The sequence below is a fragment of the Bacillus sp. FSL L8-0528 genome, from assembly GCF_038593085.1.
Classification (GTDB): Bacteria; Bacillota; Bacilli; order Bacillales; family Bacillaceae; genus Bacillus; species Bacillus paralicheniformis.
In genome coordinates this window covers 1,542,666-1,599,946 of record NZ_CP151961.1, presented here as the reverse complement: position 1 = coordinate 1,599,946, position 57,281 = coordinate 1,542,666, and the positions used below count along the sequence as shown (strand labels likewise).

Annotated in this window: 60 protein-coding genes (2 of these 60 cut by a window edge); 20 read left to right on the top strand and 40 right to left on the bottom strand. The window is 46.6% G+C overall.

Features of this window, described 5'->3' with window-relative positions; translation table 11 throughout:
- Nucleotides 1-388 carry the 3' portion of a heme A synthase gene (locus tag MHI30_RS08165; RefSeq protein WP_075753000.1) on the top strand. It extends 521 nt beyond the left edge of the window, so 388 of the gene's 909 nt are visible here — the last part of the coding sequence; its start codon lies off the left edge, out of view; the stop codon is at nt 386-388.
- Between the two features lie 80 nt (nt 389-468).
- On the opposite strand, the gene pyc is transcribed toward MHI30_RS08165, so the two are convergent.
- From pyc to glsA, 4 genes are all read right to left on the bottom strand, one after another.
- The gene (gene pyc / locus MHI30_RS08160) at nt 469-3,912 is read right to left on the bottom strand and encodes a pyruvate carboxylase (RefSeq protein ID WP_075753002.1); all 3,444 of its coding nucleotides are present in this window, start codon (nt 3,910-3,912) and stop codon (nt 469-471) included.
- A 78-nt stretch (nt 3,913-3,990) separates the two neighbouring features.
- Nucleotides 3,991-5,202: a putative lipid II flippase FtsW gene (ftsW, locus tag MHI30_RS08155; protein ID WP_075753004.1), complete on the bottom strand. Its 1,212-nt coding sequence runs from the start codon at nt 5,200-5,202 to the stop codon at nt 3,991-3,993.
- A gap of 333 nt (nt 5,203-5,535) precedes the next feature.
- Nucleotides 5,536-5,817 (bottom strand): YlaN family protein, encoded by a 282-nt coding sequence (locus MHI30_RS08150; protein WP_003181465.1) that lies wholly within the window; start codon nt 5,815-5,817, stop codon nt 5,536-5,538.
- A 132-nt stretch (nt 5,818-5,949) separates the two neighbouring features.
- On the bottom strand, nt 5,950-6,879 hold the full coding sequence (gene glsA / locus MHI30_RS08145; protein ID WP_075753006.1) for a glutaminase A: 930 nt from the start codon (nt 6,877-6,879) through the stop codon (nt 5,950-5,952).
- A gap of 118 nt (nt 6,880-6,997) precedes the next feature.
- Here glsA and MHI30_RS08140 point away from each other — a divergent pair, with 118 nt between their 5' ends.
- Nucleotides 6,998-7,480, top strand: a complete 483-nt coding sequence (locus MHI30_RS08140; RefSeq protein WP_075753008.1) for a hypothetical protein — start codon at nt 6,998-7,000, stop codon at nt 7,478-7,480.
- Nucleotides 7,481-7,621: 141 nt separating this feature from the next.
- Here MHI30_RS08140 and MHI30_RS08135 read toward each other — a convergent pair whose 3' ends face one another.
- The gene (locus MHI30_RS08135; RefSeq protein ID WP_075753010.1) at nt 7,622-8,950 is read right to left on the bottom strand and encodes a PhoH family protein; all 1,329 of its coding nucleotides are present in this window, start codon (nt 8,948-8,950) and stop codon (nt 7,622-7,624) included.
- 155 nt (nt 8,951-9,105) lie between these two features.
- Here MHI30_RS08135 and MHI30_RS08130 point away from each other — a divergent pair, with 155 nt between their 5' ends.
- The 4 genes from MHI30_RS08130 to MHI30_RS08115 all read left to right on the top strand — a co-directional run bounded on the left by MHI30_RS08130 (nt 9,106) and on the right by MHI30_RS08115 (nt 12,261).
- Nucleotides 9,106-9,720 carry a YhcN/YlaJ family sporulation lipoprotein gene (locus MHI30_RS08130; protein ID WP_075753012.1) on the top strand — a complete coding sequence of 205 codons (615 nt, stop codon included), beginning with the start codon at nt 9,106-9,108 and terminating at the stop codon, nt 9,718-9,720.
- A 119-nt stretch (nt 9,721-9,839) separates the two neighbouring features.
- Nucleotides 9,840-10,046, top strand: coding sequence for a YlaI family protein (locus tag MHI30_RS08125; protein ID WP_003181456.1), 207 nt, complete (start codon nt 9,840-9,842; stop codon nt 10,044-10,046).
- A 139-nt stretch (nt 10,047-10,185) separates the two neighbouring features.
- On the top strand, nt 10,186-11,682 hold the full coding sequence (locus tag MHI30_RS08120) for a monooxygenase (RefSeq protein WP_075753013.1): 1,497 nt from the start codon (nt 10,186-10,188) through the stop codon (nt 11,680-11,682).
- Between the two features lie 72 nt (nt 11,683-11,754).
- Nucleotides 11,755-12,261 carry a MarR family transcriptional regulator gene (locus MHI30_RS08115; protein WP_075753014.1) on the top strand — a complete coding sequence of 169 codons (507 nt, stop codon included), beginning with the start codon at nt 11,755-11,757 and terminating at the stop codon, nt 12,259-12,261.
- 21 nt (nt 12,262-12,282) lie between these two features.
- On the opposite strand, the gene MHI30_RS08110 is transcribed toward MHI30_RS08115, so the two are convergent.
- Both MHI30_RS08110 and typA read right to left on the bottom strand, forming a co-directional pair.
- Entirely contained in the window at nt 12,283-12,603 is a 321-nt protein-coding gene (locus MHI30_RS08110) for a YlaH-like family protein (RefSeq protein WP_003181448.1), read from the bottom strand.
- A 57-nt stretch (nt 12,604-12,660) separates the two neighbouring features.
- Nucleotides 12,661-14,499 carry a translational GTPase TypA gene (gene typA, locus MHI30_RS08105; RefSeq protein WP_075753015.1) on the bottom strand — a complete coding sequence of 613 codons (1,839 nt, stop codon included), beginning with the start codon at nt 14,497-14,499 and terminating at the stop codon, nt 12,661-12,663.
- Nucleotides 14,500-14,659: 160 nt separating this feature from the next.
- On the opposite strand from typA, the gene MHI30_RS08100 reads away from it, so the two are divergent.
- Nucleotides 14,660-14,845, top strand: a complete 186-nt coding sequence (locus MHI30_RS08100) for a YlaF family protein (RefSeq protein ID WP_075753016.1) — start codon at nt 14,660-14,662, stop codon at nt 14,843-14,845.
- 161 nt (nt 14,846-15,006) lie between these two features.
- On the opposite strand, the gene MHI30_RS08095 is transcribed toward MHI30_RS08100, so the two are convergent.
- From MHI30_RS08095 to MHI30_RS08085, 3 genes are all read right to left on the bottom strand, one after another.
- On the bottom strand, nt 15,007-15,462 hold the full coding sequence (locus MHI30_RS08095) for a GNAT family N-acetyltransferase (RefSeq protein WP_075753017.1): 456 nt from the start codon (nt 15,460-15,462) through the stop codon (nt 15,007-15,009).
- Nucleotides 15,455-16,249, bottom strand: a complete 795-nt coding sequence (locus MHI30_RS08090; protein ID WP_020451254.1) for an inositol monophosphatase family protein — start codon at nt 16,247-16,249, stop codon at nt 15,455-15,457. The genes MHI30_RS08095 and MHI30_RS08090 overlap by 8 nt, the downstream gene beginning before the upstream one ends.
- A 141-nt stretch (nt 16,250-16,390) precedes the next feature.
- Nucleotides 16,391-16,579, bottom strand: coding sequence for a hypothetical protein (locus MHI30_RS08085; protein ID WP_003181425.1), 189 nt, complete (start codon nt 16,577-16,579; stop codon nt 16,391-16,393).
- Nucleotides 16,580-16,822: 243 nt separating this feature from the next.
- Between MHI30_RS08085 and MHI30_RS08080 the strand changes: the two genes are divergently transcribed.
- Nucleotides 16,823-17,458 (top strand): DUF1054 domain-containing protein, encoded by a 636-nt coding sequence (locus MHI30_RS08080; RefSeq protein ID WP_075753018.1) that lies wholly within the window; start codon nt 16,823-16,825, stop codon nt 17,456-17,458.
- 52 nt (nt 17,459-17,510) lie between these two features.
- On the opposite strand, the gene MHI30_RS08075 is transcribed toward MHI30_RS08080, so the two are convergent.
- Nucleotides 17,511-17,786 carry a UPF0223 family protein gene (locus tag MHI30_RS08075; RefSeq protein WP_075753019.1) on the bottom strand — a complete coding sequence of 92 codons (276 nt, stop codon included), beginning with the start codon at nt 17,784-17,786 and terminating at the stop codon, nt 17,511-17,513.
- A gap of 248 nt (nt 17,787-18,034) precedes the next feature.
- Between MHI30_RS08075 and MHI30_RS08070 the strand changes: the two genes are divergently transcribed.
- Nucleotides 18,035-19,507 carry an aminotransferase class I/II-fold pyridoxal phosphate-dependent enzyme gene (locus MHI30_RS08070; RefSeq protein WP_142238609.1) on the top strand — a complete coding sequence of 491 codons (1,473 nt, stop codon included), beginning with the start codon at nt 18,035-18,037 and terminating at the stop codon, nt 19,505-19,507.
- Nucleotides 19,508-19,552: 45 nt separating this feature from the next.
- Here the strand turns inward: MHI30_RS08070 and MHI30_RS08065 are convergent, their stop codons facing one another.
- On the bottom strand, nt 19,553-19,672 hold the full coding sequence (locus tag MHI30_RS08065) for a GapA-binding peptide SR1P (protein WP_020451249.1): 120 nt from the start codon (nt 19,670-19,672) through the stop codon (nt 19,553-19,555).
- A gap of 375 nt (nt 19,673-20,047) precedes the next feature.
- On the opposite strand from MHI30_RS08065, the gene MHI30_RS08060 reads away from it, so the two are divergent.
- The gene (locus MHI30_RS08060; protein WP_075753022.1) at nt 20,048-20,428 is read left to right on the top strand and encodes a hypothetical protein; all 381 of its coding nucleotides are present in this window, start codon (nt 20,048-20,050) and stop codon (nt 20,426-20,428) included.
- Nucleotides 20,429-20,518: 90 nt separating this feature from the next.
- On the opposite strand, the gene lpdA is transcribed toward MHI30_RS08060, so the two are convergent.
- From lpdA to MHI30_RS08035, 5 genes are all read right to left on the bottom strand, one after another.
- Nucleotides 20,519-21,931: a dihydrolipoyl dehydrogenase gene (gene lpdA, locus MHI30_RS08055; RefSeq protein WP_020451247.1), complete on the bottom strand. Its 1,413-nt coding sequence runs from the start codon at nt 21,929-21,931 to the stop codon at nt 20,519-20,521.
- A gap of 4 nt (nt 21,932-21,935) precedes the next feature.
- The gene (locus tag MHI30_RS08050) at nt 21,936-23,228 is read right to left on the bottom strand and encodes a dihydrolipoamide acetyltransferase family protein (RefSeq protein WP_075753023.1); all 1,293 of its coding nucleotides are present in this window, start codon (nt 23,226-23,228) and stop codon (nt 21,936-21,938) included.
- A gap of 159 nt (nt 23,229-23,387) precedes the next feature.
- Complete coding sequence (gene pdhB, locus MHI30_RS08045) at nt 23,388-24,365, bottom strand: pyruvate dehydrogenase complex E1 component subunit beta (protein ID WP_020451245.1); 978 nt, start codon at nt 24,363-24,365, stop codon at nt 23,388-23,390.
- 3 nt (nt 24,366-24,368) lie between these two features.
- The gene (pdhA, locus tag MHI30_RS08040) at nt 24,369-25,484 is read right to left on the bottom strand and encodes a pyruvate dehydrogenase (acetyl-transferring) E1 component subunit alpha (RefSeq protein ID WP_075753024.1); all 1,116 of its coding nucleotides are present in this window, start codon (nt 25,482-25,484) and stop codon (nt 24,369-24,371) included.
- Between the two features lie 397 nt (nt 25,485-25,881).
- A complete protein-coding gene (locus MHI30_RS08035) occupies nt 25,882-26,550 on the bottom strand; it encodes a YkyA family protein (protein WP_075753025.1) in 669 nt (222 codons plus the stop codon).
- 258 nt (nt 26,551-26,808) lie between these two features.
- Between MHI30_RS08035 and MHI30_RS08030 the strand changes: the two genes are divergently transcribed.
- Together MHI30_RS08030 and def are read left to right on the top strand one after the other, a co-directional pair.
- Nucleotides 26,809-26,934 carry a YjcZ family sporulation protein gene (locus MHI30_RS08030; RefSeq protein WP_075753027.1) on the top strand — a complete coding sequence of 42 codons (126 nt, stop codon included), beginning with the start codon at nt 26,809-26,811 and terminating at the stop codon, nt 26,932-26,934.
- A gap of 121 nt (nt 26,935-27,055) precedes the next feature.
- Nucleotides 27,056-27,610: a peptide deformylase gene (def, locus tag MHI30_RS08025; RefSeq protein WP_075753456.1), complete on the top strand. Its 555-nt coding sequence runs from the start codon at nt 27,056-27,058 to the stop codon at nt 27,608-27,610.
- A gap of 36 nt (nt 27,611-27,646) precedes the next feature.
- Here the strand turns inward: def and MHI30_RS08020 are convergent, their stop codons facing one another.
- Nucleotides 27,647-28,423, bottom strand: a complete 777-nt coding sequence (locus MHI30_RS08020) for a Cof-type HAD-IIB family hydrolase (protein WP_075753029.1) — start codon at nt 28,421-28,423, stop codon at nt 27,647-27,649.
- A 397-nt stretch (nt 28,424-28,820) separates the two neighbouring features.
- On the opposite strand from MHI30_RS08020, the gene MHI30_RS08015 reads away from it, so the two are divergent.
- Both MHI30_RS08015 and rnjA read left to right on the top strand, forming a co-directional pair.
- Nucleotides 28,821-29,030: a DNA-dependent RNA polymerase subunit epsilon gene (locus MHI30_RS08015; RefSeq protein ID WP_020451240.1), complete on the top strand. Its 210-nt coding sequence runs from the start codon at nt 28,821-28,823 to the stop codon at nt 29,028-29,030.
- A gap of 4 nt (nt 29,031-29,034) precedes the next feature.
- The gene (gene rnjA, locus MHI30_RS08010) at nt 29,035-30,702 is read left to right on the top strand and encodes a ribonuclease J1 (protein WP_065644050.1); all 1,668 of its coding nucleotides are present in this window, start codon (nt 29,035-29,037) and stop codon (nt 30,700-30,702) included.
- A 256-nt stretch (nt 30,703-30,958) separates the two neighbouring features.
- On the opposite strand, the gene ade is transcribed toward rnjA, so the two are convergent.
- The 4 genes from ade to MHI30_RS07990 all read right to left on the bottom strand — a co-directional run bounded on the left by ade (nt 30,959) and on the right by MHI30_RS07990 (nt 35,323).
- Nucleotides 30,959-32,677 (bottom strand): adenine deaminase, encoded by a 1,719-nt coding sequence (ade, locus tag MHI30_RS08005; RefSeq protein WP_075753458.1) that lies wholly within the window; start codon nt 32,675-32,677, stop codon nt 30,959-30,961.
- 127 nt (nt 32,678-32,804) lie between these two features.
- The gene (locus tag MHI30_RS08000) at nt 32,805-33,467 is read right to left on the bottom strand and encodes a TrkA family potassium uptake protein (RefSeq protein WP_020451237.1); all 663 of its coding nucleotides are present in this window, start codon (nt 33,465-33,467) and stop codon (nt 32,805-32,807) included.
- Between the two features lie 63 nt (nt 33,468-33,530).
- Nucleotides 33,531-34,868 carry an ATP-binding protein gene (locus MHI30_RS07995; protein ID WP_075753031.1) on the bottom strand — a complete coding sequence of 446 codons (1,338 nt, stop codon included), beginning with the start codon at nt 34,866-34,868 and terminating at the stop codon, nt 33,531-33,533.
- A gap of 167 nt (nt 34,869-35,035) precedes the next feature.
- A complete protein-coding gene (locus tag MHI30_RS07990; RefSeq protein ID WP_020451235.1) occupies nt 35,036-35,323 on the bottom strand; it encodes an AbrB/MazE/SpoVT family DNA-binding domain-containing protein in 288 nt (95 codons plus the stop codon).
- 305 nt (nt 35,324-35,628) lie between these two features.
- Between MHI30_RS07990 and mreBH the strand changes: the two genes are divergently transcribed.
- From mreBH to MHI30_RS07975, 3 genes are all read left to right on the top strand, one after another.
- Nucleotides 35,629-36,636: a rod-share determining protein MreBH gene (mreBH, locus tag MHI30_RS07985; protein WP_003181381.1), complete on the top strand. Its 1,008-nt coding sequence runs from the start codon at nt 35,629-35,631 to the stop codon at nt 36,634-36,636.
- A gap of 73 nt (nt 36,637-36,709) precedes the next feature.
- Entirely contained in the window at nt 36,710-36,841 is a 132-nt protein-coding gene (locus MHI30_RS07980; protein ID WP_003181378.1) for a protein YkpC, read from the top strand.
- An 89-nt stretch (nt 36,842-36,930) separates the two neighbouring features.
- On the top strand, nt 36,931-38,163 hold the full coding sequence (locus MHI30_RS07975) for an aminopeptidase (RefSeq protein WP_075753033.1): 1,233 nt from the start codon (nt 36,931-36,933) through the stop codon (nt 38,161-38,163).
- Nucleotides 38,164-38,289: 126 nt separating this feature from the next.
- Here MHI30_RS07975 and MHI30_RS07970 read toward each other — a convergent pair whose 3' ends face one another.
- The gene (locus MHI30_RS07970) at nt 38,290-38,664 is read right to left on the bottom strand and encodes a nuclear transport factor 2 family protein (RefSeq protein WP_081379902.1); all 375 of its coding nucleotides are present in this window, start codon (nt 38,662-38,664) and stop codon (nt 38,290-38,292) included.
- 57 nt (nt 38,665-38,721) lie between these two features.
- Nucleotides 38,722-40,341: an ATP-binding cassette domain-containing protein gene (locus MHI30_RS07965; protein WP_075753036.1), complete on the bottom strand. Its 1,620-nt coding sequence runs from the start codon at nt 40,339-40,341 to the stop codon at nt 38,722-38,724.
- Between the two features lie 172 nt (nt 40,342-40,513).
- Here MHI30_RS07965 and MHI30_RS07960 point away from each other — a divergent pair, with 172 nt between their 5' ends.
- The gene (locus MHI30_RS07960; RefSeq protein ID WP_075753038.1) at nt 40,514-40,756 is read left to right on the top strand and encodes a hypothetical protein; all 243 of its coding nucleotides are present in this window, start codon (nt 40,514-40,516) and stop codon (nt 40,754-40,756) included.
- A 12-nt stretch (nt 40,757-40,768) separates the two neighbouring features.
- The gene (locus MHI30_RS07955; protein WP_075753040.1) at nt 40,769-41,038 is read left to right on the top strand and encodes a hypothetical protein; all 270 of its coding nucleotides are present in this window, start codon (nt 40,769-40,771) and stop codon (nt 41,036-41,038) included.
- 45 nt (nt 41,039-41,083) lie between these two features.
- Here the strand turns inward: MHI30_RS07955 and lepB are convergent, their stop codons facing one another.
- The 11 genes from lepB to MHI30_RS07900 form a co-directional block, all read right to left on the bottom strand.
- Nucleotides 41,084-41,644, bottom strand: coding sequence for a signal peptidase I (gene lepB / locus MHI30_RS07950; RefSeq protein WP_043928613.1), 561 nt, complete (start codon nt 41,642-41,644; stop codon nt 41,084-41,086).
- Nucleotides 41,645-41,808: 164 nt separating this feature from the next.
- The gene (locus MHI30_RS07945) at nt 41,809-43,701 is read right to left on the bottom strand and encodes a PTS fructose transporter subunit IIABC (RefSeq protein ID WP_075753042.1); all 1,893 of its coding nucleotides are present in this window, start codon (nt 43,699-43,701) and stop codon (nt 41,809-41,811) included.
- Between the two features lie 13 nt (nt 43,702-43,714).
- Entirely contained in the window at nt 43,715-44,626 is a 912-nt protein-coding gene (gene pfkB / locus MHI30_RS07940; RefSeq protein ID WP_075753044.1) for a 1-phosphofructokinase, read from the bottom strand.
- Nucleotides 44,623-45,378 carry a DeoR/GlpR family DNA-binding transcription regulator gene (locus tag MHI30_RS07935; protein WP_020451225.1) on the bottom strand — a complete coding sequence of 252 codons (756 nt, stop codon included), beginning with the start codon at nt 45,376-45,378 and terminating at the stop codon, nt 44,623-44,625. The genes pfkB and MHI30_RS07935 overlap by 4 nt, the downstream gene beginning before the upstream one ends.
- Before the next feature lie 276 nt (nt 45,379-45,654).
- The gene (locus tag MHI30_RS07930) at nt 45,655-46,302 is read right to left on the bottom strand and encodes a Yip1 family protein (RefSeq protein ID WP_075753046.1); all 648 of its coding nucleotides are present in this window, start codon (nt 46,300-46,302) and stop codon (nt 45,655-45,657) included.
- A 253-nt stretch (nt 46,303-46,555) separates the two neighbouring features.
- Nucleotides 46,556-47,749, bottom strand: coding sequence for an ABC transporter permease (locus MHI30_RS07925; protein WP_075753048.1), 1,194 nt, complete (start codon nt 47,747-47,749; stop codon nt 46,556-46,558).
- Nucleotides 47,746-48,438, bottom strand: a complete 693-nt coding sequence (locus tag MHI30_RS07920; protein ID WP_075753050.1) for an ABC transporter ATP-binding protein — start codon at nt 48,436-48,438, stop codon at nt 47,746-47,748. The genes MHI30_RS07925 and MHI30_RS07920 overlap by 4 nt, the downstream gene beginning before the upstream one ends.
- Complete coding sequence (locus MHI30_RS07915; RefSeq protein ID WP_075753052.1) at nt 48,435-49,571, bottom strand: efflux RND transporter periplasmic adaptor subunit; 1,137 nt, start codon at nt 49,569-49,571, stop codon at nt 48,435-48,437. The genes MHI30_RS07920 and MHI30_RS07915 overlap by 4 nt, the downstream gene beginning before the upstream one ends.
- On the bottom strand, nt 49,572-50,252 hold the full coding sequence (locus MHI30_RS07910) for a Yip1 family protein (RefSeq protein ID WP_075753054.1): 681 nt from the start codon (nt 50,250-50,252) through the stop codon (nt 49,572-49,574). It lies immediately after the preceding gene.
- A 123-nt stretch (nt 50,253-50,375) separates the two neighbouring features.
- Nucleotides 50,376-52,196, bottom strand: a complete 1,821-nt coding sequence (locus tag MHI30_RS07905; RefSeq protein WP_075753056.1) for an ABC transporter ATP-binding protein — start codon at nt 52,194-52,196, stop codon at nt 50,376-50,378.
- A 12-nt stretch (nt 52,197-52,208) separates the two neighbouring features.
- Entirely contained in the window at nt 52,209-53,966 is a 1,758-nt protein-coding gene (locus MHI30_RS07900) for an ABC transporter ATP-binding protein (protein WP_075753057.1), read from the bottom strand.
- A gap of 266 nt (nt 53,967-54,232) precedes the next feature.
- On the opposite strand from MHI30_RS07900, the gene MHI30_RS07895 reads away from it, so the two are divergent.
- A complete protein-coding gene (locus MHI30_RS07895; RefSeq protein WP_075753058.1) occupies nt 54,233-54,610 on the top strand; it encodes a hypothetical protein in 378 nt (125 codons plus the stop codon).
- Between the two features lie 30 nt (nt 54,611-54,640).
- Here the strand turns inward: MHI30_RS07895 and moaD are convergent, their stop codons facing one another.
- The 5 genes in view from moaD to MHI30_RS07870 are tightly spaced (at most 18 nt apart) and all read right to left on the bottom strand, a layout consistent with a single transcriptional unit that may run on beyond the window.
- Nucleotides 54,641-54,874 (bottom strand): molybdopterin converting factor subunit 1, encoded by a 234-nt coding sequence (gene moaD / locus MHI30_RS07890; RefSeq protein ID WP_075753059.1) that lies wholly within the window; start codon nt 54,872-54,874, stop codon nt 54,641-54,643.
- The gene (locus MHI30_RS07885; protein WP_075753060.1) at nt 54,871-55,365 is read right to left on the bottom strand and encodes a molybdenum cofactor biosynthesis protein MoaE; all 495 of its coding nucleotides are present in this window, start codon (nt 55,363-55,365) and stop codon (nt 54,871-54,873) included. Before MHI30_RS07885 ends, moaD begins: the two co-directional genes overlap by 4 nt.
- Nucleotides 55,344-55,871: a molybdopterin-guanine dinucleotide biosynthesis protein B gene (mobB, locus tag MHI30_RS07880; RefSeq protein ID WP_075753061.1), complete on the bottom strand. Its 528-nt coding sequence runs from the start codon at nt 55,869-55,871 to the stop codon at nt 55,344-55,346. Before mobB ends, MHI30_RS07885 begins: the two co-directional genes overlap by 22 nt.
- The gene (gene glp / locus MHI30_RS07875) at nt 55,838-57,130 is read right to left on the bottom strand and encodes a gephyrin-like molybdotransferase Glp (RefSeq protein WP_075753062.1); all 1,293 of its coding nucleotides are present in this window, start codon (nt 57,128-57,130) and stop codon (nt 55,838-55,840) included. Before glp ends, mobB begins: the two co-directional genes overlap by 34 nt.
- An 18-nt stretch (nt 57,131-57,148) precedes the next feature.
- Nucleotides 57,149-57,281 carry the final stretch of a molybdopterin-synthase adenylyltransferase MoeB gene (locus MHI30_RS07870; RefSeq protein ID WP_075753063.1) on the bottom strand. Its footprint extends 881 nt past the window's final position, so 133 of the gene's 1,014 nt are visible here — the last part of the coding sequence; its start codon lies off the right edge, out of view; the stop codon is at nt 57,149-57,151.

Genomic DNA, 57,281 nt, shown 5'->3' with positions numbered 1-57,281 from the left:
TACAGGCGCATATGTCCGGCATACGAAGTCAAGCCTTGCGTGCCTTGACTTTCCGATGTGCAGCACGCAAAACGGCTGGCTTCCAGGGAAGTTTCACGAATGGGTGCAGATGGGACACAGGGCTGCGGCGCTTCTTCTGTTCGCCTGGATCATCGCGGCAGCGGTACATGCGGCCAAACAGTATAAAAATCAAAAACGCATTTATTGGGGCTGGATGATTTCCCTGATCCTGATCATCCTTCAGGCTGCCTCAGGAATTGCGGTTGTCTACAGCAGGCTGGATTTGGGATTTGCACTCGCCCACGCTTTCTTCATTTCCTGCCTGTTCGGAATCCTTTGCTACTTCCTGCTGCTTGTTGCGCGCTATCGCAGACAGGTACAAAAATAACAATAAACGGTTGATCCCCCGCAACAGGCGGGGGATTTTTTCATAAAAAAAGGCCGCCGACAAAGTCAGCGGCCACACTTTTATTTTTTCAGCTCAATAAGGAGGTCGCCGGTTTGAATGGCTTCTCCGTTTGTCACGTGAATGTTTTCAACAGTTCCTGAAAACGGAGCCTGGACGGTCGTTTCCATTTTCATCGCTTCATTGATCATTAAATGATCGCCCTTCTTCACTTGGTCCCCTTTGCTTACTAGAAGCTTAATCACCGTTCCCGGCATGGACGCCGCGATATGGTTCGGGTTTGAACGGTCGGCTTTCACCTTCTGATGAACGGACGATTTGATGCTTTCGTCTTTAATGACCACTTCGCGAGGCTGGCCGTTCAGTTCAAAGTAGACGACTCTCGTCGCATCAGGACGCGGTTCGCCGATAGAGACAAGTTTGACGATCAGCGTTTTCCCTCTTTCGATCTCGACCTCGATTTCTTCGCCGAGCGTCATGCCGTAGAAGAAGGTCGGTGTATCAAGCACTGAGATGTCCCCGTACAGTTCCGCTGTCTTCACATACTCGGTAAACACTTTCGGATAAAGCGCATATGCGACAGCATCCTGGTCGGAAAGCTCCAGATCGTGCGTTTCCTTAAACTCCGCTTTTATATCGTCAAACGAAACGGGTTCGAGCAGTTCTCCGGGGCGCACTGTAATCGGCTCCTGCCCTTTCAAAATCAGCTTTTGCAATTTCTCAGGGAATCCGCCGTGAGGCTGGCCGATATACCCTTTAAAAAGCTCGACTACTGAGTCAGGAAAATCGAGTGATTCCCCTCTTTCGTAAATATCATCTTCTGTCAGGTTATTTTGCACCATGTAAAGCGCCATATCCCCGACGACTTTAGATGACGGCGTAACCTTTACGATATCCCCGAACAGGTGGTTGACCCGGCTGTACATTTCTTTCACTTCATTCCAGCGGTCACCGAGGCCGACTCCCTTAGCCTGCTGCTGAAGGTTGCTGTATTGGCCGCCAGGCATTTCATGCTTGTAAATTTCGGTATGAGGCGCGTTCATGCCGCTCTCAAACTCGCTGTAGTATTTTCTGACAGACTCCCAATATTGAGACAGCGACTCTACCGCATCGACATTAAGCTGCGGACGGCGTTTATCGCCTTCTAGCGCATGATAAAGCGAGCTTGCGCTTGGCTGTGATGTCAGGCCCGCCATAGAGCTGACCGCTACGTCGACGATGTCGACGCCTGCTTCAATCGCCTTCGCGTACATAAAAATACCGTTGCCGCTCGTGTCGTGTGTATGCAAGTGGATCGGAATGTCGATCGTCTCTTTCAAAGCTGACACCAGTTCGTATGCTGCTTGAGGTCTCAGCAGGCCGGCCATATCTTTAATGCCGAGAATATGCGCCCCCGCTGATTCAAGCTCTTTTGCCATTGACGTATAATATTCAAGGTTATATTTTGTTCTGTTCGGATCGAGAATGTCTCCGGTATAGCAGATCGCGGCTTCGGCAAGTTTGCCTGACTCGCGCACTGCATCAATGGCGAGCGTCATCCCTTTAACCCAGTTCAAGCTGTCAAAAATGCGGAATACATCGATTCCGGCCGCAGCCGATTCGCTGACAAACTTTTTAATCAGGTTGTCAGGGTAGTTTGTATACCCGACGGCATTCGAAGATCTCAACAGCATTTGAAACATCGTATTCGGAATTTCCTTCCGCAGCTTCTCAAGCCTTTTCCAAGGGTCTTCTTTCAAGAAACGGTAAGCGACATCAAAAGTGGCGCCGCCCCACATTTCAAGGCTGAAAAGCTCAGGCCAGAGTGCAGCTGTCGGATTGGCGATTTTTTCCATATCATGCGTTCTGAATCTTGTCGCAAGCAGTGACTGATGGGCATCGCGGAACGTCGTATCAGTGAGGAGCACTTCCTCTTGATCTTTCACCCATTTGACGAGCCCTTCAGCTCCGCGTTCATCAAGAATCTGTTTTGTTCCGCTCGCGATCGGCTGATCGACATCGGTTTTGACGATCTGCGGCTTATCAAACTCAGGCTTCTTCTTTTTATCGATGCCCGGGAAGCCGTTGACCGTTACGTTCCCGATATACGTCAGCATTTTTGTTCCGCGGTCTTTCTGCTTAGGAAAGACAAAGAGTTCCGGCGTTGTATCGATAAAAGACGTGTCGTACTGCCCTGTGAGAAACTTTTCGTGTTTCGCCACGTTTTCAAGGAAAGGAATATTCGTTTTGATTCCCCTGATCCTGAATTCCTGAAGGTTGCGGACCATTTTGGCCGCCGCCTGTTCAAACGTCAGCGCCCAGGTTGAAAGCTTAACAAGCAGCGAGTCGTAATAAGGCGTAATGACAGCGCCCTGAAAACTGTTTCCTGTATCAAGCCTCACCCCGAAACCGCCGCCTGAGCGATATGCCATGATTTTGCCTGTGTCAGGCATGAAATTGTTTGACGGGTCTTCAGTCGTAACCCTTGACTGGATCGCATATCCGTGCAGCGTGATGGCATCCTGGTTCGGAATGCTGATTTCGCTGCTGCCAAGACTGAGTCCGGCAGCAATCAGGATTTGCGTCTGAACGATATCGACACCCGTCACCATTTCCGTAATGGTGTGCTCCACCTGAACACGCGGGTTGACTTCAATAAAGAAAAACTCATCGTTCGCAACTAAAAATTCGACCGTACCGGCATTGACATAATCAACATTCTTCGCAAGCTTAACGGCAGCATCGCAAATGTTTTTCCGGAGGGACTCAGAAAGCGAAACGCTCGGCGCCACTTCGATAACCTTTTGATGACGCCTTTGCACAGAGCAGTCGCGGTCGTAAAGGTGAACCACGTTACCTTCTTTGTCCCCGATGACTTGAACTTCAATGTGCTTCGGCTTTTCGATGAGCTTTTCGACATACACTTCATCATTGCCAAAAGCGGCTTTCGCCTCTGATTTCGCCCTGTTATAGGATTCCTCCAGCTCCGATTCATCTCTGACGATCCGCATGCCGCGGCCGCCGCCGCCAAGCGACGCTTTGATGATAAACGGATATCCGAACTCCTCCGCAAATTGTTTGACCTCCGCGATATCAGCCACTGGGCCGTCGCTCCCCGGTATGACGGGAATTCCTGCTTTTTCAGCTTGTTCACGGGCTTTTACTTTGTCTCCAAACATATCGAGGTGCTTGGAGGTCGGTCCGATAAAGATGATGCCTTCCTCTTCACACCGCTTGGCAAACTGAATGTTTTCTGACAGGAAGCCGTAGCCCGGATGGATGGCATCCACATGGTTGCGTTTCGCAATCTCGATGATCCCTTCAATATCAAGATAAGCGTCAATCGGCTTTTTCCCTTCGCCGACCAGGTATGCTTCATCGGCTTTGTATCTGTGGTATGATCCGCTGTCTTCTTTAGAATAGATCGCTACCGTACGGATATTCAGTTCTGTGCAGGCGCGAAATACGCGGATAGCGATTTCCCCTCTGTTTGCAACAAGAACTTTTTGAATAGACTGTTGTGACATGTCGTTCCCCCTCATCCGCTGTTTTAAGTATGTATCTATTCTAAATGAATCGGATGGACATTGTACACGCTTAGTTTTTTAAAAATTTATACTTTTTTTATATTGATTTTCTTTCGTTTTTGTAGTATTGACAGGCTGTTTTCGTTTGAATCTGTCAAAGTATTCATTAAACATACTGATGTTCACCAATATCCCCGCGCTTGCCATCAGCAGAATGAGCGATGACCCTCCATAGCTGATAAACGGAAGCGTCACCCCTGTCAAAGGAATCAAGCCGGATATGCCGCCCAGGTTCACGAAGGACTGGATGGCGATCATGCTTGATATCCCGATCGCAAGCAGGCTTCCAAACGGGTCGTCGCATTTTCTCGCAATATAAAACCCTTTTAAAACGATGAAAGCGAGCAGCAGCACGACAAAAAGGACGCCGAAAATGCCGAGCTCCTCGGCGATGACCGCCATAATGAAATCGGTGTGCGTTTCAGGCAGATATCCATACTTCTGCACGCTCTCGCCGAGACCCAGGCCGAACAGCCCTCCCGAACCGATCGCCAAGTAGGAGTTGACGACTTGAAAGCCCGAATCTCCCGCATCTTTAAACGGGTTTTGGTAGCTTTCAAACCGCTTCATCCGTCCTTCTGTTAAAATGCTGTCCCAGTTGAAATAAATAAGCGGGCTGACGAGCACAAGGACAGCCCCGGCCAAAAGTACGAGCTTTAACAGCGTTTTGCCGCTGAATCCTGAGCACAAAATAATGCACAATGCGATTAAAGCGATGATAAAAGCTGTTCCCACATCCGGCTGAGCAGCGACCAGTGCGCAAATGAAAAGCGTGATGATCGCAGGAGGTGCGATTCCGGCTCCCAAGTTGTCAATATAGCTTTGCTTTTTGGCATAGACGGAAGAAAGATACAAGATGACGGTCAGCTTGACAAACTCCCCCGGCTGGATGCCGTAATTCGAAACCCTGAACCAGCTTTGGGCATTCCCGGCCACATGTCCGACAACAAACAGTGCGAACAAAGCGACGACAGAAATGAGCAGCAAAAACTTTTGGAATTTTTGATTGGCAAAAGCCTTATACGGAAAAAGCGCCGCGCCTAAAAATATGACGGTTCCGAGCGCCAAAAACATCAGCTGCCTGTCAAAAAAGTAGCTGCTGTCTTGTCCGTACCTTGTCACGGCTGTGATCATGCTTGAGCTGTACACCATTACGAGCCCGAACCCGCACAGCAGGAATACAGCGAAGATTAATGAATAATCATAGGATTTGAGCATTCTTTTTATCATATTATTATCCTCTTCCTTACTTGCCTTCAAAATGTGTTTGTGGTAACTCCTTCGTTATTTTACTACACTTTCTTAAAAAGCACGAAAGATACCCTTTTCATAAGACTTCGAATCTCGTCAGAAAGAAAAGTCCGTCTGTTCCAAGACTGCCATTCTATTTTTTTATCGGCATACCATGCGTCTTCGTTTATTCGGCACGAACAGCGGACATTCCTTCATCAACGGACGTTTTCTTACTCATTCCATAACAAAAAAAGCCTGCCGGCAGTTTGTTTCTATCGAAACGTCGTCGACAAGCTGACTCAGACAGAAAAATTGTTCTGAGGTGTTCATTTATTTTTTTGTAAATGCATCATGTAATGCAGACAATTCACGTTCCAGCCTGTAAAGCAGTTCTTTACCCTCTTCTTCATCCACTAATCCAAGGCGGACAGCAAAATCAATTTCCCTAGAGAGTCCGAACATTTGTGTATCTAAAACCTCTTCATAAAGAGGACATTGAGGCATCGTTAAGTTGTCCATTTGCACTTGAATCAGCTTTAAGATTTTATCAGCATCACGTTTTAACAGGGCAAGTGCTTTTTCACGATGGTCGACTACAATCTCAGACGCCAAAAGTATCCCTCCGTTCCCCAGGCGAGTACCTAATTCTTCTATTTATGATAAAGCCTCAGCCGAAAAAAAGCAAGCTATTTCTGTCCTTTCGCCGTATTTCAAAGACTCGCATTTTAAGCTTTTGCTAACGTTTTAAAAAATGCTTAAACTGTAGTTCGCCGATAACAGCTCTAAAAGCCGGATTCCGGCGATGCTGTTTCCCTTTTCATCGAGCGAGGGCCCGAAGATGCCGATGCCGAAACGGTATGGGGACAGCCCCATGATTCCACCAGAAACCCCGCTTTTGGCGGGTATGCCGATTTTGATTGCGAATTCGCCGCTGGCATTATACATCCCGCATGTCACCATAAATGTCTTGCAAATTCTCGCGATATCCTTCGGTATGATTTGCTCTCCCGTTTCGGGATGCTTGCCGTTCAAAGCAAAAACAGAGCCGATTTTCGCCAGGTCTAAGCTGTTCATTTCAATGGCGCACTGTTTTGTATACACATCCATGACATCCTCAACCTCAGCCTGAAAAATGCCGTGCTCTTTCATGTAATAGCACATCGCCCTGTTGACCATCGAGGTTTCAAATTCAGATTCGGCGACCTTCTCACAAACAGTAATGTTCCGGTTATTTGCAAGTTTTTTAATAAAATCAAGCAGCCTGCCGATCTTATCGGCGTTCGTCTCTCCTTTAATCATGCTTGTCACCACCAATGCTCCGGCATTTATCATCGGATTCAGCGGCTTCCCCGGGTTGACGGTTTCAAGTTTGATGATGGAGTTAAACGGATCACCAGTCGGCTCTTGCCCTACATAATGAAACACTGTTTCCGGGCCGTGATCGATCAGAACAAGAGCAAGCGACAATACTTTTGAGATGCTTTGCAGAGTGAAGGCTTTTTCCACGTCCCCCGCTGATACACACGTCCCGTCCGTAAAGTAGACTGCCGCCGATAAATCGTCCTCCGATAATTCAGCCAAAGCCGGTATGTAAGATGCAACCTTTCCTTTGTCCGTCACTTTTTTCGCTTCTGTGACAAAATATTCGAGCTCCTCATTATCCCGGCAATTCAAGTTTTTTCCCTCCATCCGAGCGTCATTGCTGTTTATCTTTCCCGAAGAGGGCTTTTGTTATGAGAAGTGACAATTTGAAAGAAAGCGCTTATAATTTTTGTGAGGGAGTGGTAGAGACATGAGCATTGTAACGATCACAGGAAATGTAAAGTATCCGATTACGCTCGATCCGAGCGTTTGGATTTTTGATGACCGAAAATTCGATCTCGATCAGTTCTTTTCACATTTCGGAGAGGTAAAAGATGAAGATGACGACCTTGTGATTGACCGGGAACGGCAAATCAGGGAAGGTGCTGTATCGCCGCCGACACTGAAATCAGAGAAAAAGTATGAAAAGGAGAAGTTGCTTGACGGCACTTTCGGAATCAAGCTTGAACCTTTTTTGAAAAATGCGGAGGTGTCAGGCTCCGCCGTCAAATGCCTCTTTAAAACGGAAGGTGAAGACGTTTCCGTTCCGATCGAAGAAGCGGGCGGCATGATTCTCTGCTTCAGCAACAATGGCAAGCCGCTTGGCGAAGACGGGCCTGTACACGTTTATTTTCCTGATGGTTCAAACAGGATGGCTCCTGTGAAACGAGTAAAAGAAATTCACATTGTTTAAAGCGTCAACACTGTAACGGGTGCGCCGGAGGCGATGAAAAACTCCGCCCCCTCTTTCCCGGCCGGGCTATCGGCTCTTGCCGGCAACCCGGCCCGCGGGCCATGCAAGTTGAAGCCTGGGCTAAAAGCCCGGGTTTTTTTATTACAGCAGATCTGCTGCAAGCCTGGCGAGCCGGGAACGCTCTCCTTTTAAAAGCTTCACGTTTCCGGAAATTTTTTGATCCTTAAAGCGCTCTACAACATAGGCCAGGCCGTTGTTCATCGCATCTAGATAAGGATGGTCGATCTGTTCGGTGTCTCCCATCAATACGATTTTGCTGCCTTCCCCGACGCGCGTCAGAAGCGTTTTGACTTCATGCTTGGTCAGATTTTGAGCCTCATCAATGATGATGAATTGGTCGGGAATGCTTCTGCCCCTTATATATGTGAGGGCTTCGACTTGAATGGAGCCCATCCCCGCTAAAATATCATCAAGCTCCCCCGGCTTTTTTGCATTGAACAAGTATTCCAGGTTATCAAAAATAGGCTGAACCCACGGACGAAGTTTTTCTTCTTTTTCACCCGGAAGATAGCCGAGATCTTTTCCGACAGGAACGATCGGCCTTGTGACAACAAGTTTTTTAAAATTCCCCAGGTCCTCTGTCTGCAGCAGCCCCGCTGCCAGCGCAAGCAGGGTTTTTCCTGTGCCGGCTTTTCCGATCAGGGTGACAAGCGGAATATCTTGTCTTAAAAGAAGTTCCAACGCCATCGTCTGCTGTACATTTCGCGAACGTATGCCCCAAACCTGTTCCTGATCGAAAACAAGCTTTTTCACGGCTTTGCCGCTTTGATCCACGATCCCTACGGCAGAGGATGATCCGCCGAGCGCGTCCTTCATGACGACAAACTGGTTCGGACGCAGCATCTCACCGCTGATTTCGTGAAGCGGCAAATCGTGATGTTCAAAAAAGGAATTCATCTGATCCGGGCGAATGTACACGTCCGTATAACCGCTGTATATATCATCATTGTCGACAACCCTGTCGTGCAAAAAATCCTCTGACATCAAGCCGATGGCATCGGCTTTGACACGGATCAGCATATCTTTGCTGACAAGGATAACCGGCCTGCCGCCTTCTTTCGTTTCCTCTTCCAGGCTGAGGTTTTTCGCTACGGCTAAAATACGGTTGTCGCCTGTTTTTTCGATAAAAATTTCTTGAAGCTGCTGAAAAGAGCGATGGTTCAGCTCGATTCTCAAGCTTCCTCCGTTTGGGAGGGGAACATTTTCATACAGCCTTCCTTTTAAACGCAAATCATCTATCAATTTAGATACGCGCCTTGCATTCCTCCCAATTTCATCCATGTAGCGTTTCTTTGAGTCGACTTCCTCCAATACGACAGCCGGGATGACAACCTCGTTATCTTCAAAAGAAAAGATTGAATTCGGATCCTGCAATAACACATTCGTATCTAGCACATAAATTTTACTCAATCTTCCGCCTCCTGATCAGGATTTTTAGCCTTTTCTTTTCAATTGGGTTAAAAGCTGATGGAGCGCCCGCTAAAATATATGTTTTTGTGAATAAAGATAGAAGTTTAATTCAACAATAAAAATTAATGAAAGCATTTTTAAGGAGGCAACCTCAAGTGCGAATCTTTTTTTTGATCCTAATTCAAACCGTTATGCTGCTTTCAGCCTGCGGCATTCAAAATAATGCCCGAAATGAAGCGAACGAGCTTCCCGGCAACAAACCGATTCAAGTAAAAAACAGCTCCCAAGAGCCGGTGAACCGTGAAGACGGGCAAGCCATCTCGCGGCGCCTTGTGAAGATCACCGAAAGCGTTCCGGGTGTCAATGATGCGACCGCCGTCGTGCTCGGCAGGCTAGCCGTCGTCGGAATTGATGTGAAAGACAATTTGGAACGCAGCAAAGTCGAATCCATTAAGTATTCCGTGGCTGAAGCGCTGCAGAATGACCCTTACGGAGCAAACGCCGCCGTTGTCGCAGATCCCGACACAGTCAACCGCCTGCGGGCAATGGGCAGAGAAATTCAAGCGGGACGTCCTGTCAAAGGGATTCTCGACGAGCTGGCAGCCATCGTCGGGCGCGTCCTTCCTGAAGTGCCGAACGACGCAACAGACAACCAGCAAACAAATCCTACAAAATCCAACAACGACCAGCTGAATGACAGAAACCAGAAACAGCTTGAAAAGGAGCAGAATAAGCAATCAAACAAGCATATGAAAAATCGGCAGCCATAACTTTTAAAAGCCTGTGCCACTGTTTTCTTGACGGCACAGGCTTTTTCCTTTTTTCTAAAGGAGAAAATTTATTTGTCCGATTGATTAAGGTATAATGAATCGTAAGCGAGGTGAATCAAGTGAGGGTAAAGTGTTCATTGTGTGACAAAATCGAAAAAATCGATGATGACACACTCATTGCCAAACGTCTCCGAAACCGGCCGATACATACTTATATGTGCCATGAATGCAGCGAACGAATTAAAATCAAAACAGAAAACCGGATGAAAACCGGCCGTTTTAAGCTATATCCGCACAGAAAAGATAAAGAGCAGATCAAGTCATAAAAGCATGGACAAGCTCCATGTTTTTTTATCGCCTTTTTTTGTTACACAAGTAACAAAATTAAAGATTATAGTTGATAAACATTTTCATTTATAGTATCTTAAAATTGTTTCATGCGTAACAAAAAAGGAGTGATTCATCATGGATTTTGATGTACTGATCGCAGGCGGCGGCCCCGTCGGTCTGCTGACGGCTTCCGAGCTGGCTTTGGCCGGTGTCCGGACCTGTATTGTCGAACGGCTGAAAGAGCCTTCTCCATTCTCAAAAGCGCTCACACTGCATCCGCGCTCAATCGAAATACTTGAAATGAGGGGGCTTGGAGAACGGTTTAAGGAAATTGGCAAGCCGGTCCCTTCGGGGCATTTTGCCAGTCTGAAGACGGGATTGGACTTTTCTGCGCTTGACACGCAAGCCAATTTTACATTGTTTATCCCTCAGTATGAAACTGAGAAGGTGCTTGAGGAACATGCGCGAAATCTCGGTGTCTGCATCCTTCGCGGTCATGAAGTTCTCGCTGTCCGCGAGCATGAGGAAACAACCGAGCTTGTTGTCCAGGGTCCGGATGGCCTGTCCTTACTAACTGCTTCCTATATCGTCGGTGCTGACGGGGCCGGAAGTATCATTCGCAAGCAGGCGCGCATCGCTTTTTCCGGAACTGATGCAAATATCACTGCAATGCTTGGTGATGTGTCGCTTGAAAATCCGCCGGAATCTCATTTTTATACTTGCGAGAACCGTGAAGGCGGCGTTGTGATCGTACCTTTAGACGGCGGCATTTTCCGCGTCATTATAACGTCGCCGCACATGCCTCAAGCTTTGCTTCACGAGCCCGTCACACTGGAAGAATTAAAAAAAGAACTCAACCGCATCTGCGGCACGGACTTTGGAATGGACAGCCCGGTTTGGATGTCCCGCTTCGGAAATGCCAGCAAGTTGGCGGAGCATTACCGTTCCGGCAGAATTTTCTTGGCTGGAGATGCCGCGCATATTCATTTTCCCGCAGGAGGGCAAGGTTTAAATGTCGGGCTTCAGGACGCGATGAACCTTGGCTGGAAGCTGGCAGCAAAGATCAACGGACGGTGTCCCGACTGGCTGCTTGACAGTTACCATAATGAAAGACACCCTGTCGGGGAAGCGCTGCTCGTCAATACACAAATCCAAACAAAGCTGTTTGATTTTACACGTGAAGGCCTGTACCTCCGCGAATTATTATCCGGCATTCTCGGATTTGCAGACGTCAATCGCTATCTGGCCGAACAAATTGCGGCGCTCAGCGTGCAATACGAAGCAGATGAAAAGATGCCTGAACATGAGCTGAACGGAAAACGTCTGCCAGATATCGATCTGACCCTTTCAGATGGTACTGTCAAACGGCTTTACACTTTTCTCCGCGATGGACGCTTTTTATTAGCAGCGTTCGGGATAGAAGCGAAGGAATTTTCCGGCTTTCCTCACGTCCGGCGCATACAAGTGAAAGCAATTGACGGCAGGCCTGAATGGAATGGGGTAAAAGCAGCGCTGATCCGTCCCGACGGCCACGTGGCCTGGGCTGTCGACGAATCCATGGAAAACGTGGAGCAATTGATTGCCGATGGTATCCGCCGCTGGTGCGGGAACTCTCATCTTCAGCCTGTTTAATCATTTTGTTTCATGCGCAACAAAATGATATAATCAAAGCAGAAAAATCGATTAAAGGAGCCGGTTTTCTGCATGGAGCATTTAACACACGCAAAACAAGAAATATTCGATCTGTACATCAGGCTCATTCATCAGCAGGAACAGCAAGAAACCGTCATGAAAGAGCGCATCTCCGCAGAAATGAAAAAGATGGAGCGCGAATTCGGAGCTGAACTGAAACTCAACATGTCTGACGTCCATACGATCAGCTGCATTGGCGACCACGAACCGATCAACGTCACCTCGATTTCCGAGAAGATGGCATTTTCAAAAGCGACGGTCTCAAGGATCACCGCAAAGCTGACCGAAAAAGGCCTCGTCAGCAAAACACAGCTCAGCGACAATAAAAAAGAAATCTACTTCCGTTTAAGCCAGAAAGGGAGAAGCATCTATCACCTTCACCAGCGGGAACACGAAAAAATCGAACAAAGCTTTAAACGATTTTTAAGCAGGTATTCATCTGATGAGATCCTTTTTGCCAGGGCTTTGTTTCGGGACTTATTAACGGCGGATTTTCTGGCGCATACAGAAAAGACATAGCCTTCTTTGGCTATGTCTTTTCTACGTATTCGCCCCCGTCTGCTCTTTTTTCGAACGGTGCAGACGGATTTTGTAAATCGAAAGGATTAAAACGGCTACGATCAGCCCTTCTCCAACCGGCAGAAAAACGCCGAAAAAAGTTAAAAACGTACAGCCTAGCGCCAGAAAAAAGTAAATGATCGCCGTTTTCAACAGCGGCAGCCGTTTGGCGAAACCCAGTTTAAAGACGACCGCAGACAGGACGAAGATGGTGGCATAAAGCCACCACATTCCCGCCTCAGGATTCTGGTCCACTTTATAAAGAGCGGCAAAAAACGACAGCCGTTCACTTACATCAGTCAAAAAGATTCCCCTCCCCTTTGCTTAGTTGGGTTGCTCTTTTTTTAGGTTCTGCAAATGTTACGACAATCCTGCCAGCTTTTTCTTTTTCGCTGCTTTTTCGCGTTCGTTTTTGTCGAGAATTTTCTTTCTCAATCTGATGGATTCAGGCGTGACTTCGCAGTACTCATCCTCGTTCAAGTATTCAAGCGATTCTTCAAGCGACATGATACGCGGTTTTTTCATGCTGACCGTCTGATCTTTCGTCGCTGAGCGTACGTTTGTCTGCTGCTTCATTTTGTTGATGTTGACGACAAGGTCGTTTTCACGGTTGTGCTCGCCGACGATCATGCCTTCATATACTTCTGTGCCCGGCTCGACAAAAATCACGCCGCGTTCTTCAACGCCTTGAATGCCGTAGGCTGAAGCTTTCCCGGTATCCATTGAGACAAGCACACCTTGACGGCGCCCGCCGACTTGCCCTGGCTCAACAGGCTGATAGCTGTCAAACGTATGATTTAAAATCCCGAAACCGCGTGTAAGGGAAAGGAATTCGGTTGAGTAGCCGATTAATCCGCGTGAAGGGACGTTGAAAATCAGGCGGACTTGCCCGTTTCCGTTATTGATCATGTCGATCATTTCACCTTTGCGCGCGCCCATTGATTCCATTACAGATCCGGTATGCTCTTCAGGCACATCGATTTGCACGCGTTCAACAGGCTCACAGCGAACGCCGTCGATTTCTTTAATGATGACTTCCGGCTTCGATACTTGCAGTTCAAAGCCTTCACGGCGCATGTTTTCGATTAAAATCGACAAATGCAGCTCACCGCGTCCGGATACGATCCAGGCGTCAGGAGATGGCGTCGGATCGACTCGAAGGCTGACATCTGTCTGAAGCTGCTGTTCAAGGCGCTCTTCAATCTTCCTAGCCGTGACATATTTTCCTTCGCGACCGGCAAAAGGACTGTTGTTAACCGCGAACGTCATTTGAAGCGTCGGCTCGTCAATGCGCAGAACCGGAAGCGCCTCTTGATGCTCAATCGGGCAGACGGTCTCTCCGACATTGATGTCTTCCATTCCTGATACCGCGACAAGGTCGCCGGCTTTCGCTTCTTCAATCTCGACTCTTTTCAAGCCCTGGAAACCGAAGATTTTCGTTACGCGGAACGGCTTGATAGAACCGTCAAGCTTCATTAAAGCAACTTGCTGTCCGACCTTCATCGTTCCTCTGAACACGCGTCCGATTCCGATACGGCCGACATAATCATTGTAGTCAAGCAGAGCCACTTGGAACTGTAAAGGCTCCTCATGGTTATCGACAGGACAAGGAATATGGTTGACAATCGCTTCGAATAAAGCTTCCATATTTTCATCCTGCTGCTTCGGATCTGCTGAAGCGGTGCCGTTGATCGCAGAAGCGTAAACAACCGGGAATTCAAGCTGTTCTTCATTGGCATCAAGCTCGATAAACAAATCGAGCACTTCGTCAACGACCTCTTCAGGCCGGGCAAAATCGCGGTCGATCTTATTGACAACAACGATCGGCGTCAAGTTTTGCTCAAGTGCTTTTTTCAGCACAAAGCGGGTTTGCGGCATGCAACCTTCATAAGCGTCAACAACAAGCAGAACGCCGTCGACCATTTTCATGATCCGCTCAACTTCCCCGCCGAAATCTGCGTGTCCCGGAGTATCCAAAATATTAATGCGTGTATCTTTATAATTAATCGCTGTATTTTTCGCTAAAATCGTAATGCCGCGCTCTCTTTCCAAGTCATTGGAATCCATGGCGCGCTCTGCCACGTTTTCATTTGCACGGAATGTGCCAGCCTGATGGAGGAGCTGATCCACAAGCGTCGTTTTCCCATGGTCAACGTGGGCGATAATAGCGATATTGCGAAGATCTTCTCGAAGTTTCACATTTTCATCTCCTAAAAAATTTAGATAATCTTTCATATTATAACTGACGAACGAAGTTATTTCAATTTGTTTCAAATTTCCAGCTTCGGTTGACCCTTTCTATTCAGTGCGATTTTCTGTAAACTAACAGTAGACTTCATACTAAGGGGATGGGAAAACAGTGAAACAAATCAAATGGATATTCTTATTATTCGCACTTGCTGCAGTGATCAGCATCATGATGATCGGCGTTGCAGTCGCCGAAAAAAGCGCTGCCGGCGTCGCAATCGCCGTCGCGATTCTGATCGTCATCATGGGGAGCGGTTTTACACTCAAAAAAAGAATGCGCGAAAAAGGCCTGCTTTAATAAGAAAGGAGCCCCTTCCGGCTGAAGGGGCTTTTGATTGTCAAACACGCAACCCTGCGTTCGCTCTTTTTATAAAGTTCTTGCACCATGTTCATCCCTCTGCGGTCTGAAATGAACCTGAAAAAAATGAGACCTGTTGTCAAACAAGTCTCATTGAAGCATCAAACAAGGGGCAACACCATAATCAAATATCGTTTTCCCTCTTTATCTTTTTCGATTTTTAGCTGTTCAAATCCCGAGCGGGCAAGCATGTTCAGCCACTCGTCCTTTTCATAAGGCACCGCCGCAAACAACGCTTTATGCCCCTTTTCTCTCAAGCGTTTTCCGATCGTTTCAATCACTTCTTTTGCCCGGCCTTTTTTGCGGAAATCGGGATGGACAAGAAGCGTTCCGAGCCAAGGCTTGCCATTAGAAGGCGCCCATTCGAGATGAAAGCTGAGAGCCGCCGGCAGGCCCCTGTCTTCCCACACGAGCCATTCACCGTTATACATCGCATAAGCACTCATATAGCGTTCCAGGCTGTTTCCGTCAAGCTCTTCCTTCGCCCACCCGTGGCTCGCTTCGGCCAGCTCCTCAAAAAAGGCGAAATCAGAAGAAGAGAAAGCCCTGCTATTCATGCGGCAAATATTCGTTGAAAATCGCCCGGTGAGCTGCCGGATTGCCGGCTACGATGCTGTGGTTTTCAAGAAAATTGAGCGGTTTCCCGTCAATGGTCGTATATGTTCCGCCGACTTCATCAAGCAGGATGCAGCCGGCGGCGTAATCCCAAGGAGCAAGCCTCATCGTCACATACACATCCATTCTGCCGGCCGCTACATAAGCGAGTTCCAAAGCCGCTGAACCGTATGAACGGGTCCCTCTGACGCGCTTGACAAGCGGGGATAATACGCTTGGATCAATCCGTCTGTTCTCGGTTATCCATGTCGCATTGATGGCCAGAATCGATTCTTCAAGCGGCACTTCTTTCATCTTGCCGAGCTTTGTATCATTCATGTAAGCACCTTCGCCTTGAAAAGCATGATAAAGCTCGTCGTGAGTCACATCATAAATCAAACCGATTTTGCCTTTTCCGTTTTCAAAAATGCCGATTGAAATCGCAAAATTGCGTTTTTGATGAATAAAGTTCATCGTACCATCGATCGGATCGATGATCCAAACGATGCCGTCCAAAGATGTAAGCTTGTCCCCCTGGCCTTCTTCGCCAAGAATATGATGATCCGGAAAAACCGATTGGATTTTTTCAATGAAAAAACGCTCTGTTTCCTTGTCAATGTTTGTGACAAGGTCATTTGGATTCGATTTCGTTTCAATTGTCATCTTTTCTTTCATTGACTGCTGAATTCTCTGACCAGCTTCTTTCACCCAGCTTTTCGCCAGGCGGTCGATTTCCTTCCAGTTTGTCATCACACTACCTCTTTTCTATGTATACCTGTTGATTTATTCATAGCATACTGATATTAGCCGGGAAAAATCAAGAAAAATGACAAATGATCAGGCGGCCCAGATAAAAACGAACCTCTCAAACGGTTCGTTTTTATTATGGTTTCAACCATGTAATCTAATCCATTCTTTTCTGAGTCGTTCCAGTTTGCGCTTGCTCAACTCGATTTGGGTTTCATCCTTTTTTTCCATGGCTTCAAAAAGCGTTGCAAGTTCATAGTCGACCTCAAGCCTCCAAACAGCGGCCCGATTGTCTTTTTCCTCTTTCAATCCTTGTTTCACAATTGGTTTCATGTGCCCTACGCCCCCTCCAGAGAAAATTGATGTCAAAGAGAATCCTTCTGGTTTTAGTCCTAAGCGTGATTTATATTAATTTCTTATTCATATCGTATGAAGTGCTCAAACATTCGCAACGTTATTCTAAAAATTGTGTGTTTACCTAACGATTCCCCAAAATCCGCGAAGCGAAACGTAATTTTTTGTTTGAAAAGCCGACTGTGATACAATATCTTTACTGATTGGACAAGGAGGAACACAATGAGCAGTCTGCGTTTTACTGAAGAGGATTTTCGTACATTTACAATAGAAGGTTTAGATGCGCGGATGAACGTTCTGATAGAAACAGTGCGCCCGAAACTTGAAGGGCTCGGCGATCATTTTGCGCCTGTTCTGTCCGCATTGACAGGAGACGAAATGTTTGTCCACGTCGCAAAGCACGCGCGCCGCTCGGTCAATCCGCCGGACGACAGCTGGGTTGCTTTCGCAAACAATAAGCGCGGCTATAAAAAGCTGCCCCATTTCCAAATTGGTTTATGGGAAACCCACGTGTTCGTATGGTTTGCATTGATCTATGAGTCTCCTCTCAAGCAGGAATACGGCCAGCTGTTTAAAAAGCATCTGCCGGACATTGAAAGCAACATTCCAAACCGTTTTGTCTGGTCGGCCGATCATACGAAACCGGGCGTCATAAGACAGTCTGAGATGGGCGATAAAGAGCTGGAGAACCTGTTTGAACGGCTCGTCAACGTGAAGAAAGCAGAAGCGCTTTGCGGTATTCAGCTTGCAAAGGACGAAGTGCTGCAAATGAGCGAAGAGGCGTTTCTATCCGAAATCGAAGCGGCTTTTGAAAAGCTCGCCTTCCTTTACCGCCTGACGCAGAAAGTATCGGTTTGAACAAAAAGGGATGGCCTGTTGTGCCCATCCCTTTTTGTTTTGGATTTTCTCATTACATTTTAATTTTCGTATCTTCCGTTTGTTCCTTTGCTTTTTTGACTGCCTGATACGGAGAGTAATCGCTCGCTTCTTCAAACTGGCTGCAGAGCTTTTTTTCCTCCGCTTTTCCCGGAACGATTTCTTTAAAGCGGCGGTAAGCACTCATTAATACATCGCGCTCTACGCCTTTTTCATAAGCAAGCTCAATCGTCTGAAAAAACGATATGACGTCTATCGCTTCCTCTGTGCTCCAGTCTTCATTCATCGGATATTGGTATCCTTCTTCCATTTGGTTCATCTCCTTGTGCAGTTCGCCCTGACGGCTTGTTTGGCTTTAGTATTGGTTTTCTTTTTTGCGACTATCCAAAGGGACAGAGAAGCCTTAAAGATGATAAAATGTTCTTTACATTCTTTCAAGAACATAATATAATTCATTTGTTTTATGCCATCAAGCAAAAACGCAAAATAACTCAACGATTTTTGATAAAGAATAGTCTTTAAGGAAATAGCAGGTTTATCATGAAGGTGGGAAAACAATTGTTGCAGCACGAAACACCCCTATATACCGGATTAAAAAAACACGCCGGCAAAAACCCGATCCAGTTCCATATACCCGGGCACAAAAAAGGCTCCGGGATGGACCCTGAATTCAGGGCGTTTATCGGAGAAAACGCATTAAGCATAGATTTAATCAATATCGAGCCTCTCGACGATCTGCACGCACCGAAAGGAATCATCAAACAGGCGCAGGATCTGGCGGCTGAAGCATTCGGAGCCGACTACACGTTTTTTTCCGTTCAAGGAACGAGCGGCGCCATCATGACGATGGTCATGGCCGTATGCGGCCCCGGAGACAAAATCATCGTGCCGAGAAATGTTCATAAATCGGTCATGTCAGCAATCGTCTTCTCAGGCGCAGTACCGATTTTCATCCATCCGGAAATTGACGATGAGCTGGGAATTTCACACGGAATCACCCCTGAATCAGCGAAAAAAGCGCTGCTTGAGCATCCTGACGCAAAGGGGCTTCTCGTTATCAATCCGACTTATTTCGGCATAGCTGCAGACTTAAGAAGCATCGTGGAGCTGGCTCATTCATTTCATGTCCCTGTGCTTGTTGACGAAGCACACGGCGTTCACATCCATTTCCACGAAGATCTGCCTCTTTCGGCCATGCAGGCCGGAGCGGATATGGCGGCGACGAGCGTTCATAAGCTCGGAGGATCCCTTACACAGAGCTCGATTCTCAATATGAAAGAAGGTCTTGTTTCAAAAGAAAGAGTTCAATCGATTTTAAGCATGCTGACGACGACATCGACCTCCTATTTATTGCTCGCTTCACTTGATGTCGCAAGAAAACGCTTAGCCACAGAGGGACACGAACTGATCGAACAAACGATTAAGCTCGCTGATGAAACAAGGGATCGCATCAATGATATCAACGGTATTTCATGCGTCGGAAGGGAAATCCTCGGCTCCAAAGCGGCTTTTAATTATGATCCGACCAAATTGATCATATCTGTGAAAGATCTCGGCCTGACCGGGCATGATGTGGAAAAATGGCTGCGCGAGTCATGTCAAATCGAAGTGGAGCTTTCTGACTTATACAACATCCTGTGCATTTTTACACCGGGAGACCGGAAAGAGGATGCGGATGCGCTGATCAAAGGTTTAACCGACATCGCTCAGCAGGCCGCCTCTGCTGCGGAAAACAGACGCAAGCCTGAAGTGCTTCTGCCAAACATTCCGGCGCTTGCAATGACACCGCGTGACGCTTTTTATGCAAATACGGAAATCATTCCGTTTAAAAAAGCCGCTGGCAGAATCATTGCCGAATTTGTGATGGTTTATCCGCCAGGGATACCGATCTTCATTCCAGGCGAGATCATTACCGAGGATAATATCAACTACATCGAAAAGAACCTGGAAGCAGGGCTGCCTGTTCAGGGACCTGAAGATGACACCCTCCATATGATCCGCGTCATTAAAGAACAGCAAGCAATCCTTTAAAAAATATAAAAGCATGCGGCACTGTAAATGGCCGCATGCTTTTTTCTATTCTTCCTCTCTAAGATGGCAGTTGCACTGTCCGCACGTTCCGTAAAGAATCGTCACTTTCTCATCTTCAAAATGCTGAATGGTTTCATTGCAGTCTTGACAAACGATCGTGCCCATCTTTCATTCCCCTTTTCTTTTCAAAATGGAAGCGTTTAAATTTGTTACCCTTATAATATTATGTCACATTAATATTGTCAACGGTTAATTGTATAACACATTTAAATCAATTTTGCTCTTTTTTCAAAAAAGGGCCATTCATGTTATATATGTATTCCTGCTTAAAGCTTATGCAGAACGCTTCCCTGCTGATCCCGACTATGTACCCATCAAATCCGTTCAATCTACAACGTCTCATAAATAAAACAGCAGTTATCAATTGTGTAACAAATGGGTAACAACGAAAGATTATTTCAATTATCATGATAAAATAGGAATTGTTTACTAATCGAACAGAAAAATCGGCTTCATTATATAGAGAGGTGAGGAGACGTCATGTGGTTTCGAGCGATATTCACCGCCGCAATTTGTTTCCTTTTTTTTACGAGTGGATGTTCTTTATCTCACATCATGCCTGACCATGAGCAGCAGCAAAGCGCCAACCAACGCCACCTCAAGCTCATCTTTTTTTCCGATGACGAGCATATGGGGCAGGAAGTGGCTTACTATGATGCGCTTTTGGATTTAAAAAAAGAATTTCCCGAACAGGTTTCAAATATGGAAATTTCACATGAGAAAGGCCCGTGGAAAAAAGAGGTTAAAATCTTTCCCAGCTTGCTGCTTGTTCATGATAAAAAAGTACTGGTTAAAATTGAAGGAAAAATAAAAGATAAAGATAAAATTGTAAAGCTTCTTCAAAAAGAATTGAAGCATTAAAAATCCCCTGTGTATGTGCAAGGGGATTTTCTGTCTTGAGCTATTGCTAGAATACATAAAAAAACCCCCTGCTGGGGGTTTTTCTTTTAATTATTTTACAACGTGAATCGGCATGCCAATGGCAACTTCTGCAGCTTCCATTGTGATTTCTCCCAATGTAGGGTGAGCATGGATTGTCATGGCGATATCTTCAGCAGTCATGCCTGCTTCGATTGCCAAGCTCAGCTCAGAAATCATGTCAGAAGCGCTTGCTCCGGCAATTTGTGCACCGATGACTAAGCCGTCTTCTTTGCGTGTTACAAGTTTAAGGAAACCATCAGTTTCGTTTAATGACAGCGCACGTCCGTTTGCAGCAAACGGGAATTTGGCTGCAGTCACTGCAAGACCTTCTTCTTTAGCCTGTGCTTCAGTGTAACCCACAGATGCAAGTTCAGGCTCAGAGAAGACGACCGCAGGAATTCCGAGATAATCGATTTCCGCTGCTTCTCCGGCAATCGCTTCAGCAGCGATTTTACCTTCATAAGAAGCTTTATGTGCAAGCGGAGGACCTTCGATGATGTCACCGATCGCATAGATGTTCGGAATGTTTGTACGGCATTGTTTGTCCGTTTTGATGATGCCGCGGTCCGTCATTTCAACGCCTACTTGTTCAAGTCCGAGCTCGTCCGTGTTTGCAACGCGGCCGACAGTGACAAGTACGTAGTCCGCATCGATCGTTTGCTCTTCGCCTTTCACTTCGAACGTAACGGTTACGCCGTCAGCTTTTTCTTCTACGCCTTTAGCCATAGCTTTTGTATGGATTTCAACGTTGCCTTTTTTCTTCAGGTTGCGTTTGACAAGAGAGCTCATTTGCTTCTCAAAGCCTGGAAGGATTTCTTCTCCGCCTTCAAGAATGACAACTTCAGTGCCGAAGTTTGCATATGCAGTACCGAGCTCAGTTCCGATGTAGCCGCCGCCGATGACAACGAGCTTCTTAGGAATTTCTTTCAGTGCAAGCGCGCCTGTTGAATTCAGTACGCGGTCGCTATATTTGAAGTTTGGCAATTCGATAGGGCGAGAACCTGTTGCAATGATCGCATTTTTGAACGTGTAAGTCTGAGCTGAATTCTCATCCATCACGCGTACAGAATTGCTGTCTACAAAGTACGCTTCGCCTTTTACGATGTCGACTTTGTTACCTTTCAGAAGGCCTTCAACACCGCCGGTAAGCTTATTAACGACAGAGGCTTTCCATTCTTGAACTTTTGTAAAGTCAACTTTTACGTTTTCAGCAGTGATCCCCATCTCTTCAGAATGCTTTGCATTCTCATAGCGGTGGCCTGCATTGATCAGCGCTTTTGAAGGGATACATCCGACATTCAGACATACGCCTCCAAGATTGCCTTTTTCAACGATTGTTACTTTTTGTCCAAGCTGAGCAGCGCGGATGGCAGCTACATAGCCGCCAGGTCCCGCACCAATGACAAGAGTATCTGTTTCAATAGGGAAATCTCCTACTACCATTACATTACGCCTCCATTAAAATTAATTGTGGATCGTTCAGCAAACGCTTGATGTGATTTAATGCGTTTTGTGCAGTTGCGCCGTCGATCATACGGTGGTCGAAGCTTAGAGAAAGAGCCAGAACAGGTGCAGCGACGATTTCGCCGTCACGAACGACAGCTTTCTCAGCGATGCGGCCGATTCCAAGGATCGCAACTTCCGGATGGTTGATAACCGGTGTGAACCATTGACCGCCGGCAGAGCCGATATTCGTAATTGTGCAAGAAGCGCCTTTCATTTCAGCAGGAGCAAGTTTGCCTTCGCGTGCTTTTGTCGCAAGTTCGTTGATTTCGTTTGAAATCTCAAAAACAGCTTTGCGGTCCGCATTTTTAACGACCGGCACAAGCAGGCCTTTGTCAGTGTCTGCCGCAATACCGATGTTGTAGTAATGCTTCTGAATCACTTCATCTGTATTGTCGTCAATTGATGTATTCAGGACTGGATATTTTTTCAGAGCTGATGTTAAAGCTTTTACCACGTAAGGCAGGTAAGTCAGCTTAATTCCTTGATCAGCCGCAACTTGTTTAAACTGCTTGCGGTGAGCGACAAGGTTTGTCACATCGACTTCGTCCATAAGTGTAACGTGTGGAGCGGTATGTTTTGAGTTGACCATAGCTTTTGCGATGGCTTTGCGGATTCCGCTCATTTTCTCGCGTGTTTCAGGGAATTCGCCTTCAGGCACTTGAACCGCCGCTGCAGGTTTTTGTGCAGCAGGCTCTGCTTTTTCTTCAGCTTGAGCAGCCTGAGCGTTTCCGGCAGTTCCTCCGTTTAAGAAGCTGTCGATATCTTCTTTCAGAACGCGGCCGTTTTTGCCGGAACCTGAAACATTCACGATATCAACGCCTTTTTCGCGGGCATACTTGCGTACAGATGGCATTGCAATAACGCGCTTATTCGGATCTGCATCCGCTTGCTCGTTTGCTTCCGCTGCTTCTGCTGGTGCATCAGTTTCTTGTTTGTCAGCTTCTTCCGCTTTCGCTTCGCCTGATTCGTCGCCTTTGAATTGAAGATATTCGTAACCTGGTGCATCAAATGTGATGATTGTCTGCCCAACGGTTGCGACTGTTCCCTCTTCAACTTTTAATTCTAATACTTTTCCTTTAACAGGTGAAGGAATTTCTACAACTGCTTTATCGTTTTGGACCTCTGCCAAAACGTCGTCTTCGTTTACCTCGTCGTTTGGCTTGACGAACCATTTCACGATTTCGCCTTCGTGGATTCCTTCCCCGATATCCGGAAGTTTAAATTCAAATGCCACAGTTTTCGACCTCCTAAGATTATTACGTAGTTGATATAGTGGTCAGCCTGTTTGTTTAGGCTGACTGTCAGTAGACGGCTACAGTTTCTCCGACTGACTGTGGAAATGCATGAAGGGAAAAAGGCTGATATCAGCTTTTCCCTTATTGTTCAGTTCTAATTAAAATTCCAAAACTTTTTTCGCGGTTTCAAGCACGTCTTTATGGTTCGGAAGCCATACGCTTTCAGCTTGAGAGAATGCGAATACAGTATCAGGAGCAGTGACGCGAAGCACCGGAGCTTCGAGGCTCAAAATCGCGCGGTCGTTGATTTCGGCAACAACGTTTGCAGCCACTCCAGCCTGTTTTTGCGCCTCTTGAACGACGATCGCGCGGCCTGTTTTTTCCACAGATGCGATGATCGTGTCGATGTCAAGCGGGCTGACTGTGCGAAGGTCGACAACCTCAGCAGATACGCCTTCTTTTTCAAGCTCTTCCGCAGCTTTTAATGACTCGTGAACCATCGCTCCGTATGTGATGATGGAAAGGTCTGTTCCTTCGCGTTTTACATCGGCTTTGCCGATTTCAATTGTGTATTCCTCTTCAGGAACTTCCTGACGGAATGAACGGTAAAGTTTCATGTGCTCAAGGAAGACAACCGGATCATTATCGCGGATCGCGGAGATTAAAAGTCCTTTAGCATCGTACGGAGTTGAAGGAATGACGACTTTAAGTCCAGGCTGCTGTGCAACGAGTCCTTCCAAGCTGTCCGCGTGAAGTTCAGGCGTATGAACACCGCCGCCGAACGGAGAGCGGATTGTCACTGGTGAAGTCCAGCGGCCGCCGGAACGGTAGCGCATCCGTGCCATTTGTCCGGAAACTGAGTCCATCACTTCGTACACAAAGCCGAAAAATTGAATTTCCATTACAGGACGGAAGCCTTGTAAGCCTAAGCCGAGTGCAAGGCCGCCGATACCAGATTCAGCAAGAGGAGTGTCAAATACGCGATCCTCACCAAACTCTTTTTGCAATCCTTCAGTCGCACGGAACACGCCGCCGTTAACACCGACGTCTTCTCCGAAAACTAAGACATTTTCGTCATTTTTCAGTTCTGTGCGTAACGCATCAGTGATTGCTTGAATCATTGTCATTTGCGCCATGGCTTACTTCGACTCCTTCTCTTTATAAATTTCCTTTTGTTCTGCAAGGTTGTAAGGAAGCTCTTCATACATGATGTCGATCAGGTCGGTCACTTTTTGCTTCGGCTCTTCGTCAGCTTTTTTGATCGCCTGCTTGATTTCTTCTTTCGCTTCTTCAATTACCTTGTTTTCTTCTTCTTCAGACCAAAGTCCTTTGTTTTCCAAGAATTTGCGGAAACGGACAAGCGGATCTTTCTGCTCCCACTCATTCTCGATTTCTTTCGTACGGTATTTCGTCGGGTCGTCACCGGCCATAGTATGAGGACCGTAACGGAAGCAAAGCGTTTCGATCAGGGTAGGGCCTTCGCCGTTTACAGCGCGCTCGCGTGCTTCGCGTGTCGCAGCGTATACAGCAAGTGCATCCATGCCGTCTACTTGAACGCCGACGATACCTGCAGCCGCAGCTTTTTGTGCGATTGTTTGAGCTGCTGATTGCTTCTCAACAGGTGTAGAAATCGCATAGCGGTTGTTTTGAACAACGAAAATAGCTGGAGCTTTATACGCACCGGCAAAGTTGATTCCTTCGTAGAAGTCACCTTGGGAAGCACCGCCGTCTCCAGTATAAGTGATCGCCACAGCCTGTTTGCCGCGTTTTTTCAAGCCGAGTGCAACGCCAGCCGTCTGGATGTATTGCGCACCGATAATAATTTGCGGTGACAGCGCATTGACATCATCCGGCATTTGGTTGCCGCGGAAATGTCCGCGAGAGAACAAGAATGCTTGATAAAGCGGAAGTCCGTGCCAGATCAGCTGCGGAACATCACGGTAGCCTGGAAGAACGAAGTCTTCTTTTTCAAGCGCGAAATGCGTGGCAATTTGAGACGCTTCCTGACCGGCAGTCGGCGCGTAGAAGCCAAGGCGGCCTTGTCTGTTCAAAGAAATAGAACGCTGATCCAAAATGCGTGTATACACCATGCGGCGCATTAATTCTTTTAATTGATCATCAGATAGATCAGGCATTGCCGCTTCATTAACGACTTCGCCTTCTTCATTCAAAATTTGAAACGTTTCGAACTGCTTTTTAATGGCATCGAATTGCTTTTTGCTATCAACGATTGCTTTTTTCGTTTTTGCAGCCATATAAAGTCACCTCTTCCTTTCTTTTGACAGTCATAGACGTGTATCCCTTATACATACAGAATTAGGGTGTCCTAAATTGACGGGCGCAACTCATATTTATTTCTTATTAGCCGCTTTGATGGTTGTCGAAACTTTTATGTAAGGACAGCACAACGCGTTCTAAAACTGTATCATTTATAGTTTATGACAAACTAATACAACAAGTTCCACCAAGGCTAAGTTTACACCAGTCGATCATGCTCGTCAATCGATTTCATTCCTGAAATTCAATAAATGTATTCGCTTTACTGAATTTCTGTTTCAGCGTTGTCCAGACTGTTTCAAACTGTTCTAGTATAGATAGTATTCTGTATTACAATAGCAATACAGATTTTGTCGAAAAAAGAGGGCTGAATATTCAGCCCTCTTTCATCTCAAACCCCGCAGCCTTGTAAAAATCTTTTCTGGCTTTGTTGTAATCCTTTGTATACTCATTGAAATGTTTGCTTTCTTTCAGCACTTTGTCATACGATTGATTGATTTTTTTCAGCTGCGCCTCAAGGTCATCCAGTTCAAGACCTTTGTTTTTGAGCAGCTTGTACAGCTCTTTGTCAAGGCCGATTGCGTTCTGATAGGCGTCATAAAGCGAGTCGTAGGCTTTGTAGCGCTTTTCCATAAAAGAAGCAGCGTTCTCAGCTTTTTTCCTGACCTTCTGATCATCGATTTTTTCCGCCGACGCTTTGTTCGCTTCAAACTCCTGTTTTGCTTCGTCTATGCTTTCTTTCTCAGAATTCAAGTGCTTCTCACGGTTTCCGGCTGTCTTCAGCGCTTTGTCGGAGAGCGCAGCGATCCGGTCAAAATCATCCATATTGAGCCTGATCATCTCCTCGTAAAGCTTAGATTCGGCTTTTTCCAGACTTTTAAGGGAACCCTGCTCTCGTTTAAAAGGCTCTTCCAATTCCACGATCTTCTCCAGCGAGCCGTGAAAAGACTCGACAGGATCTTTCCAGAGACAGCCCGATAATACAAATGCTGCCGTGAAAAGAACAACGATGCCTGCCGGCACCCGCATGTTTGAAAATTTCACTCTGAACTTCCCCCAATCTCGACAAATTCCACTATAAAATGAATTCGTTTGTTTGACAACAGAAGTCTAAAGCGTATGGACAAGCCGATATCAGATCGGTATGCCGCCGCCTTCGCTTTTAGACCAAAACATTTAGGGAAAATTCCTTAAAGTTGGGCATTCGACTATACAACCGTTGGACTTTTACATAATTTATATTAGACGCCATGCCTACCAAAAAGAAAAGGCTGTGCGTAAAATAACGGAGGAGGTCTTCATATGTACGGTTATTGCTGCCCTGGATACGGGTACGGCGGCGGTTATGGCTACGGCCGCACATTCGCTTTGATCGTCGTTCTCTTTATTTTGCTGATTATTGTAGGGGCCGCTTATTTAGGCTGCTAGCCCCTGATGAATCCGTCATGACCAGCCTCCTTTGGCTGGTCATTTTTATCATGCACAGAGATTGCGCGAAAAGAGCAAGATCCGCTATACTTTACATAATGAATCGTTGGGAGTGAAGATGTTGATCACAATGGAAAACATTGTCCGCGACGGACACCCCGCTTTAAGAACCGTCGCCGAAGAAGTTCAATTGCCGGCTAGCGAAGAAGAAATCAAACAGCTGAGCGACATGATCGAGTTTGTCAAAAACAGCCAGGACCCTGAAATCGCTCAAAAGTACAACCTTCGTCCTGGTGTCGGCCTAGCCGCTCCGCAAATTAATATCAATAAACGAATGATCGCTGTTCATGCCGAAAATGAAGACGGGACACTTTACAGCTATGCGCTTTTCAATCCGAAGATCGTCAGCCACTCTGTTCAAAAATGCTATTTGACAAGCGGCGAGGGCTGCCTGTCCGTCGACGAACCGATTCCCGGATATGTTCCGCGCTATGAACGGATCCGTGTCAAAGGAACGACACTTGATGGCGAAAACGTCGACATCCGCTTAAAAGGATTCCCGGCAATCGTATTCCAGCATGAAATCGATCATTTAAACGGCGTTATGTTTTACGATCATATCGACAAAGAAAACCCGCTGAAACAACCCGAAAACGCAACGCCTGTCGGCAGATAATGCCGCAAAAAAACGGATCAGACATGATCCGTTTTTTTATGGTTTCAAAAGCCCGAGGGCTTCTACCGCGTATTGAATGCCGTCTTCATCGACGGGCTTTGTGACAAAGTCGGCTATTTTTTTCAGCTCGGGCACAGCGTTGCCCATCGCCACTCCGGTTCCCGCAAACTCGATCATCTCGAGGTCGTTCAGACCGTCTCCGAACGCGTAAGTATCCTCTCTGTCGAACGGAAGCTTTTCAATGACTTTTTTGATTCCTTCCGCTTTCGAACCGCCAGAAGGCAGCACATCTGTAGAGCGCTCGTGCCAGCGGACGAGATCAAACTCCTGAAACCGGCTGTACCGCTCTTCCTCGTCTTGCGTACAGAACAAGAGGACCTGAAAAATGTCCCTGCCTTTAAAATAGGCGCGATCCTCTTCCGGCGGATTGACTTTTAAGCTGCCGATCCCTTCATGGACGAACGGATGGCCGGCAGTTGTAGAGCGCATTCCCTCTTCTCCCATGAAGACGAGGGGGTGGCCGCAGCTGTCCGAATGGGCAAGCAGCGCTTCCAGTGACTGTTCGGCAATGGGGTTTTTATAAATGACCTCTCCTTCAAAAACGACATATTGTCCGTTATAAGAGACAAAAGAATCGATGTCCAGTTCTTCAAGCACAGGCCTGACCATAAACGGCGCCCGGCCTGATGCGATGAAAACATGATGGCCGTGCGCTTTCAAATCGGAGACAGCCTGTTTCGCGGTGTCTGGAATACGTTTATCATGATCATAAATCGTTCCGTCGATATCAAAGAAAATCAGCTTTTTATCCATGGCAGTGAATCCTTCTCCCTTAGCTAGTATGATTGATGGTTCTCCTGTACCATCATACAAAAACTGCGTACGCGAGAAAACCTTTTCACTCCAAAATCAAAACAAAATCAACATGCCAATAATATCCATGTAACAATAGACGGATTCATCATATAATAGAACTAAAGAGATACGGTAGTGACCGGACAAGTCAGAGAAAGGAGGAATCCGTATGCTACGCCGACTGCGGAAAAAATTAAAAAAACAGCTGAATGGCATGATGCGCAGAAAGTCGATTGCCTAAAAGGACCTCACTCGTGTGGAAGGGTCCTTTTTTTCTCAAGCGCTTTTCTTATGAGGCAATTTCGAATATAATAGAAAGATGAGTCTAACAATCGGCAGTTAAGGAGAGATTTGGATGATCTATAAGGTATTTTATCAAGCAAGCAATGACGAAGTACCTGTTCGTGAAAAAACAGATTCAATTTTTGTGGAAGCTCAATCTGAACGTGAAGTCAGATCTAAATTAAAACAATACAACTACAATATTGAGTTTATACAGCAAGTTGAAGACGCTTTTTTAGAATATGAAAAGCAAAGCGAAAATTTTAAAGTATTGGAGTTATGAATGCATGAAATTTGTTAAAAATGATCAAACGGCTGTATTTGCCCTTGGAGGACTTGGGGAAATCGGCAAAAACACGTACGGGGTCCAGTTCCAGGACGAGATCGTGCTCATTGATGCGGGGATTAAGTTTCCGGAAGACGAGCTTCTCGGAATCGACTATGTCATCCCCGACTACACTTATTTAGTCAAAAACGAAGAAAAAATCAAAGGTCTTTTTATTACGCACGGCCACGAAGACCATATCGGCGGAATACCGTACCTGCTCAAACAGGTGAACATTCCCGTTTACGGCGGGCAGCTCGCCATCGGCCTTCTCAGAAAGAAGCTTGAAGAGCACGGTCTGCTGCGTCAAACAAAACTTCATATCATTGAAGAAGACGATATCGTCAAATTCAGAAAAACGTCGGTTTCTTTTTTCAGGACGACCCACAGCATTCCGGACTCATACGGGATTGTCGTAAAAACACCGCAAGGAAACATCGTACATACCGGTGACTTTAAATTCGATTTTACACCGGTAGGCGAACCCGCCAACTTGACCAAGATGGCCGAAATCGGAAAAGAAGGCGTGCTTTGCCTGCTTTCTGACAGCACCAACAGTGAAATCCCTGATTTCACGATGTCAGAGCGCAAAGTCGGAGAAAGCATTGATGATATTTTCCGAAAAGTCGAAGGACGGATCATCTTCGCAACCTTCGCGTCAAACATCCACCGCCTGCAGCAGGTGATCGAAGCAGCTGTTGCAAACGGGCGGAAGGTTGCCGTATTTGGACGAAGCATGGAGTCGGCGATTGAAATCGGCCAAACGCTCGGGTATATTAAGTGTCCGAAAAATACGTTTGTTGAAGCGAATGAAATCAACAGGCTTCCTGCCGGCAAAGTGACGATTCTCTGTACCGGAAGCCAAGGTGAACCGATGGCTGCGCTATCTCGAATTGCTAACGGCACACATCGGCAAATCTCCATCAATCCCGGGGATACGGTCGTATTTTCATCATCTCCGATCCCGGGCAATACAATCAGCGTCAGTCGCACAATTAACCAGCTTTACCGGGCGGGTGCCGATGTCATCCACGGTGCTGTGACTAACATTCATACATCAGGACATGGCGGCCAGGAAGAGCAGAAGCTGATGCTCCGCCTCATCAAGCCAAAGTTTTTCATGCCGATTCACGGTGAATACAGAATGCAGAAAATGCACGTCAAACTGGCGACAGACTGCGGAATTCCTGAGGAAAACTGCTTTATTATGGACAACGGCGAAGTACTTGCTTTGACTAGCGAAGAAGCCTCAGTCGCAGGTAAAATCCCGTCAGGCAATGTCTATATTGACGGAAGCGGCATCGGCGACATCGGGAACATCGTGCTTCGCGACCGCCGGATTCTTTCTGAAGAAGGGCTTGTCATTGTCGTTGTCAGCATCAACATGAAAGAGTTCAAAGTGTCCGCAGGACCTGACTTAATTTCCAGAGGGTTTGTTTACATGAGAGAGTCCGGTGATTTAATCAACGACGCCCAGGATCTGATCGCAGGACACCTTAAAAAAGTGATGGAGCGCAAAACGACGCAGTGGTCTGAAATTAAGAACGAGATCACAGACACGCTTGCTCCGTTCCTCTATGAAAAAACAAAACGCCGGCCGATGATCCTTCCGATTATTATGGAAGTCTAATCGCGGCTTTAGCAAAAAACGGATGCACAGGTGTGCATCCGTTTTAGATTGTTGACAAAATCCCAAAACGACTTCTAGTTTTGGGATTTTGTTATCCTTTAAGCTCAGCGTGATTGAAAACCCTTGCAGTCTAGGAAGGCCGAGCATCGGAGCGGAGCGAATGTTGGAATTCGTGAGCACCGACGCGCAGGCCTGACAACGAATGCGAGGGTTTCTCGACACGCTGAAACGGATGCACCGGTGTGCATCCGTTTTTTTATGGTTGAATCGGGATATGCCTGAACGCTTTAACATCAAACAAGCCTTCCGTCGTCATTTTAATGTCGGGAATAACAGGAAGCGCTAAAAAAGAAAGCGTCAGAAAAGGATTAAACGCTCCTGAAAATCCCGTCTCCGTTAATGCTGCATGAAGAGATTTTAAGCTTTCATTTACCGTCTCAAGCGGTTTGTCCGACAAGAGGCCGGCAATCGGCAGAGCGACGGATTGAAGCTCCTTCCCTCCTTTTACAATGGTGAGGCCGCCCCCGATTTCTCCGAGACGTTCAACCGCTTTTAAGATGTCTTGATCATTTGTACCGACAGCGATTAAATTGTGGGAATCATGAGAAATCGTTGTCGCGATGGCGCCTTCTTTTAAACCGAATCCCCTGACAACGCCGAGTCCGATTCCTTTAACGCCGCGATGGCGCTCAATCACTGCAATTTTCAACAGATCGCTTTCCAGATCCGGCTGAAAAGCGCCGCTTTTCGGCTTGGTCAGGGACAGCTTTGTTGCAAGCTGATTGGGGATAATGTCAATGACCCTGATTTCATTCCCTTGAACGATCGGAATTTCCAGGTCATTCGCATGTAAATCAGGGAGATGGACAGATTGGAGCAGAGCGGCTGCCGCTTTGCCGCCCGTCCATTCGCTTTGTTCTGCCCCGCTCCAGATCACGCCGTTGATCATCGTCTTTGAAATGCTGACGTTCTCAAAATCGCTGATGAAAAGGAGGTCTGCGTCATAACCCGGGGCGACCGCTCCCTTCGTCTTTAACCCGAAGCATTCCGCTGCATTGAGACTGCCCATTTGATATGCGAGAAACGGGTCAAGTCCCTCTTGAATGGCAAGCTTGACCTGATGGTTAATGCTTCCTTCATCGACCAGTTCATCCAAATGCTTATCATCCGTACAGAAAAAGAAGCGTCTCGCATTTTTCTCATTAACCGCAGGCAGAACATGACGTGTATTCTTTGCCGCAGAGCCTTCTCTCAGCATGACGTACATTCCTCTTCTGACCCGTTCAAGCGCCTCTTCAGGTGTTGTGACCTCATGGTCTGTCAGCACGCCCGCCGCTCTGTAGACATTGACGAACCCGGCTGACAAGCCGGCCAGATGTCCGTCGATCCGCTTGTCCGCTTTATGGGCATCCATGAGTTTTTGCACCATATCCGGCTCTCCCGCTTCAACCGCCACATAGTCCATCACTTCCGCAAGCCCGAGCACCTCTTCGCGGCTGTAAAAAGGATGTAAATCCGCAGCGTTCAAAACCGCACCCGATTTTTCAAATGGTGCCGCAGGCACACAAGAAGGGAGCATAAAACGAATATTCAGCCTGGTCATCTTAGCCTGCTCCAACATGAACTCAAGCCCTCTCACTCCTGAGACATTCGCGATTTCATGGGGATCGGTGACAACGGTTGTCACACCGTGGGGAATCACCGCTTTGGCAAATTCGGGCGGCGTCACCATTGAAGACTCAATGTGGACATGACCGTCGATAAAGCCAGGAACGATCATTTGTCCTTCTGCGTCAATGGTATTCTCCCCCTCATAATCGCCCAAACCGACGATGGCCCCGTCTGTGATAGCTATGTCTGTCTTCAACCATTCCTGATTAAAAACATCCATGATCTTTCCGTTTTTAATTACAGTATCCGCTTTTTTGCGATGACTGGCGGCGCCAAGCCGGTGAATGAACATCTCTTTGTCCAAAGATATATGTCCCCTCTCTTTTTTATATGGATATGGTTCAATATCGTAGCCGAATCGTTTGAAACAGTCAATGAAAAGATCAAAAAAACCGCGGGCTGTGGGGTTCCCGCGGCTGATCGATGGCATTTTAATGTTGAAAGACTTTTTTTTCAAATCTCTCGATGTCAGGATTTGAGCCGATGACGATTAAAATATCGTCTTTTTGAATCTCTTCGGTGGCAAGCGGAGATACGATGACTTCTTTCCCCCGCTTGATCGCGACAATATTAATTCCGTATCTGGCCCGGATATCAAGGTCAAGCAGCGTATTTCCGGCCAGTTTTCCGTTCGCTGCGATTTCGACAAGGCTGTGTTCATCAGAAAGTTCAAGATAATCAAGCACATTGTTGGAGACGATGTTGTGGGCGATTCTTTTTCCCATTTCACGCTCCGGATGAACGATCCGGTCCGCTCCGATTTTGGATAATACTTTTTCGTGATAATCGTTTTGAGCTTTGACAGTAATCATTTTCACACCAAGCTCTTTCAAAATCAGCGTTGTCAAAATGCTCGCTTGGATGTTCTCCCCGATCGCTACAATGACGTGGTCAAAATTGCGCAGCCCAAGGTTTTTCAGCACTGATTCGTCTGTAGTGTCTCCTATTACAGCATGTGATGCAATTTTTGCGTATTCGTTTACGCGATCTTCATCTCTGTCGATCGCCATTACCTCAAGCCCTTCTTCACTCAATGCTTTACAAATGCTGCCGCCGAACCGGCCGAGTCCAATTACTGCAAATTCTTTTTTCATCGGTAATTCCTCCATGGGTCAATCTGAACAAATTCTATCATATGAAGTGGAATTTTTCCTCTTTTATTTTATCGTTGCGCAGCTGCAGCATCCTTGCTGAATATCGTTCTCTTCGGATGCCGCCCCTTTGTCGATCGGAAGCAGGATGTGGAATGTGCTTCCCTCGCCCAATTCGCTGTCGATTTTCATTTCTCCGTTGTGGGCGCCGATAATATTCAGGCAAATCGTCAGCCCAAGCCCCGTCCCTTCTTCTTTCGTTGAAAAGAAAGGCTCCCCGAGCTTTGCCAAATCGGCTTGGGAAATGCCGCCGCCTTCGTCTTTGATGCTGATTTTCACATAGTCACCTTCAACCTCCGAGGAGATCGTGATTTTTCCGCCGTCAGGCATCGCTTCTATCCCGTTTTTTATTAAATTGATGAATACCTGTTTGATTTGATTTTCATCACCGTTTATTTCCCACTCCTCCCCGTGCTGAAACGCTTTTTCGATCTTAATGTGGGAAAGCACGGCGTTGGTCTCAAGAAGCGTTGCAACCTGCTGAAGAACCGAATTGATGTTGATCTTTTTAAATTGAACCTGGTGCGGTTTGGCCAGAACAAGCAGTTCGCCGAGCACAGAATCGATTCGTTTAATCTCTGAGAAAATAATGTCAAAGTAATCTTTCCGGTCGGGATATTCCGCTTTCATTAGCTGCAAAAATCCGTTTACCGATGTCAGCGGATTCCTGACTTCGTGAGCGATCCCCGCGGCGAGCTGCCCGGCCATCGCCAGCTTCTGAGACTGCATGGCGAGCCGCTGATTCGACTTGAACAGTTCCATCTCCGCTTTTTTCCGTTCTGTCACATCAGTCAGCGTCCCCAAGCTGCCCGTAAATTGACCGTTTTTATAATAAAGTTTATAGTGAACTTCGCCCCAGAACTTGCTCCCGTCTTTGCGATGGTAGAGCACCTCGATCCTGCCTTCAGGCTCCTTGTTCTTCAGCTGGGCGATCAGGTGATTCGAGATCCGTTCTTCATGGTCAAAATAATCGTTGTACATCGTTCCAAGGCTCTCTTCGACACTGTATCCGGTCAACGTTGTCCACGCCTGATTCAAAAATGTAATGTATCCTATCCGGTCCGTCTGAAAGACGATTTCCTGAAGGTTATCCATGATGCGGTTGGTTTCTGAGGAAAGCTCTTTATATTTCTTTTCGCTTTCCTTCAGTTTATAGACAAGCTGATTTGACTCATCGATATAAAGCGTGAGCCACCAAACGCTGATTAATGTCACCAGCGTAAACAGCAGATCAACCGTCCAATTGATTTTATTTCCCAACACCCCATAGAATAAAAAATTCCAAAACATGATAAAAGTCATTGCCAGCACGGTTGCAATGATTCGTCCTTGATATCTTCTCATACCCCCACCTGCCACTTGTATTTCTCAGTCAATTGTAACATTCTTTACACCACATTTGAGAGGATTGTTCGAAGTATTTATCGTCTCTATGGCTGAATTTTTCAGTGACGGCGGTTTTATCTTCTGCCGGTGCAAGAAAAAGCCCTTCTGATAAAGGGCTTCAAATCTTATGCTTTCACTTCGTTTAAGGCGGCTTTAATTTCTTCCAAAAGCAATTCAGCCCCCTCAGGACTCAGCGTAATTTTCCCGTTTCCATACTCGCGGTTTTCAGAAGTGATTTCACCGGTCATCAGGCACACACCGTGCGGTTTATATTTTTTCAGGACAATTTTATCTTGGTCGACAAAGAATTCGATGCTGTCCTTGATCGAAATATCCAAAGCTCTTCTCAATTCAATCGGCATCACGATTCGGCCGAGTTCGTCTACTTTTCTCACAACTCCAATTGCTTTCAAAACTTTCGCCTACTTCCTCTTTTGTTTCTATTTTTCTAAGATATTGTCTTAGCATAACGATAGACGAACGAAGACTGAAAAAGGTTTCCCTTATTGAACGTTTCTTTGACAAAAATTCGGTCATAAAAATGAAATAATTTCTCATCATGTCAATATGAGGACAGCATTTTACAGATTGGTTTCAAACTCGTCACAAACCCCCAAAAACCGCCGATCATTTGAGAAAATTTAAATGAAATTCATTTTTTCAGCACGAAGAAAATTTCGTTTTTCGGAAAAATTTTAAATAGAGATTGGGTGAAAACATGTTTCAAACAACCGAGATCGGAATTGATCTAGGCACAGCTAACATATTGGTTTACAGCAAAAACAAAGGAATCATTTTAAATGAGCCTTCCGTTGTCGCCGTGGATACGGAAACAAAGAGCGTATTGGCGGTCGGCACAGAAGCCAAAAACATGATCGGAAAGACGCCGGGAAAAATCGTCGCGGTCAGGCCGATGAAAGACGGAGTCATCGCTGATTATGACATGACGACAGACCTCTTGAAGCAGATTATGAAAAAAGCCGGAAAGAACATCGGCTTTACGTTCAGAAAGCCGAGCGTCGTCGTCTGCACGCCGTCCGGTTCAACCGCGGTTGAAAGGCGCGCGATCAGCGATGCTGTCAAAAACTGCGGAGCCAAGCAAGTTCATTTGATAGAGGAGCCTGTCGCTGCCGCCATCGGCGCAGATCTGCCTGTCGATGAACCTGTCGCAAACGTTGTCGTCGATATCGGTGGCGGCACGACAGAAGTGGCGATCATTTCATTCGGAGGCGTAGTCTCATGCCACTCGATCCGGATCGGCGGCGATCAGCTTGATGAAGACATCGTGTCATTCGTCAGAAAAAAATACAACCTGCTGATCGGTGAACGGACGGCCGAAGAAGTCAAGATCGAGATCGGCTACGCATTGATTGACCATGAGACGAAAACGATGGAAGTCAGAGGGCGCGACCTTGTCACAGGCCTGCCGAAAACGATTACCCTGGAATCAAAAGAGATTCAGAAGGCGATGCGCGAATCGCTCCTTCATATTATCGAAGCCATCAGAGCGACGCTTGAAGACTGTCCTCCCGAGCTGAGCGGAGACATTGTCGACCGGGGCGTGATTTTAACCGGCGGAGGCGCGCTATTGAACGGCATCAAAGAATGGCTGTCACAGGAAATCGTTGTGCCCGTGCATGTGGCTGCAAATCCGCTCGAGTCTGTCGCCATCGGAACGGGCCGCTCTCTTGAAGTGATCGATAAATTGCAAAAAGCGGCTAAATAATTTTTGTTTTTGCGTCTTTTTTCCCTGCTTCTTTCATATCGTGAGGAATGGAGAAACGATAAGGAGGAAGAACATGCTTAGAGATATGGGAAGACGCCTGGCCATCACCGTTATTTTAAGCGGTATTATTCTCGGGGGGATGAGCATCTCCCTTGCAAACATGCCAAGCTCGCCCCCCGGCCAAACGGCCAAAATCAACCGTTAAAAAAGATGCAGCCTTACCGGGCTGCGTCTTTTTTTCTTTTCAATCAAATATTTGATATGATGTTATGGACAATAAAGGAGGTTTTGCCAATGAATTCGTTTACTGATAAACTGAGCAAATATGCGAAGCTTGTAGCCGAAGTCGGTGTAAACGTTCAAAAAGGACAGAAAGTCGTCATCAACGCATCAACAGAAGTACGCGATTTTGCACGGCTCCTCGTCAAAAGCGCCTATCAAAGAGGGGCAAAAAACGTGACGGTCCGCTGGCAGGATGATGAGGTGACAAGGCTGAAATATGAGCTGGCCCCAGCGGAAGCCTTTGAAGAATTCCCTGAGTGGGAAGCGAAAGGTCTGGAGACGCTCGCCAAGGAAGGCGCCGCTTTTATTTCCATTGTCTCTTCAAGCCCTGATCTTTTGAAAGGCATCGATTCCAAAAAAATCGCGGCCCAGCAAAAAGCCGCCGGTAAGGCGATGCATACATACAGGCAAATGATTCAATCGGATAAAGTCAGCTGGACTGTCGTCGCAGCACCTTCACCGGCCTGGGCAAAAAAAGTTTTCCCTGACGCAGATGAAGAGACAGCGGTGCAAAAGCTGTGGAATGAGATCTTCAAAACGACCCGCGTCGACCGTGAAGATCCTGTCCAGGCGTGGAAAGACCACGATCAAACTTTGCGCGATAAAGTAAGCGTCTTAAACGACAAGCATTACCAAGCCCTTCATTACCAAGCAAAAGGAACAGATTTGACGATCGAGCTTCCTGAGAAGCACCTGTGGGTCGGCGCCGGAAGCACAAACGAAAACGGCATCGAGTTCATGGCCAATATGCCGACAGAAGAAGTATTCACCGCTCCGAAAAAAGACGGAGTAAACGGCACTGTTTCAAGCACGAAGCCGTTAAGCTACGGCGGCAATCTGATCGACGGCTTTCAGCTGACATTTGAAAACGGACGGATCACCGATGTCAAAGCTGAACAAGGTGAAGAGATTTTAAAAGAGCTGATCGAAACGGATGAGGGTTCACACTACTTAGGCGAAATTGCGCTCGTTGCCCACGATTCGCCGATTTCCAAGTCCAATATTCTGTTTTACAACACGCTGTTTGATGAAAACGCATCAAACCACCTCGCGATCGGCAGTGCGTACGCATTCAACATCGAAGGCGGAAAGCAGATGTCGCGCGAGGAGCTGGCGAAAGAAGGATTAAACGAAAGCATCACACATGTTGACTTCATGATCGGTTCAGGAGAAATGAATATAGACGGAATCACAGCAGATGGAAAAAGAGAGCCGATTTTCAGAAACGGCAACTGGGCGATCTAAAGCATTCCGCACAAAAGGACCTCAGAAGTTTTCTGAGGTCCTTTTATATTGTGTCCGCATGCTCTGCCATCCTTCCTAAGTTCCGTACATAGATGGAGCTATAAAGCCGTCCAATGCCCCGCCTCCTCATGATTTAGGCAAACTGCTTAAATGTTCATGCTTCAGCTTCCAGCTTCCTGACTCGTCCTTTACAAATACGTTTGTCGCACGGCCTGCCCCTTGAACCGGTTCGCCCCTATAAAACCCTGTCCATTCGTATGTATAAAGACAGACGGCCTGTTCGTCCGTTTCCGTAATCCAACTGATATGACTGGCGCTGTATACTTCATTTTCGATTTGCTTCCAGGCGTTTTCAAAATAACGCTGAATTTCCTCAACGCCCGAGCACGTTTGATCCGAGAACCAGTACACAGCGTCGGGATGAAGGAGCTTTTTGACATTCCCAAACTCATGTGTGTTTGTTGCTTGAATATATTGCTCAAAAGCCTTTCGGCATGACACGGCAACCATCTCCCTTTTTTATAAAAAAACCCGCTTTTTAAGGCGGGTTTTCTATCATTACGCGTAAAGTTCAGCAAGCTTGTCCTGAACCGCTTTGTCTTCCAAAAATTCGTCATAGCTCATCTGTTTATCGACGATTCCGTTTGGCGTGATTTCGATGATGCGGTTGGCGATTGTTTGGACAAACTGATGGTCATGAGATGTAAACAGCATAGCGCCTTTAAAGCTGATTAAACCGTTATTCAGCGCTGTAATGGATTCGAGATCCAAATGGTTTGTCGGCTCATCAAGCATCAGCACATTGGCGCCGGACAGCATCATTTTGGACAGCATGCAGCGGACTTTCTCTCCCCCTGACAAAACGCTTGCTTTTTTCAGCACTTCTTCCCCAGAGAACAGCATCCGGCCCAAAAAGCCGCGCAGGAAGCTTTCGCTTTGGTCATGCGGCGAAAATTGGCGGAGCCAGTCGACAAGGTTTAAATCGCTGTTCTCAAAATACTCGCTGTTGTCTTTCGGGAAAAACGCCTGTGATGTTGTGACGCCCCATTTAAACGATCCGCTTTCAGGCTCCATTTCCCCGGCAAGGATTTTAAAGAGCGTTGAAGCAGCAAGCTCATTCCGGCCTGTAAAGGCGATTTTATCCTCTTTATTCATCATAAAGCTGACCGAGTCAAGCACCTTGACACCGTCAATCGTTTTCGACAGATCTTTGACGACAAGCACATCGTTTCCAATTTCGCGTTCAGGCGCGAAATGCACGTACGGATACTTGCGCGATGACGGCTTAATATCGTCAAGCGTAATTTTTTCAAGCAGTTTTTTTCTCGATGTCGCCTGCTTCGATTTGGAGGCGTTGGCGCTGAATCTGGCGACGAACTCCTGGAGCTGTTTGATCTGCTCTTCTTTTTTCTTATTGGCTTCCTGGGCCATTTTAAGCGCAAGCTGGCTTGATTCATACCAGAAATCATAGTTTCCGACATAAATTTGAATTTTGTTAAAATCCAGGTCGGCAATATGCGTACATACTTTATTTAAAAAGTGGCGGTCATGCGATACGACGATAACCGTATTCTCAAAATTGATTAAAAACTCTTCAAGCCACTGGATCGCCTGAATATCCAAGTGGTTGGTCGGCTCATCGAGAAGAAGGACGTCAGGTTTTCCGAACAGGGCCTGCGCAAGGAGAACCTTCACCTTTTCGGAACCGCCCAGATCGGCCATTTTCTTCGTATGGAGCTCTTCAGGAATGCCGAGGCCTTTTAACAAAATCGCCGCTTCCCCTTCGGCTTCCCAGCCGTTCAGCTCGGCGAATTCGCCCTCAAGTTCTGCGGCGCGGATTCCGTCTTCATCTGAAAAATCGGGTTTCATGTAAATCGCGTCTTTTTCCTGCATGACTTCATAAAGGCGTTTATGCCCCATGATCACGACTTTCAGCACTTCATGCTCTTCATACTCAAAGTGGTTCTGCTTCAGGACGGCAAGGCGTTCGCCCGGGCTCATATGAACCTCGCCCGTCTGAGGCTCGATTTCGCCTGATAATATTTTCAAAAAAGTGGACTTTCCGGCGCCGTTTGCTCCGATCAATCCGTAGCAGTTACCCGGCGTAAACTTAATATTTACATCTTCAAACAGCTTCCGGTCCGCAAACCGCAAGCTGACATTTTGAACAGCTATCATTTAAAATCCTCCATCTATACTTCATTAAAAAGAGTATAACACGAAAATTCCGCAAGAGAAATGCTTTGCTTTTTTACGATAAAGTTTTAAAGAAAAATATATCAAAAAAACTCTAGTTCACACTTTCTTGGTGACAATATGTTACAATTATTGAAGAATGGGGGAAGGAATAATGAAATTAAAAGATGACCCTGATATCATCAGGTGGATCAATTCGAGGCCGCGCCAAGCGCTTTTCGTGTCAGTGGCCATGGTGATTTCTACGATGTCTATCGGGCTTTTCAAAGGGTTTGATATGTGGACCTCTGACTTTTTTATATTTTCCTGTCTGCTGATCGGCTTCGGCCTCCTTGTGGGATGGCTGCAAAAGATATATTATAAAAAGGTGATATTTGAAGAAAACTCGGATCGTTAGACGGAGGAAGACATGAAGCTCATCACTTTGACGGAATACTGCATGTTTATTTTTTTCGCAGGGGTTTATCTTGCCATAACCGGCTTTACAGCACGGGATGTGGGTCTTTACATCGGGATTGCCATGATTTATGTGTTCGTTCATATCGCGGCGAAACGAATGCTGTCAAAACGGGGAAAAGAAGCCGCGGAAATCAGAATCTTGTACAGCGTTCTTCTGATTATGGCCTCTGTGTTCGTTACCGTACTGTTTATTGCAGTGCTGGCATCACTATCCGCATAAATCAAGCAAAAATGCCTGATTGTCCAAATGGACATCAGGCATTTTTCAGTCTGTTTTTCGGATTTCGTTGAACGGGAAAAACACAAATTGTGAAGTCCCGGCCACTCGTTTTTTATCGATCAGTCCGAGTCCGTTCCGGCTGTCCATCGATCTCTGGCGATTGTCTCCCATCACGAAATACTTGCCTTCCGGAACCTTCACAGGGCCAAAGTCGCCCGTCAGCTTGACGCCGACTGCTTCCGCCTCTTTTCTGTTTTCCGAAAGATACGGCTCAGACACCTTTTTCCCGTTTATGTACAGCGTGTCATCTTTCATTTGCACGGTATCTCCCGGCAGGCCGATCAAGCGCTTTACATAATGGACATTTTTTTCATCGCCGTCGATAATGACGATATCTCCCCGCTTAAATTCGCCTACGTATTTAACCGTTTTATAGACGAACAGCCGCTCTCCGTCGTGCAGCGTCGGATCCATCGATGTACCTTCGACTAAATACGGTTCGAATAAAAATGCCCTGATCAATAACGCCAGAACGACTGCGATAATAATGGCTTTTACCCATTCAAAGAGAGAGTTTTTATTTTTGGTGGATTTTTCTTCAGTCAAAACGCTTCCTCCTAAAAACAGTCTGTCACAGCATACATGCAAAATAAAGCTTTCCTATACTTTATCACAAGTTCCTGCCGAATACATAATCCCCGCGTTCACTTCCGGCAAAAACGGTAAAAAAGAAAGTGCCACGAGAGGGAATACTGTGGCACTTTCAGCACTTATTTTTCAGTTGGAACCGGCTTTTTCAAGAAGCCGAGAATGAGAGCCGTCACAACCGCACTGATCAAGATACTGAGGAGATACAGCAGCGCATGGTTCGTCGTAAAGAAGAGAACGAATATTCCGCCATGCGGCGCTTGCAGTGTGACATGGAAAAATTGAGACAAACCGCCGGCAACTGCGGATCCGATCATACAAGCAGGAATGACGCGCGCCGGATCTGCTGCCGCAAAAGGAATCGCACCTTCAGTAATAAATGACAAGCCCATCACGTAGTTGGTAATTCCGGCTTCGCGATCCCGTTTTGAGAATTTATTTTTAAAGAAAGTCGTTGCAAGAGCAATTCCAAGCGGAGGCACCATACCGCCTGCCATGATCGCTGCGTGAGGTCCAAAGTTCCCAGCTTCAATCATCGCGATACCGAATGTAAAGGCCGCTTTGTTGATCGGACCGCCCATATCAATCGCCATCATACCGCCTAAAACAATACCCATTACAACAAGGTTTCCTGTTCCAAGACCTTCAAGCCAATGTGTCATGCCATCCATAATGAACTTGACAGGCGTATTGACAACATAATGCATGATGACTCCGGTCAAGAATATTCCAAACAGCGGATAAAGAAGGACAGGTTTTAATCCGTCAAGCACTTGCGGCAGACCAGCGAACACTTTTTTCAACAGGACAACAATATAACCAGCTAAGAAACCGGCAATCAGGCCGCCTAAGAACCCGGCGCCAGCTTGTGTCGCCATGAAACCGCCGACCATACCAGGCGCAAATCCAGGACGATCTGCAATGCTCATCGCGATAAATCCGGCCAATACAGCGACAATTAATCCAAGTGCATTCGTTCCGCCAATATTATTTAATACAGCAGCGAACTCATTATAAGTCGGATCTCCCGGCTTGGTCGCGTTGATTCCCCAGAAGAACGAAACCGCAACTAAGATCCCGCCCCCGACGACGAATGGCAGCATGTTGCTGACACCGCTCATCAAGTGCTTGTAGAAACCGCCGCCTTTTCCTTTGGCAGCTCCGTCTTCAGAAGCGGATGCACCGCCGCCTTTTCCTTGATAGATAGGCGCGTCTTGTTTCAGCGCCTGCTCAATCAGCTCTTTCGGACGTCTGATTCCTGCTGTTACAGGTACTTCAATGACATGCTTGCCTTGAAAGCGATCCATTTCAACCTGCTTGTCTGCGGCGACGATGATCGCAACCGCATCTTCGATTTCCTGCGCTGTCAGACCATTTTTAATACCGCTTGAACCGTTCGTTTCAACTTTGATATCAACGCCGAGCTCTTTCGCTTTTTCCTTCAAAGCATCGGCAGCCATGAACGTGTGGGCAATCCCTGTCGGACATGCTGTAACCGCAAGGATTTTTCCTTTTGCTGATGGTGCAGGCGCTTCTTCTGCCTGTTCTTCTTCATCATCATCTTTATCATGCTGGTTGATGATGTCGATGATTTCGTCTTCGGATGAAGCTTCAAGCAGCTGTTTGCGAATCTCTTCCCTCATTAGCAAAGTCGACAGTCTTGACAATGCTTCCAAGTGAGTATTATTCGCGCCGTCTGTAGCGGCGATCATGAAAACAAGATGGCTTGGCTGGCCGTCAAGGGATTCATAATCGACGCCGCCTTTTGAACGGCCGAACGCGATCGCAGGCTCTTTAACGCTTGCCGTTTTCGCATGCGGGATGGCGATGCCTTCGCCGATACCGGTGGAACTTTGTTTCTCGCGGTTGATCACAGCTTCTTTGTAGCCTTCTTTATCATTCAACTTGCCAGCCTGATCCAAAACGCTGACGAGTTCTTCGATAACGTTTTCTTTCTGGCTGCTCTCAAGGTTTAACTTGATCGTATGCTTTGTTAGTAGCTCAGTTATTTTCATAACCTTTCCTCCTTTAAATCGCTTTGACTTGAACTTCCGGAAGCAGCTTGTGAACGAGCTCTTCCGTTCCCAGCTCCTCTGAAAAGGCGGTTGCGCTTCCTGACGCGACACCTAAGCGAAAAGCTTCTTTGATGTCGAGCTGTTTTTCAATGCCTGCGAGAAAGCCTGCAACCACTGAGTCTCCTGCGCCGACTGAGTTCACGAGCTTTCCTTTAGGTACGTTGGCATGGTAGACGCCGTCTTTTGTAAATAAAAGTGCGCCTTCCCCAGCCATGGAAACGATCGCGTTTTCGGCCCCGCGTTCAACGAGTTTCTTACCGTAAGGCACCGCTTCTTCCGCTGAAGTGATGGTTGTCCCAAACATTTCACCGAGCTCGTGATGGTTCGGTTTCATTAAAAGCGGCTTCATTTCTGCTGCTTTTAAAAGCGCCTCACCCGAAATATCAACGACAACCCGGACATTTTGCTCTTTGCATTTTTCCGCAATCTTTTCATATGTGTCCTGCGGCAATGATGAAGGAATGCTGCCCGCTAGTACAACAATGTCCCCTTCTTTCATCGCTGAAAACTGGTCTAAAAAGGCCGCGAAATCTTCTTCGCTGATGACCGGCCCCTGCCCGTTGATTTCCGTCTCATCCCCGGTCTTCAATTTGACATTGATGCGCGTGTCGCCATTCACCTCATGAAAAGCCGTTTCAAGCTTCTCTTCTTCGAGAAATGATTTGATATATCCCCCGGTAAAACCGCCGATAAAACCGAGAACTTTAGAAGGTACATGGTGTCTGTTCAGTACGCGCGAGACATTGATTCCTTTGCCTCCGGGATATTTCGTGTCATAGACTGAACGATTCAGCCCGCCTACGGAAAATTCTTCAACGTGAACAATATAGTCGACCGATGGGTTGAGAGTTACAGTGTATATCATGTTTTCACTACCTTTACGACAGTTTTTTCTTGATAGTTATCAAATGAATGTTTTGCAGATCCTGCTGTAATGATAGTTGCTTCGTCTAAACCGGCAAAGGCAGAAAATGAAATTTCCCCAAACTTGGAAACGTCAGCTAAAATAAATGCTTTTTTCGCCTGGTTGACAGCTTTTGTTTTCAAAAGCGCTTCTTCAGGATCCGGAGTCGTAAACCCCGCTTCTTTATGAATGCCGTTGACGCCGATGAAGCTTTTGTCAAACCGGTATTGGCTGATGGCTGATAAAGCCGAACCGCCTACGATCGCTCCGGTTTTATACTTCACATACCCGCCTAATAAATAAAAAGTAATACCTTTTTTACCTAATGCCTCAATGTGCATGACTCCATTTGTGACCACGATAATATCCATCTCCGGATCGATAAAATCGATCATTTGCAATGTGGTCGTTCCGGCATCAAGGTAAATACAATCGCCTTCTTCAAGAAGTGAGGCCGCTTCTTGAGCGATTTTTCGCTTTTCATGAAGGTTTTTGGATGATTTCTCTAGCATGTCAGGCTCCGTACGAATATCGGAAAGCCTTGATGCCCCTCCATGAACACGCTTTAAATATCCGCGGGCTTCCAGCGTCGACAAATCTCTTCTGATCGTTGACTCAGATGCGTTCGTTAAATTCATTAAGTACTGGATTTTCACGACATCATGCTTTTCAATCTCGTCAATAATCAGCTGATGCCGTTCGGGAGTCAACACATTATCACCCCTTTTGGAAACGCCTTCATTAAGCTTACAATTTCATTGTAAACGCTTTTTCGACATAACTCAACAAAAATCTTTCAAATTCATTCAATAACCATCAAAATCTTTCACATTTTAACATGTTATCGTGATATGTACCGTTTGTAAACTGTAAAAACTATAAAAATCCGCAAAAATATGTGACATTATTATTATCTATTCCTTCAAACATCATTCAGATCACAACGATAAAAACCTCATGCTCGCCGCATGAGGTTTTACAATAATGCATCAGCCTAATGAACGTTCTAAAAATACTTGCCATAAGCCTAATAAATAAGACAACATCAGCATCATAATAAATATGACGGAAACGCCGATCCACGCCGCCCGTTTTGAAGCGCCCGCTGCTTTTTGCAGTCCTACCGCCGCCAGCACATACGCCCAGATTGTAAAAACATCAAACATCTCCAGGACGCTCAGAAGAGGCTCCTCGGCCGGAATATATCCATCAAGCGATGAGAACGAAAACGCGATCTCAGAATTCGAAGCATAATACACCAAACCGATAATGACGTCTCTGATAACAGGTACAAATGTGGCAAAGACAGACAGAGACACCATGCAGGCAAAATTGGTGTTTCCGCCGCCTATTTTAGCAATCAGCCACAATACTAAAGCGCTGAGCACGAAGAATATGACAGACTGAAAAACATTACGGGCAGCCTCTAGTCCAGGATCTATATCCAAACCAAGAAACTCACTTAGTTCCCAACAAACAAGATAAACGGAAAAGGCGGATAACGCCAGCACGATGATCATCGGCAGCCAAATTGCGGGCCTTTCTCTCATTCTTTCAAACTGACGGACAGGGCTCGTGATGATACCGAACAGTGATGGTTTTTTTACTTGAGTTGCTGTTTCTATATTGGCTTCCACTCTAAAATTCCTCCTGTAATACCTCTTTCATAAAATAATGATCAATTTCACAGCACTTTTAAGTCTATCATTAATGTAAGAAAAGTATTTTTAAATTCAGTTTAATTTTCGCATACAAAAAAACCGCCTCTAAAGGCGGTTTCAGCGTGTCGACAAACTCTCGCATTTGTTGTCAGGCCTGCTAAGTCGGTGCTCACGAGTAGGAGCGGGTGTTTCAAAGTGACGACTATCGGCAGACGGGCTATATGCCGCTTTACTCATACCTCAATGCATCAATCGGATGAAGGCGGGCCGCTTTATTGGCCGGGATGAGGCCAAAGATAACCCCGATCGCCATGCTGAACAGGACGCCTCCGAGGACCACCTGCCAGGAAACGAGCGGCGGCCAACCGGCAAAAAACGATACAAGGGCTGCTCCGCCGTATCCGAGGCCGATGCCAAACACCCCGCCAATCAGCGTGATCAAAGACGATTCTATTAAAAATTGCATCAAAATCTGGCCTCTTGTTGCACCAAGCGATTTTCGAATCCCGATTTCCCTCGTCCGTTCCGTGACCGACACCAGCATAATATTCATGACACCGATCCCGCCAACGAGTAAAGAAATGCCTGCAATTGAGCCGATGAACATCGTCATAATTGTTGTAATCTGGCTGATTCCGGCCGCTATGGCCTCCATGTTCATCACTTCGTACGAGTCCGTAGTGCCGTGATTGTTGTTGACAGCCGCGGCAGCCTGCTTTCCGACGGCTTGCAGATGGTCTGCAGATTCAGCTTGAACGGAGACAGAGTCATAGTCGCTGATGCCGAAGGACGATTTTAACATTGAAAACGGAACATACATCTCATTCATCCCCAACGCAAGCAGCCCGGTTTCTTCTTTTAATACGCCGATGATTTCAACGGGCTGGCCATTTATCCATACGACGCGGCCGAGAGGCGACTGCTGAGAAAAAAGTTCTTCCGCAAGTTTTTGCGAGACGACGGCGACCCTGCTTCCGGCATTGTAATCCTCTTCTGAAAACTCTCTTCCCTTTTCGACTTCCATCGAGTTGATGCTGATATATCCGTCATTAATGCCGTTTACAGCGGCATCCGTTTTTTCATCCCGGAAGCGGACATTCATAGACTCGGTAGTTTTTGCAACGACATGCTTCACGCCTTCGAGTGACTTTAAACCTCTGATGTCTTCTTCGGTGAAGCCGGCGTCTAAATAGGCGTTGGGATTGGCCGTTAATTCTTCATTGCTGGGCTGATAATAGATTTCGACCGTGTTGCCGGGCCCGCTGATCGTCTGCTTGAGCATCTGCTCTCCTCCTTGCCCCGCTGCAACAACGACAATAACAGAGCCTACACCGATAATGATTCCGAGCATTGTTAAAATCGATCGCAGTTTGTGGGAAAGGATGGAACTTAACGCCATTCTCAAGTTTTCGATGAGATTCATTGCACCGTCCCCCTCCGCTCTGTTTCCGGCGAGACGATCACACCGTCCCTCACCATGATGATCCGGCTTGTATAATCTGCAATCTCCGGTTCGTGGGTGACGAGCACCACCGTCGTTCCTTCCTCATTCAATTCGGTGAATTGCTCCATGATGTCCCGGCTTGTTTTCGTATCGAGCGCTCCGGTCGGTTCATCAGCCAATATCAGCTTCGGTTCATTGACGATCGCTCTTGCGATGGCTACACGCTGTTTTTGGCCGCCGGAAAGCTCGTTCGGCAAATGGCGCATTCTGTCCTTGAGCCCGACTTTTTCAAGCGCCCGTTCGGCCCGCTCCCGCCGCTCTTTTCTTGGAATGCCGGAGTAAATCATCGGAAGCTCCACATTCTTTATGGTATTCAGTCTCGGCAGAAGCTGAAACTGCTGAAAAACAAAACCGATTAAACGGTTTCTGACGCCGGCAAGCTCCCTTTCGCCATATGATGAAATATCCTCGCCGTCCAACCTGTAAATACCCGATGTCGGGCGGTCAAGACAGCCGATAATGTTCATGATCGTCGATTTTCCAGAACCGGAAGGCCCCATGATGGACAGGTATTCACCCGGCTCAATTTTCATATTGATCTCCCTGAGAACATCAATGGTTTCCCCTCCGATTTGGTAGCTTTTTTTCACGCGGGAAAGCTCAATCATTGAAGCTTCACTTCCGTTCCGCTTTTCATGTCCTCGGCCGGGTTTGCGATAACCCGGTCCTTGTTCGTCAGACCGCCGGTAATTTCAACGACGCCATCTGCTTTCTCGCCGGTTTTGACATTGATCCTTTTCGCTTTTCCGTTTCTGACGGCATACACGTATGATTGATCATCATCCTGCATGACGGCATCTTCAGGAAGAGCCTGAATGGTTCTTTTGTCCGTCTGGATTTTGAGAATCATATTGAAGCCGGGCTTTGCTTTAGGACGCTCCCCTTTTATTTTGACTTCAAACGGATATTGAACAGCTTGTTCCTTTCCTCCCGCAGCACCTGCAGACGTCTCTTCTTCGGGAACCAATCCGACTTGTGAGATTCTGCCCCGCCACTCTTTATTTTGGATGACATCCGACGTGATGGTCACGTTCTGTCCCTTTTTCACTTTCAATGTGTCATACTCTGACAGCACGCCTTTAACGACAAGCTTGTCCTCGTTACCTATATGTATAACAGGCTTTTGAATATCCGATTGCTTTAAGGCGGCTTGTTTATCAACGGTGATCACTGTCCCGTCAATGCTGCTTTTCACTTGCAGCGCTGCCGATTTTTTCTCGAGCGTTTCCTTTTGCAGGTCGGCTTGTTTCAGTTCAAGCTGAAGCGATTTTTCTTCCATTTCAAGCTGGGACCGTTCGTCATCCATTTGCCTTTTGGCTTTTTCCGCTCCCAGCTCAGCCTTTAGCTCGTCTTCCTTGCTTTTTAGGCTGCTGATTTTTCGCTTTACCTGTTCAAGCTGGAGTTCCTTCGATTGAATGGATAAAGCATTCTGTTCTTTTTCCAGGCGAATTTCTTCGTTCGTATAGGTGAAAAGCACATCTCCATTTTTCACCTTGTCGCCTTCTTTTACTTTGATGTCGGCAATTTTTCCTTTTTCAGGTTCAAAATATTCGTATTGTTCGTTGGCAAACTTTAGGGTACCCGGAACCATGACTTCAGAAGAAATCTCTTTCTCTTCCAATTTCACGGTTTGGACCGCTGTTTCAGCCCCTCCGCCCGTTTGCACCGAGCGGTAGAGGTTGAGTCCGATAAAAAGCGCAGCAGCCCCAACAATGATAATGCCGATCCATATTTTTTTCATTTACATTGCTCCTTCAAATGTATCGAAGAAATTCATCGCGATTCCGGCTGTTAATGCGAGCAGAATGGAGATCGCAAATAAAATAATCACACCGGTCCAAGCCGCTTTTTTGGAGATTCCCCCAACCTTTTGAAGCCCCAGGGCAACCAATGCGAGCGACCAGATTGTGAAAATATCAAATACACCCAATACCGATTTGAGCGGCTCGTCTGCCGGGATGATTCCGCTTAAGGACGTGACGCCGATCGTGGGATCAATATTTGAATAATAGATCACAAGTCCGCCTATGAATTGCCCGATAGCCACAATAAAATGCGTAAAAACAGACAGCGAAAACATGTGAACAAAATTGGTTGTTCCTCTTCCGATTTTGACAATCAGCCAATAGATTAAAGCGCTGATCAGCATGGCGATCACAGAACCGAAAATCCCGCCGATGATGCTCAACCCCTTCATAGCGGCTTGAAATGCTTCAGCATCCGGCATTTCTGCTAAATCGGCAGATAGCGGTATTTTTTGACTGAGCATATACCCTGCGGTAACCGACAAGATTAAAACAATAACAAGCGGAAACCAGACAGCCGGCTTTTCTCTCATTCTCTCAAACTGTTCTCCGGGATAGGTAATCAATCCGAACAATGACGGATTTTTTACTTTTTCAGTTTCTAAATGCGTTTCCATATGTATCCCCCTTAAAAAATGAATTACCAGTTTATACGCAAAATGGACTAAAATGTTTCACATCTGTTCTCAAAAAAATGCCCCGGCCGCATACTAAAGCGTACGGCCGCGGACGGTTTTAGTTTAGTTCCGCTGAAACATTTGATACTGCGCTTTCACCAGCTCATAATACATTCCACGTTTTTCGATTAACTCCTGGTGATTTCCTTCCTCTATTTTCCGGCCGTGGTCAAGAACCAGGATTTTATCCGCATCCCTTATCGTTGAAAGCCTGTGAGCGATCATAATAGCCGTTCTGCCATGGAGCAGGGTTTTCAATGCAGCCTGAATCTTGACTTCCGTTTCTGTGTCAATACTTGCGGTTGCTTCATCAAGGATCAGAATGCGGGGGTCTGCCAGGAGAGCCCTCGCAAATGAAATGAGCTGCCGCTCACCTGCCGATAATACATTGCCGCGTTCTTCCACTTCTGTGGCGTATCCATTCGGAAGCGCTGAAATAAACGAATCGGCCCCGACAGCTTTTGCTGCTTCGATCACTTCTTCATCGGCGGCGTTCGGACGGCCAAAACGAATATTTTCCATAATCGTTCCCGAAAAAATAAATGTATCCTGCAACACGATGCTGATTTGCGAACGTAGATCGGAAAGCGAGATATCGGTAATCGGTATTCCGTCCACTTTGACAGTCCCGCCTGTTGCATCGTAAAACCTGCTGATCAGATTCGCGATCGTCGTCTTCCCTGAACCTGTATGTCCGACAAGCGCGAGCGATGTTCCCGCCGGCACCTCAAATGAAATGCTGTGCAGCGCCTTGCGATTCCCGTCATAAGAAAATTCCACCTGTTCAAATTCGATCCGGCCTTTTAATTCTTTTATTTTGACCGCATCTTCCTTGTCTGCAACACTCGGTTTTTCATCCAGAAATTCAAATATCCTCTCCGACGAAGCCATTCCCATCAACAGCTGGTTGTAGACTTGGCCGAGCCTTGAAATCGGCTCCCAGAACATTCCGAGATAGAAGGCGAACGAGACAAATACACCGATCGTAATCGTTTCATTGATGATTAAGCTTGTGCCGTACCAGATTAAAATGGCCGTTCCGACGGCGTTTGTCATTTCTACAAGCGGGCGGAATGTCGCATTTTTTTTCGTCGCTTCCCGCCAGGCTTCAAAGTTCTCGCTGTTGACGCCTTCAAAATACATCATATTCTCTTTTTCTTGCGTAAATGCCTGAGTGACCCGGATGCCTTGAATGCTTTCATTCAAATGGGAATTCAGCTTAGACTGCTTTAAGCGCACCTTTTGCCAGGATCGCCGGATTTTCCTTCTGAGATTGGTAGAAATGAAGAACATAACAGGCAGCGTCACCATGATGGCGATGGTCAGCTCAGGACTGAGCGAAAACAGAATGACGATAATGCCAAAGAGGAGCAGAATATCCATCAAAAGATTGATGACTCCGCTCGTAAACAATTCCTGCAGAGAATTGATGTCATTCATGATCCGGACAAGGATGGAACCTGCCGAACGCTCGTCGAAAAAGCGGTGCGACAGCCGCTGAACATGCGTAAACAAATGCTGTCTGAGATCATAAATGACATGCTGGCCAAGCTTGTTCATCCAGCGGATTCTCAGCACATTGCTAACATAATTGACCAGATATAATCCACTGATGACGGAGATCAGAATCACAAGAAGATTCATATCCCGGCCTGCGATTGCTTGGTCGAGCGCATAGACGCCGATCAAAATCGGCACCGTCAGCCGGATCGCCGCCGAGATCATGACCGTTAAAAACGACAGCGGCAGCAAATTTTTTCGGTAAGGCTTTAAATATTTGAGCAGCCTCCACATCTGTGCCCAGTTAAAAGGCTTTTCAATGATTTGGTCTGAAGTATAAAAAAACCGGTTCATCAACGTTTGTTTTTTCGCCTGATTTTCCATAACAAGAGCCTCCTATCCTGCAAAATGCGGCTCATTCAACACATTTTGATCTTTATACTGCAAATCAAAAATCCGTTTGTATAAACCGTTTTCTTCCATTAATTGTTCATGTGTTCCCCTTTCCTTTACAACGCCTTTATCGAGCACAAGGATTTCGTCGGCATGCTTTAAGGACGAGATTCTGTGAGCGATGATGAACGTCGTCCGATCCCGCATCACTTCCCGCAATGCAAGCTGAATGCGGTGCTCCGTTTCCATGTCAACGGCACTTGTCGAATCATCGAGGATGAGAATGCCCGGGTTCAGACAAATCGCTCTCGCAATCGCGATCCGCTGTTTTTGGCCTCCGGAAAGCCCGAGCCCCCTCTCGCCGAGCATCGTATCGTATTGGTTCGGAAGCTCCATGATAAAATCGTGCGCCTGGGCTCTTTTCGCGCTTTCGATGATCTCATCCATTGATGCATCAGGCTTTCCATAAGATATGTTTGACCTGATCGTTGATGAAAATAAAAACGATTCCTGCGGGACGATGCCGATATTGGAGCGCAGCATCTTTAATGAGTAGTGTTCAAGCGGCTTGCCGTCGATCGTGATCCGGCCGGATGTCGGCTCATAAAAGCGGCTCAGCAGTTGAATGATACTGCTCTTTCCTGACCCCGTCGCACCGATTAACCCGATCGTTTTGCCGCGCTCGGCTTGAAAAGACACTCCATGCAGTGCTTTAGCGTTTTCTTTTGTATATTGAAGGGAAACATCACTGAATACGACATCGCCGTTCAGTCTGCCGTTTTTCACCGCATGTCCGCTGTCGGTGATTTCCTCTTCGGCATCGAGAATTTCCAGCAGCCGCTCTCCTGATGCTTTCGCTTGTGAAAACAGGTTGATGACGTAACCCAGGTTCATGATCGGCCACATCAAGTAATTGACGAGACTGAAAAAAGCGACAAGCTCCCCCGGTTTTAAACTGTTTTGCATCACGAGCCAGCCGCCGAACGACAGCAGGGCAACGAGGCAAATATTGCCGATAAACTCCATTAGCGGAAAGAATTTCGACATGATAAACGAGGCGTTTAAGTTTTTATTTCGAAAATGATCATTTGAATGAGTAAAGTTTTGAATCTCAAAATCTTCTTTTGATAAAGATTTAACGGTATTCATGCCGCTGATATTTTCCTGAACTTTCGTATTTAAACGGGCGAAAGATTTTCTTATGTTTCGAAAAGCCGGATGCACTTTTTTATCAAACCTGTAGACAACCGCTCCTAAAAACGGCAGAGAAGCAATCGTTACCAGAGTCAGCGGCACAGAATAAGAAAACATGACAGACAGACTGAAGGTGACAAGCAGGATAAAGCGAATCGCCTCAGCAAAGCCGAAAGATAAAAAGAATCTGATGCCTTCGACGTCAGCCGTAAGCCTCGACATTAAATCTCCCGTTTTAGCGCTGTCATAATACTTGAACGGCAGACGCTGCAATTTCGCATACAGCTCTTTTCTTAACCGGTAAACCGAACGGATTCCGAACATATCTCCAAGATACTGATGAAAAAAAGTGGCTGCGCCCTTCGCCGCCATGACAGCGATGAACCCGAGGCTGATCCATATGACCAAACCGTACCTTCCGCCGAGAATCACTTCATCAATTGTCATTTGCAGAATAATCGGGTAAACAACAGTGATCGCCGTCATCAGAAGCATCGACACAAGCGACCACAAGAACATTTTTTTATAAGGCCAATAAAAATCTTTTAGTTTTTTAAGGGACTCCATTTGCACCAGCACCTTTCCAATTCATGTAAAACAAGGACACATCATCTAATATATCGGTTTGCGAAATAAAATTCTACCGATTTTAAAAAATTCAGACTTATTATGGAGTTTTCCTCCTTCTTCCGCTTGAAATAAAGCCTTTTTAAAATGTGACAGTCAATAAAAAATAGTTTCTTGTTGGCAAAGGAAATTTTTTGATGAATGAAGGAAGATGATGTAAAATAATAGAAAATGTTATCAAATTATGAATGACGGAGTTGATTGCAATGGCGAAAAGAGAGGCTTTAAAAAAACAGCTTCTCCTCTTAGGTGAATTGGAACAAAAAATCTGGAAGGACTTCCGGAAAGAACGCGAAGGGATTTACGCAAGGTTAGGAGAACTTGACAGACAAATCCAGCGACATAGACGTTCCACTAAAGAGTATTATGCAGCACATTGCGTAGACATTATTAAACAGCAAAAAGGAAAAATTGTAACGACAAAAGAACTGAAAATGAAACTGAAAGAAAGAACCAATTTTAACGTTCACCGTATTAGTGAGCTTTATGACTTGATTCAAAAATTAGAACCAAACATTTCGAAAGAACGGCGCGGCTGTTTTATTTATCTGGAAAACGCTTCGAAAAAAAACGTCGGTCGGTAACAGGCTCTATGCCTGAACCGACCGACGTTCTCAACCTCCGCTGACCGGGGGAATAAGAGCAACCGTATCTCCAGACTTAACCTCACTGTTTCCTCTTCTGTACACTTCGTTGACAGCGATCATCGCCCTGTCCGTTCCCTGAAGATTGTAAGTTTCTTTTAAAAACTGTCTGATGTCGTCTGTTGTCGTTTTTTCTTCATCTATATCAATGCTCTGCGCACCCGCTTGTTCGGCAAGCTGGGCAAACAGTAAAATTTTAATCAATGGTCAGCACCTCTTTTTCTGTCGGAAGCCGCTGCTTCCAAATCTGGTTTCCCTTCCGGGTATTCAGTTGTCTCAAGCTGGTCGCCGATCCAAGTCTCGCCGTCCTCCCAATGTTCTTTTTTCCAAATCGGCACGATTTGCTTTATCCTTTCGATCGCATATTCGTTCGCTTCATAGGCCGCTTTCCGGTGAGGTGACGACACCGCGATCACAACGGCCGCGTCAGAGATGTCCAGCCTGCCGATGCGATGGGTAATTGCTGCAGCTGTACCAGGCCATTTTTCATTGATTTCTTTCCCGATCTGAGCAAGCATGCTGACCGCCATTGGAACATATGCTTCATATTCGAGATAGAGTGTCTTTTTTCCATTTGTCCATTCTCTCACTGTTCCGATAAACGTCGTGATAGCGCCAGCTTCCCTTCTTTCAACTTTTTTGACGATATCTTCGATGACAATCGGCTCTTTTGTTATAACAAATCGTTCAGACAAACGCCTTCCTCCTTTAGATGATTCAGAATAAAAGCCACGGCGCTCGGGTCTTCAATATGAAAGGCTGGAACATCCGTTTTCGGCTCGCTCTTTTGATAAATGACGGCGATGATGCCGTCCAATTCCTCCAAGAGCTGACAGTCCGCTTCGTTTCTGACGATGACAACTTTTTGATATGGCGCATGTTTAAATCCTTCGATGAGCAGACACTCAACCGCTAAAACCCCGTAAGCAGCAATCAGTTGATCAAGCGTCCACTCGCCGCGCGCCGTCAGCTGAAAAACGCCTGCTCCTTCGACGCCGGACGCAGCCGCTCCGGCCCGAAAAAAGCGGTCGGAATCCTTTCCCTCGGCGAAAACATCCGGTTCTCCTCCATGTCCGTGGTGTTTCAGGCAGCCGATCTTGACTCCGAGCTGATCGAGCTTTTCCGCCAGTTTTTCAACGAACGTCGTTTTGCCGCTGTTTTGGTACCCTACGATCTGGAGGATTGGAAAATGTGCGGCCACAGCTCTTCACTTCCGTTCTCATCCCGGTATAAAAGAACATGCACTCTTGCCCCTGCCTCATAGCCTCTCGTTCCGCCCGGCAAAACCATCAGCGCATTGGCATCTGCCAGCGACGTGACGGCGCTCGATTTATCCAGGCCGACAGGCTCCGCATGAAGCGCGCCGTCTTTAATGGATACAAACGAGCGGACAAATCTTGTAAACGGATTAGGCTTTGGAAAATCCTTGCTTAAAACCGCTTCTGCACATAAAGAGTACGGCTTTTGGTGATGCAGCCAGGTGCGCAGGGACGGTTTGACAAACAGCTCAAATCCAACGAAGCAGGCTGACGGGTTCCCGGAAAGCCCAAACAGCAATTTGCCGTTTAATTGAGCAACAGTCGTTACACTTCCCGGACGCATCGCCACTTTATTAAACAGGACCTCGGCACCGAGCTTTTCGTAAATTGCCGGCAGAAAATCAAAGTCCCCTACGGACACCCCTCCGGTCGTAATCAGAAAATCCACCTTGTCCAAAGCTTTTTCAACAGCTGCAAAGCTTTCGTCAAATCGATCAGAAATCTTCCCTAAATAAAGGGGGGTTCCGCCTGCTTCTTCAACCTGGGCTGCCGCCATACCTGCATTGCTGTTGCGGATTTTTCCGGGAACGAGGGGATCGCTGACATTCAGGAGCTCCGTTCCGGTGGCAATGATGCCCACCACAGGCTTTTTGACTGCAGGTACCGCTGCATATCCGAATGTTGCAAGCAAAGCGACGACACCCGGCGTGATCCGGGTTCCTTTCTTCACAAGAACTGATCCTTTTCTCGCATCTTCTCCGGTTTTTGAAATATTTTCTCCCGGCTCTAATGAGCGCTTTAACACCATATAGTTTTTACCGTCTTCTGAGAAGGTTTTTGTCAGCTCAAGCATGACTACCGCATCAGCACTCTCCGGAATCTGCGCACCGGTCATAATTCTGACAGCTTGAAAAGGACCGAGCGTTTTACCTGACACGGCTCCGGCTCCAATGTGATCAACCACCTCGAATTGCAGCGGATTTTCCCGCGAAGCACCGGCGGTATCGCAAGCTCGGACAGCAAAGCCATCGTACGGCGAACGGTCAAAAGCGGGTACGTCGTGATCAGCCTTTACATCTTCGGCTAAAAATCTATGAAGACTCTCCTCAAGGTGGATCCACTCTGTATCTCCCTGCTTCCAGTGCCGAGAGACACGCGCAGCGGCTTCAAAAACTGGAATGGGCGTTCTTTTTTCAATCATTAAAAAAACCTCCTGTTGTTACATTCCGATGACTCTCGCCAATATGGAGTTGGCTTCTTTTATATCATTTGTGCCGTGAACAAGGGCTCTTCCATCGTTAAATATGACGATTCTGAATGTCTCGTATTGTACATGCAGCAAATAATCATTC

Excerpts from the sequence above, each read along its gene's own strand:
- MHI30_RS08080 (WP_075753018.1), top strand. The coding sequence starts at position 16,823 with ATGAGCAGTCTGCGTTTTACTGAAGAGGATTTTCGTACATTTACAATA.
- MHI30_RS08060 (WP_075753022.1), top strand. The coding sequence starts at position 20,048 with ATGTGGTTTCGAGCGATATTCACCGCCGCAATTTGTTTCCTTTTTTTT.
- MHI30_RS07980 (WP_003181378.1), top strand. The coding sequence starts at position 36,710 with ATGCTTAGAGATATGGGAAGACGCCTGGCCATCACCGTTATTTTAAGC.
- mreBH (WP_003181381.1), top strand. The coding sequence starts at position 35,629 with ATGTTTCAAACAACCGAGATCGGAATTGATCTAGGCACAGCTAACATA.
- MHI30_RS08085 (WP_003181425.1), bottom strand. The coding sequence starts at position 16,579 with ATGAAACCAATTGTGAAACAAGGATTGAAAGAGGAAAAAGACAATCGG.
- MHI30_RS08090 (WP_020451254.1), bottom strand. The coding sequence starts at position 16,249 with ATGACAAACTGGAAGGAAATCGACCGCCTGGCGAAAAGCTGGGTGAAA.
- MHI30_RS08000 (WP_020451237.1), bottom strand. The coding sequence starts at position 33,467 with ATGAAAAAAGAATTTGCAGTAATTGGACTCGGCCGGTTCGGCGGCAGC.
- MHI30_RS07905 (WP_075753056.1), bottom strand. The coding sequence starts at position 52,196 with ATGGAAAATCAGGCGAAAAAACAAACGTTGATGAACCGGTTTTTTTAT.
- MHI30_RS08015 (WP_020451240.1), top strand. The coding sequence starts at position 28,821 with ATGATCTATAAGGTATTTTATCAAGCAAGCAATGACGAAGTACCTGTT.
- MHI30_RS08020 (WP_075753029.1), bottom strand. The coding sequence starts at position 28,423 with ATGGATAAAAAGCTGATTTTCTTTGATATCGACGGAACGATTTATGAT.
- MHI30_RS08120 (WP_075753013.1), top strand. The coding sequence starts at position 10,186 with ATGGATTTTGATGTACTGATCGCAGGCGGCGGCCCCGTCGGTCTGCTG.
- glp (WP_075753062.1), bottom strand. The coding sequence starts at position 57,130 with ATGATTGAAAAAAGAACGCCCATTCCAGTTTTTGAAGCCGCTGCGCGT.
- MHI30_RS07995 (WP_075753031.1), bottom strand. The coding sequence starts at position 34,868 with ATGAGAAGATATCAAGGACGAATCATTGCAACCGTGCTGGCAATGACT.
- MHI30_RS07915 (WP_075753052.1), bottom strand. The coding sequence starts at position 49,571 with ATGAAAAAAATATGGATCGGCATTATCATTGTTGGGGCTGCTGCGCTT.
- MHI30_RS07975 (WP_075753033.1), top strand. The coding sequence starts at position 36,931 with ATGAATTCGTTTACTGATAAACTGAGCAAATATGCGAAGCTTGTAGCC.
- rnjA (WP_065644050.1), top strand. The coding sequence starts at position 29,035 with ATGAAATTTGTTAAAAATGATCAAACGGCTGTATTTGCCCTTGGAGGA.
- pyc (WP_075753002.1), bottom strand. The coding sequence starts at position 3,912 with ATGTCACAACAGTCTATTCAAAAAGTTCTTGTTGCAAACAGAGGGGAA.
- MHI30_RS07960 (WP_075753038.1), top strand. The coding sequence starts at position 40,514 with ATGAAATTAAAAGATGACCCTGATATCATCAGGTGGATCAATTCGAGG.
- pfkB (WP_075753044.1), bottom strand. The coding sequence starts at position 44,626 with ATGATATACACTGTAACTCTCAACCCATCGGTCGACTATATTGTTCAC.
- MHI30_RS07900 (WP_075753057.1), bottom strand. The coding sequence starts at position 53,966 with ATGGAGTCCCTTAAAAAACTAAAAGATTTTTATTGGCCTTATAAAAAA.
- pdhB (WP_020451245.1), bottom strand. The coding sequence starts at position 24,365 with ATGGCGCAAATGACAATGATTCAAGCAATCACTGATGCGTTACGCACA.
- MHI30_RS08115 (WP_075753014.1), top strand. The coding sequence starts at position 11,755 with ATGGAGCATTTAACACACGCAAAACAAGAAATATTCGATCTGTACATC.
- MHI30_RS07895 (WP_075753058.1), top strand. The coding sequence starts at position 54,233 with ATGGCGAAAAGAGAGGCTTTAAAAAAACAGCTTCTCCTCTTAGGTGAA.
- MHI30_RS07910 (WP_075753054.1), bottom strand. The coding sequence starts at position 50,252 with ATGGAAACGCATTTAGAAACTGAAAAAGTAAAAAATCCGTCATTGTTC.
- MHI30_RS07920 (WP_075753050.1), bottom strand. The coding sequence starts at position 48,438 with ATGATTGAGCTTTCCCGCGTGAAAAAAAGCTACCAAATCGGAGGGGAA.
- MHI30_RS07965 (WP_075753036.1), bottom strand. The coding sequence starts at position 40,341 with ATGATAGCTGTTCAAAATGTCAGCTTGCGGTTTGCGGACCGGAAGCTG.
- MHI30_RS08065 (WP_020451249.1), bottom strand. The coding sequence starts at position 19,672 with ATGGGCACGATCGTTTGTCAAGACTGCAATGAAACCATTCAGCATTTT.
- ftsW (WP_075753004.1), bottom strand. The coding sequence starts at position 5,202 with ATGATAAAAAGAATGCTCAAATCCTATGATTATTCATTAATCTTCGCT.
- MHI30_RS07955 (WP_075753040.1), top strand. The coding sequence starts at position 40,769 with ATGAAGCTCATCACTTTGACGGAATACTGCATGTTTATTTTTTTCGCA.
- MHI30_RS08030 (WP_075753027.1), top strand. The coding sequence starts at position 26,809 with ATGTACGGTTATTGCTGCCCTGGATACGGGTACGGCGGCGGTTATGGC.
- MHI30_RS08075 (WP_075753019.1), bottom strand. The coding sequence starts at position 17,786 with ATGGAAGAAGGATACCAATATCCGATGAATGAAGACTGGAGCACAGAG.
- lpdA (WP_020451247.1), bottom strand. The coding sequence starts at position 21,931 with ATGGTAGTAGGAGATTTCCCTATTGAAACAGATACTCTTGTCATTGGT.
- pdhA (WP_075753024.1), bottom strand. The coding sequence starts at position 25,484 with ATGGCTGCAAAAACGAAAAAAGCAATCGTTGATAGCAAAAAGCAATTC.
- MHI30_RS07945 (WP_075753042.1), bottom strand. The coding sequence starts at position 43,701 with ATGAAAATAACTGAGCTACTAACAAAGCATACGATCAAGTTAAACCTT.
- MHI30_RS07925 (WP_075753048.1), bottom strand. The coding sequence starts at position 47,749 with ATGAATCTCATCGAAAACTTGAGAATGGCGTTAAGTTCCATCCTTTCC.
- MHI30_RS08140 (WP_075753008.1), top strand. The coding sequence starts at position 6,998 with ATGAGCATTGTAACGATCACAGGAAATGTAAAGTATCCGATTACGCTC.
- MHI30_RS08095 (WP_075753017.1), bottom strand. The coding sequence starts at position 15,462 with ATGAATAGCAGGGCTTTCTCTTCTTCTGATTTCGCCTTTTTTGAGGAG.